This is a genomic window from Mycolicibacterium houstonense (genome assembly GCF_900078665.2).
In the GTDB taxonomy this organism is placed as follows: domain Bacteria; phylum Actinomycetota; class Actinomycetes; order Mycobacteriales; family Mycobacteriaceae; genus Mycobacterium; species Mycobacterium houstonense.
Genome location: NZ_LT546207.1, coordinates 644,860 through 689,787 on the forward strand (window position 1 = coordinate 644,860; position 44,928 = coordinate 689,787).

A 44,928-nucleotide genomic window follows, 5' to 3' on the forward strand; every position below is an offset into this window, starting at 1 on the left:
GCGGCGTCCGGCGCCCGCGTCACCGCGGTGGAACCCGCGCCTCGGCGCGCCGATCTGGTCGAGGAGAACACCCGCGGGCTCGACGTGGATGTGCATCGCGTGGACGGGCGGGGATCCGATCTGGAACCCGGGTTCGACCGGGTGCTGGTCGATGCCCCGTGCACCGGGTTGGGTGCGCTGCGCCGACGCCCGGAGGCGCGGTGGCGGCGTCAGCCCGGCGACGTGCCCGGTCTGGCGAAACTGCAGCGTGAGCTGCTTGCCGCGGCCATCAAGCTGACCCGGCCCGGCGGCGTGGTGCTCTACGCGACGTGCTCGCCGCACCTGGCCGAAACGGTCGGCGTGGTGGCCGACGCGGTGCGCCGCCATCCGGTGACCCAACTGGACACCCGGGAGTTGTTTGCCCCGGCCGATGACCTCGGCGACGGGCCGCACGTCCAGCTGTGGCCGCACCGGCAGGGCACCGATGCGATGTTCGCGGCCGCCCTGAAGGTTGGATGAGCGCTTGCGCGAAGACCGTCAAGATAGGCTGACCGCCATGGCAGACCCCCGCGCACGCGAGGAGCACAAGACTCCATTGATCGCCCCGTCCATCCTGTCCGCGGACTTCGCGCGGCTGTCCGATGAGGTCGCCGCGGTGGCCGGGGCCGACTGGCTGCACGTGGACGTCATGGACAACCACTTCGTGCCCAACCTCACGCTGGGCCTGCCTGTGGTCGAGTCCCTGCTCAAGGTGACCGACATCCCGATGGACTGCCACCTGATGATCGATCAGCCGGAACGCTGGGCGCCGCCGTACGCCGAGGCGGGGGCCTACAACGTCACGTTCCACGCCGAGGCGACCGACAATCCGATCGCCGTCGCCCGCGACATCCGCGCCGCCGGGGCCAAGGCTGGGCTGTCGGTGAAGCCGGGCACCCCGCTGGAGCCGTACCTGGAGATCCTCAAGGAGTTCGACACGCTGCTGGTGATGTCGGTGGAGCCCGGATTCGGCGGGCAGAAGTTCATCCCGGAGGTGCTGGCCAAGGTGGGCACGGCCCGGCGCCTCGTGGATGCCGGTGAGCTGACCATCGTCGTCGAGATCGACGGCGGCATCAACGCCGACACCATCGAGCAGGCGGCCGAGGCCGGGGTGGACTGCTTCGTCGCGGGGTCCGCGGTGTACAGCGCCGCCGATCCGGCCGCCGCGGTGCACTCCCTGCGTCGGCAGGCCGCGAGCGCTTCCAAACATCTGACGCTATGACGTCCGAAGCCGCGATGCGGCTGGCCATCGAGCAGGCCGAGCAAGTCAAGGGCTCGACGTATCCCAATCCGCCGGTCGGAGCGGTGATCCTGGATCGCGACGGGCAGATCGCCGGTGTCGGCGGCACGCAGCCCGTCGGTGGTCCGCACGCCGAGGTAATTGCCTTGCAGGCGGCGGGGGACCGCGCCAAGGGCGGCACGGCTGTGGTCACCCTCGAACCGTGCAATCACCACGGCCGGACCCCACCGTGCGTGGATGCGCTTCTGGCAGCCGGGATTTCGGAGGTCACCTATGCGGTGTCCGACCCCAATCCGACGGCGGCCGGCGGCGCGCAACGGCTCGTCGATGCGGGCGTGACCGTCAGCCCCGGGTTGTTGGCCGAGGAGGTCGAACTGGGGCCGCTGCGCGAGTGGCTGCACAAGCAGCGCACCGGATTGCCGTATGTCACATGGAAATTCGCCACCAGCGTGGACGGCCGCAGCGCCGCGGCGGACGGCTCCAGTCAGTGGATCACCAGTGAGGCGGCCCGTGCGGATGTCCATCGCAAGCGCGCTGCCGCCGACGCGATCGTGGTCGGCACCGGCACGGTGTTCTTCGACGATCCGACGCTGACCGCGCGTCGGCCCGACGGGACCCTGACCGACCATCAGCCCTTGCGGGTCGTGGTGGGTATGCGTGAGGTGTCGCTGGATGCCAAGGTGCTCAACGACGATTCGCACACCATGCTGATCCGCACGCACGATCCGCATGAGGTGATGCGGTCGCTGGGGGACCGGACCGACGTGCTCCTGGAGGGCGGGCCGACGCTGGCCGGTGCTTTTCTGCGGGCCGGTGTGGTCAACCGGATCCTGGCCTACGTGGCGCCGATCCTGCTGGGTGGGCCGATCACCGCGGTCGACGACATCGGTGTGCCCAGCATCGGACATGCCCAGCGGTGGCGATTCGACGGGATCAGGGCAATCGGTCCGGATGTCCGGCTGAGCCTCGTACCCAATTGATTCCGAACTGCCAGCGCGTCGTCAGCAAAGTTAGGGTTACCTAAGTTAATCTTGTGTGACGACCGGGCGTCGGCGGTAATGATCGGTACACTCGTACCAGAGCGCGTTCACTGCCGAATATGCGCCGAGTGAACACGAGCAAAGGACACGAGCATGACTGCAATGCAGGACTGGCTCACCATCCCCGCGGCGACTCCGCGCACCCTTCGGGCGCTGGTGCGCGCCCCGCTGCGCATCGTGCTGCCCGGCCGGCCGGTGGAGGCCGACCGGGCGCCACGATTGTTGAGGCCCGGAGTTGAACGCTGCTGAACCGGTCAGCTGGAGCGGTGCCGCCCCGGCTGTTGTCGCGGTAGCTGGACGGTCTCGTCGGCCGGCTGGGCTTGCAGGGTCTGTGTCGGCAGGTCCAGCATCTCGGTCGGAGCGTCGCCGCCATCGTCCGGTCCACTGAGCTCCGACGGACCGGCGGGTTCGTCGACGTGGACGTGACGAGCGGCGATCAGCAGGCCGAGCACCGCACCCACGACGCAGACCAGCGCGGTGATGCCGAAGATGTCGCCGTACATCGATACATAGGCCTCGCGATAGCGGGTGGCCTGGGACGCCAGCCGCTCCTGCAACGACATCGTTCCGGTGTTCGCCGCGGCCGAGAGGGTGGCCAGGTGCTGATTGAACCGGTAAAGGCCCCAGGCGGACAACGCCGCCATCCCGATCAGCATGCCGATCATCCGGGCCACCACCACGAACGCCGAGGCGATACCGTGCTGTGCCGCGGGAACCACCCGCAGCGTTGCCGAGGTGAGCGGAGCGATCACCAGGCCGAGCCCCAGACCCACGATCGCCAGGTCGGTGTCCAGCACCGGCAACCGGAACAGCATCAGATCGTGATACTCGTCGAGCACGGTGATCGACCACTTGGTGATCAGCCAGAAGCCACCGGCCGCGATCATCAGGCCGACGAAGCTGACGATGCGATCCCCGACGCGGGTGGCGATCCAGCCGCCGATCAGCGCGCCGATCGGCAGGGCGATCAGGAACCGTAGCAGCAGGAACGCGGCGTCGTACTTGTCCTTGCCGAGCACTCCCTGACCGAACAGCTCGACGTTGACCAACGTGACCATCAATGCGGCGCCGGTGCACAGTGAGGCGGCCAGCGCGGCCAGGAACGGCACGAACCTGACCCCCGCGGGTTCGATCAGCCGGGTCCGGGCGACCTTCTCCCACACGAAGAACGCGATCGTCGCCACCAGGGCCCCGATCAGGACCGGCAGGCCCCAACTGGGCAGCACCTGCTTGCCGTCCGGTTCGGGGTTGTACAGGCCCACCACGGCCAGGCCCAGCGCGATCGCCAGCAGAGTGCCGCCGATGACGTCGACCTTCTCCGGGTTATCGCTCGGCTGCTTGCCCGGCAGGCTGAAGTGGATCATCACCATGGCGATGACGGCCAGCGGCACATTGATCCAGAACACCGCCTGCCAATGGTGGAACAGCGCGACCGCGCCGATGCCGTACAGCGGGCCCAGGACGCTGCCGAATTCCTGCGCCGCGCCGACACCACCCAGCACAGCGGCTCGGCTACGCGCGGCCCACAGATCGGCGGCCAGCGCCAGCGTCACCGGGAGCAGCGCACCGCTCGCGACGCCCTGCACCACGCGGCCGATCACCAGCATGGTCAGGTCGCCGGACAGCGCGGTGATCACCGAACCGACCGCGAAACCGGCCAGACCGACCTGGATCAACATCTTGCGCCCGAACCGGTCCGAGGCCCGGCCCAGCAGTGGCATGGCCGCGATGTAACCCAGCAGGTAGCCCGTGATGATGGGGGTGACCTGCTGGATCTTGTTGATCGCGATACCTACGTCGCTCATGATGTCGGTCATGATCGTGACCACGACGTAGGTGTCGAGCGCGCCCAGCAGCACGGCCAGGCTGCCCGCGCTGATCGCGATGTGGCGGTTGCGGCCGGCGCTCACCGGCTGCGCGGCCCGCATCAGGAAGCGGGCTTGGTGACGGTGACCTGCTTGCCCCAGTCAGACAGGGTCATGGTGACGCTGTTGCCGGGGGTGGGTTCGAGCTTGGCCTGCAGCAGGGTGTGGTTCCCGTCCTCGGTGATCCACGCGGTTCCCGGGACCGGGCCTTCTGCCTTGAGCTGCGGGGCGATCTTGTTGACCGCGTCGGCGCTGACGTTGCCGGTCACCCGGACGGCCTCGGTGCCGTTGATGGCCTCACGGCCGTCGGCCTTCGGGTCGCTGAAGTTGGCCAGGACGTTGGCCAGGCCGTTGTCCGGGTTCAGGATCGCCGAGATGTCGTAGATGTTGGCCGCGGCTCCGTAGTTGGACAGCGGATCGCCGGGGGTCAGCGCCGCGTACAGATCGCCGCCGGCCACCACGAACTTCGCGTCGGCCAGCTTCTGGCCCGCGAACAACAGATCGGCGGTGCCCTCCGCTGCCACCTCGGGGGCGTTGGTCAGGTCGCCGTCGAGCTTCTCCACCGGGAGGCCGTCGATCGTGCCCTGCACGGTCAGCAGCAGGTGAACGCTCTGCTGGGCCTTGGTGCTCGCCGACGACTCCTGCAGCAGCTGGGCGGCATCGGGCAGCGGGTCGGACGATTTCTCCGAGGACGACGACGAGCAGCCCGCGACGAGCGCGGCCGCCGCGAACAGAATTGCGAGTAAGGACTGGACTGCGAAGCGTGGGCGCGTCTGCATGACTGCATCGTAGAGGCTCGCGGCGGTCGGCCGTTTTCTCCAACCCGCGGGGGAGGCGAATACTCTGGTCGCGTGTTCACCGGAATCGTTGAAGAGCTGGGTGTCCTGGTCGACAAGGCGGAGCTGACGGATGCCGCCCGCTTCACCATCCGCGGGCCCGTGGTCACCGCCGACGCCGGTCACGGCGATTCGATCGCGGTGAACGGAGTCTGCCTGACCGTGGTGGACGTCCTGCCCGACGGCGCGTTCACCGCCGACGTCATGGGGGAGACGCTCAACCGGTCGAGTCTGGGCGGGGTCGGGGTCGGCAGCCAGGTCAACCTGGAGCGGGCGGCCGCGGTCAACAGCCGCCTCGGCGGCCACATCGTGCAGGGCCACGTGGACGGCACCGGCACTGTGATCTCCCGCACGCCCTTCGACCACTGGGAAGTGGTCCGCATCGGCCTGCCGGCCACACTGTCGCGCTATGTCGTGGAGAAGGGCTCGATCACCGTCGACGGGGTGTCGCTGACGGTCTCAGCGGTGGCTGACGAGTGGTTCGAGGTATCGCTGATTCCCACCACGCGGGAGCTCACCACACTGGGTCAGGCGGCCGTCGGAACGACCGTGAACCTGGAGGTGGACATCATCGCCAAGTACGTGGAACGGCTGATGGCCGGTCCCGGTGAGTAAGAGCTGGCAATAACCGCTGGATTTCGGTGGTTCATACTGGAGTGGCGATGGGTCCCGCACTGGGACCTGGCATTCGAACAGGCAAGGTGGCGCAGATGACCAGGCTCGATTCCGTCGAGAGGGCGATAGCCGATATCGCGGCGGGCAAAGCCGTGGTGGTGATCGACGACGAAGACCGCGAGAACGAGGGCGATCTGATCTTCGCGGCCGAGAAGGCCACCCCGGAACTCGTGGCGTTCATGGTCCGCTACACCTCGGGTTATCTGTGCGTGCCGCTCGACGGTGAGATCTGCGACCGGCTTGGCCTGTTGCCGATGTACGCGGTCAACCAGGACAAGCACGGCACCGCCTACACCGTCACGGTTGACGCGAAAAAGGATGTGGGAACCGGTATTTCGGCTTCCGACCGGGCCACCACGATGCGTGCGCTGGCCGATCCGTCGACCGTCGCCGACGACTTCACCAAGCCCGGGCACGTGGTTCCGTTGCGCGCCAAGGACGGTGGCGTGCTGCGCCGTCCCGGGCACACCGAGGCCGCGGTGGACCTGGCCCGGCTGGCCGGCCTGCAGCCCGCAGGCGCGATCTGCGAGATCGTCAGCCAGAAGGACGAAGGCGACATGGCGCGCACCGACGAGTTGCGCGTCTTCGCCGACGATCACGACCTGGCGCTCATCTCCATCGCCGACCTGATCGAGTGGCGGCGCAAGCACGAGAAGCACATCGAGCGCATCGCCGAGGCCCGGATCCCCACCCGTCACGGCGAGTTCCGGGCGGTGGGCTACAAGAGCATCTACGAGGACGTCGAGCATGTGGCGTTGGTCCGCGGGGACATCGCGGGACCGGCCAGCGACGGACACGACGTCCTGGTCCGGGTGCACTCCGAATGCCTGACCGGTGACGTGTTCGGTTCCCGCCGCTGTGACTGCGGGCCGCAGCTGGACGCCGCGATGGCCATGGTGGCCAGGGAAGGCCGCGGCGTCGTGCTCTACATGCGCGGGCACGAGGGCCGCGGCATCGGCCTGATGCACAAGCTGCAGGCCTATCAGTTGCAGGACGCCGGCGAGGACACCGTCGACGCGAATCTCAAGCTCGGCCTGCCAGCCGACGCCCGCGACTACGGCATCGGGGCGCAGATCCTGGTGGACCTGGGTATCCGCTCGATGCGGCTGCTGACCAACAACCCGGCCAAGCGGGTCGGCCTGGATGGCTACGGGTTGCACATCATCGAGCGGGTGCCGCTTCCGGTGCGCGCCAATTCCGAGAACATCCGCTACCTGATGACCAAGCGGGACCGGATGGGGCATGACCTCATCGGCCTCGAAGATTACGACGAGGCGGTGAGCATGGACGACTACGACGAGGCGGTGTACCTGCTCGGTGACCGCCGGCCGCCCAGCGCGACCGATTCGGGTTCGAGCCTGTGAGCGCCGTCGGAGTCCCGGATCTGCCCCAGGTCGACGCCTCGGATGTGAAGCTGGCGATCGTGGCCAGCACGTGGCACACCAAGATCTGCGATGCCCTGCTCGAGGGTGCCAGCAAGGTCGCCGTCGAGGCAGGCATCAGCGACCCCACGGTGGTGCGGGTGCTCGGCGCGATCGAAATCCCGGTGGTGGCACAGGCATTGGCCGCGACCCACGACGCGGTGGTGGCGCTGGGAGTGGTGATCCGCGGCCAGACCCCGCATTTCGACTACGTGTGTGACGCGGTGACGCAGGGATTGACGCGGGTGTCGCTGGATGCGTCCACCCCGGTCGCCAACGGCGTGCTCACCACCGACAACGAGGCTCAGGCCCTCGATCGGGCCGGTCTCCCGGATTCGACCGAGGACAAGGGCGCCCAGGCCGCGGCCGCGGCGCTGTCCACCGCGCTGACGCTTCGTGAAATCCGCGCCAACGCGTGACCGGACCGATGACTGACAAGAAGACCGAAGAAATGACGCGGGACAGCTGGGACGTCGACATCCGTCCGCACCGGACACCGTATTTCGCCTACGGCGCAGCGCTGATCATCCTCCTGGCCCACGTCACGGTCGGCCTGCTGTTGAAGGTGGGGTCCACCGGCGTGGTGTTCCAGACCTCCGACCAGGTGGGCATCGCGTTGCTGGGGGCGATCATCGCCGGAGTGGTGCTGTTGTTCGCCCGGCCCCGGCTGCGGATCGGCCCGTCCGGGGTCGCGGTGCGGAACCTGGTCAGTTTCAAGGTGATTCCCTGGCACGATGTGCTCGGTGTGTCATTTCCGGTGGGTGCCCGCTGGGCCCGCCTCGACCTGCCCGACGATGAGTACATCCCGGTGATGGCGATCCAGGCGATCGACAAGGGCCGTGCCGTGCAGGCGATGGACCAGGTTCGTGACGCGATCGACCGGTACCGATCAGATCTGAGCTGACACCGGCCGTCAGCCGGCGTCGCCGAGCACCACGCCCTCACGGCGCGGGTCGGCGCCGCCGATCCATCCCGAAGATGTACGCACCAGCGCCGACAGGCCGCTGGACTGTTCGGCCAGCGACACCTGATGGCCGAGTGCCCGCAGTCCTTCGACCAGCTGATCGCGGTCACCGTTGGCGGCGGTATCGACCGACGGATGTTCGCCACCGAGGTTGGTGACGGGTGTGTTGGCCGCCCCGAAGTCGATCATCGAGACCGCCTGCTGCGGGTCCAGATTCCAATCCAGGATGCCGACAAGGGTTTTCACGACGAACTGGACGATCACCGCACCGCCGGGGGAGCCCAGTACCGCGTACAGCTGCCCCCGGTCCGGACCGGCCTTGTCGAAAACGAGGGTCGGTGCCATGGTGCTCCGTGGCCGCTTTCCGGGCTGGACGCGGTTGGGGACCGGCCGGCCCTCGGTGCTGATCGGTTCGGCGGAGAAGTCGGTCAGCTGATTGTTGAGCAGGAATCCGTCGACCATGTGGAATGAGCCGAACGCGGACTCGATCGTGGTGGTCAGGGATGCGGCGTTGCCGAAGCTGTCGATCACGCTGATCTGGCTGGTGCCGTGCTCGGGCGGCGGCGGGACGGTGATCGGTGGTGCGAAATCGCCTGGCCTGGCGGTGCCCATGGTGTGGTTCCGGGAGATCAGGGCGGCGCGGCCGGTGAGATAGGCGCCGTTGAGCAGGGTTTCGGGTGAGCCGCCGGGCAGTGGGACGAAGTCGGTGTCGGCGACGTAGCGGTCACGGTCGGCGTAGGCCAGCCGTTCGGCCTCCGAGACCAGGTGGACGCCGGTGACCGACGGGTGACCGCCGTTGAGATCGACCCGTGCGGGCTTGTAGTCACTCATCGGGAAGTGCTCGAGCATGCCGAGGGTCGCGGCGACGGCGATGCCGCCCGAAGAGGGCGGCGGCATACCGCAGACCTCGCGGCCACGGTAGGTGGTACACAGCGGTTCGCGCTGTTTGACGGCGTACGTCGCGAGGTCCCGCTCGGTCAGGACACCTGGCGTCCGGCCGCCGGCGCCGTCGGCGGTGGCGGCCACGACCGCGCGGGCGATATCGCCGGTGTAGAACGCCTGCGCCCCCTCAGATGCGATGGCGCCCAAGGTTTTCGCATAGGCCGGGTTGGTCATGCGGGTACCCACCGGCTTCGGACTGCCGTCGGGGTCGAGGAAGTAACCGCTCGCCTCGGGGTCGATGCGGAGTTGGGGCGCGGCATCGGCGATCGCCGCGGCCAGACGCGGGCTGATGTCAAACCCGTCGTCGGCCATCGACACGGCCGGATCGAACAGGTCGCGCCAGGTCTTCTTGCCGAACTGGCGATGGACGTCGTCGAGCAGGCGCACCATCCCCGGCACCCCGATGGAGCGGCCCGACGCTCTCGCGTCGGGTTTGGGGACGGTGCGGTCGGTCTCGGATACCCAGCGCAGGTAGTTCTCGGTCGCCGCGGCCGGTGCGGTCTCGCGCCCGTCGTAGGCGCGCACCGCCTTGCTCGCCGCGTCGTAGTAGAGCAGGAAGCCGCCGCCCCCGATCCCGGACGACTGGGGTTCGACGAGGCCGAGGACGGCCTGTGCCGTCACCAACGCGTCGGCGGCGGTGCCTCCGTCGCGCAGCACTTTGCAGGCGGCCTCGGTGGCCAGTGGATTGGCAGTGGCGACCGCGTAGGTGGCGGTGCGGACGGCCGTCATGTCGCTGCGGTAGCCGGTGCCGATCTCGGGGTTGGTGGCCAGATCGCGCGGCGGGGCCGGTGCGGCCGGACCGGCAGGCGGCGGAGCGGGAGGAGGCTTGGGTAGCGGAGTGCCGTTCGACACAATCTCGCACGGTGCGGCGACGGTCTTCGCCGGACGCCGGTTGCCGTCGGCGCATCCGGCAAGGACCATCGCGGCGACACTGAGCAGGGCGATGACCGAACGCGTGGACGCCAGCAATCGCACACCTCGACGGTAGCGGAGTTCCGTCGGATCGCGGCAGTAACCTGGAAACCGTGCCCGATCCAGCGACGTACCGGCCGGCGCCCGGATCGATACCAGTGCAGCCCGGCGTGTACCGATTCCGCGACCCGCACGGCCGGGTCATCTACGTCGGCAAGGCCAAGAGCCTGCGCAGCCGGTTGACGTCGTATTTCGCCGACATCGCCGGTCTGGCGCCGCGCACCCGGCAGATGGTGATGACGGCAGGCAGTGTCGAGTGGACGGTGGTCACCACCGAGGTCGAGGCACTGCAGCTGGAGTACAACTGGATCAAGGAATTCGATCCCCGGTTCAACATCCGCTACCGGGACGACAAGACCTACCCGGTGCTGGCCGTCACACTCAACGAGGAGTACCCGCGGTTGATGGTGTACCGCGGCCCTCGCCGCAAGGGGGTGCGGTACTTCGGGCCGTATTCACATGCCTGGGCCATCCGGGAGACCCTCGACCTGCTCACTCGGGTGTTTCCGGCGCGGACCTGCTCGGCCGGAGTGTTCAAGCGGCACAGGCAGATCGACCGGCCGTGCCTGCTCGGCTACATCGACAAGTGTTCGGCGCCGTGCGTCGGCCGGGTCACCGCCGAGGAACACCGGCAGATCGTGCTGGATTTCTGCGATTTCCTGGCCGGTAAGACCGACCGGTTGGCCCGCGACATGGAACAGCAGATGACCGCCGCGGCCGAGGAGCTGGACTTCGAGCGGGCGGCCCGGCTGCGCGACGACATCGCCGCGCTGAAGCGGGCGCTCGAGAAGCAGGCCGTGGTGCTCGGCGACGGCACCGACGCCGATGTGGTGGCATTCGCCGACGACGATCTCGAGGCGGCGGTGCAGGTGTTCCACGTGCGCGGCGGCCGGGTGCGGGGTCAGCGTGGCTGGATCGTCGAGAAGTCTTCGGAGCCGGAGGCGACCCGTGATTCGGACGCCGAACAAACTGGGCAGGAGCAGCTGGTCGAGCAGTTCCTCACTCAGTTCTACGGCGAGCAGGCCGAACTCGGTGGAGCGGCCGACGAGGCCACCAATCCGGTGCCGCGCGAGGTCCTGGTCCCGGTGCTGCCGCCGAACTCCGACGAGCTGTCGGCTTGGCTGTCGGGGCTTCGCGGCTCACGGGTCAGCCTGCGGGTGCCGGTCCGCGGCGACAAGCGCACCCTCGCCGAGACCGTGCAGCGCAACGCCCAAGAGGCCCTGGCGCAGCACAAGCTCAAGCGAGCCGGTGACTTCAACGCGAGATCGGAAGCGTTGCAGAGCATTCAGGACTCCCTCGGGCTGGCCGATGCCCCGCTGCGGATCGAATGTGTGGACATCAGCCATGTGCAGGGCACCGACGTGGTCGCGTCGTTGGTGGTGTTCGAGGACGGGTTACCCCGTAAGTCGGACTACCGCCACTACGCGATCCGCGAGGCGGCCGGCGACGGCCGGTCAGACGACGTCGCCTCCATCGCCGAGGTGACCCGCCGCCGCTTCCTGCGGCATGTCTCCGACTCGCAGCCAGATCCCGGAACCGACCAGCGCCCGCGCCGGTTCGCCTACCCGCCAAACCTGTTCGTGGTGGACGGCGGTGCCCCTCAGGTCAACGCGGCGTCTGCCGTGCTCGAGGAACTCGGTGTCACCGACGTCGCGGTGATCGGACTGGCCAAGCGCCTCGAGGAGGTGTGGGTACCGTCCGAGCCGGATCCGGTGATCTTCCCGCGCAACAGTGAGGGGCTGTATCTGTTGCAGCGGGTCCGCGACGAGGCGCACCGGTTCGCCATCAGCTATCACCGCAGCAAACGCTCCAAGCGGATGACGGCGTCGGCGCTCGATTCGGTGCGCGGGTTGGGCGAACAGCGGCGCAAGGCACTGGTGACACACTTCGGCTCGGTGGCCCGGCTCAAGGACGCCACGGTCGAGGACATCACCGCGGTGCCGGGAATCGGGGTGGCGACGGCGAAGGCGGTGCTCGCGGCGCTGCACGGCGGCGAGCCGCCAATCGGGCAGGGCGGCGAGCCGCCGGCGGCCGAAAGTGGTGATCCGCTAAGTGAGAACAGCGCCGGACTGGGCGATTCAGGGGCGCCCGCAACGGTTATCGAGGATGATCGACACAGGGTGTCGGGATGACGGGTAACGGGGACATGAGAAGCCAGGCGGATCGCGCATGAACGAAGATGTGCGCGAGGGCGGCATCGTCGGTGGTGCAGACGCGGATTCGGGTATCGATGTGGTTCTGGTCACCGGTCTGTCCGGGGCCGGTCGCGGGACCGCGGCCAAGGTGCTGGAGGACCTCGGGTGGTATGTCGCGGACAATCTGCCGCCGGAACTGATAGCCAGGATGGTCGAGTTGGGGTTGGCCGCCGGATCGCGGATCACCCAGCTCGCGGTGGTGATGGACGTGCGGTCGCGCGGCTTCACCGGTGACCTGGACTGGGTGCGCAACGAATTGGCGGCGCGGAGCATCACCCCGCGGGTGCTGTTCCTGGAGGCCTCCGACGACATTCTGGTGCGTCGCTACGAGCAGAACCGGCGCAGTCACCCGCTACAGGGCACGCAGACCCTGGCCGAGGGGATCGCCGCCGAGCGGACGTTGCTGGCCCCGGTCCGCGCAGCAGCCGATCTGGTGATCGACACCTCCGCGCTGCCGGTGCCGGCGTTGCGCGAGAGCATCGAGCGCGCCTTCGGCGGTGAGACCGTCGCGTATACGAACGTCACCGTCGAGTCGTTCGGCTATAAATACGGACTGCCGATGGATGCGGATACGGTGATGGATGTTCGGTTCCTGCCCAATCCGCATTGGGTCGACGAGTTGCGGCCGCACAGCGGTCAGCATCCGGATGTGCGTGACTACGTGCTGGGACAACCGGGGGCCAAGGAATTTCTCGACACCTACCATCGGCTGTTGGACGTGGTGATCGCCGGATACCGCCGGGAGGGGAAGCGTTATATGACCGTCGCCATCGGCTGTACCGGCGGCAAACATCGCAGCGTGGCGATCGCCGAGGCGCTGGCGGAGCGGTTGCAGGGCGGTGACGGGCTCACCGTGCACGTGTTGCACCGGGATCTGGGCCGCGAATGACGGCCCGCATCGTCGCCCTCGGTGGAGGGCATGGGTTGTACGCCACGTTGTCGGCGGCCCGGCGGCTCAGCCCACACGTGACGGCCGTGGTGACGGTGGCCGACGACGGTGGTTCGTCGGGGCGGTTGCGCAGCGAGCTCGATGTGGTGCCGCCCGGCGATTTGCGAATGGCGTTGGCGGCCTTGGCTTCTGACAGCCCGCACGGTCGTCTGTGGGCGACCATCATTCAGCACCGGTTCGGTGGCAGTGGTGCGCTGGCCGGTCACCCGATCGGCAATCTGATGTTGGCCGGTCTCAGTGAGGTGCTGGCCGATCCGGTTGCCGCGCTCGACGAGCTGGGGCGCATCCTCGGGGTCAAGGGCCGGGTGCTGCCGATGTGCCCGATCGCCCTGCAGATCGAGGCTGATGTCGCGGGCCTGGAGTCCGATCCCCGGATGAGCCGGGTGATCCGCGGTCAGGTGGCGATCGCCACCACGGTGGGCAAGGTGCGCCGGGTCCGGCTGCTGCCGGGAGACCCACCGGCCACCCGGCAGGCCGTCGAGGCGATCATGAGCGCCGATCTGGTGGTGCTCGGGCCGGGGTCGTGGTTCACCAGTGTCATTCCCCACGTTCTGGTGCCGCAGTTGGCGGCCGCACTTCGCGCGACGACGGCGCGCCGTGCGCTCGTGCTGAACCTGGCGGCCGAGCCGGGGGAGACGGCGGGGTTCTCGGCGGAGCGTCACATCCACGTTCTGGCCCAGCATGCGCCCGAGTTCAGCGTGCATGACATCATCGTCGATGCCAGCCGGGTGCCGAGCGACCGCGAACGGGAGCAACTCAGCCGCACAGCCAACATCCTCAACGCCCGAGTTGAGTTTGCTGACGTGTCCAGACCTGGTACACCTTTACATGACCCGGCGAAGTTGGCCGCGGTCCTGGAGGGGGTCCGGTTACGCGCATCGGCGCCTGGGCGGGCAATACAGGAGCCCACCGTTCCCACGCCCGCTGCGAGGTCGGTCGACGTTGGGCACCACCAGCCGGCGCCGAATACACCGAGAGGGGACGATCCGTGGCGATGACAGCCGAAGTGAAGGACGAGCTGAGCCGCCTGGTAGTCAACTCGGTGAGCGCTCGCCGCGCGGAGGTGGCGTCATTGTTGCGTTTTGCCGGCGGCTTGCACATCGTGGCGGGCCGGGTGGTGGTCGAGGCCGAGGTGGATCTCGGGATCATCGCGCGCCGGCTGCGCAAGGACATCTACGACCTCTACGGGTACAACGCCGTGGTGCACGTGCTCTCGGCCAGTGGGATCCGCAAGAACACCCGCTATGTGGTGCGAGTGGCCGCCGACGGTGAGGCGTTGGCCCGGCAGACCGGCCTGCTCGATCTGCGCGGCCGCCCGGTCCGGGGTCTTCCCGCACAGGTGGTGGGCGGCAGCGTCGGGGACGCCGAGGCCGCGTGGCGCGGCGCGTTCCTCGCGCACGGATCGCTGACCGAGCCGGGACGTTCGTCGGCTCTTGAGGTCAGCTGCCCGGGCCCGGAGGCGGCGCTGGCCCTCGTCGGTGCCGCGCGTCGGCTCGGCGTCAGCGCCAAGGCCCGCGAGGTACGCGGCAGTGACCGGGTCGTCGTGCGCGACGGCGAGGCGATCGGAGCGCTGCTGACCCGGATGGGTGCTCAGGACACCCGGTTGACGTGGGAGGAACGGCGGATGCGCCGCGAGGTCCGCGCCACCGCCAACCGGCTGGCCAATTTCGATGACGCGAACCTCCGCCGGTCGGCCCGGGCCGCCGTCGCGGCCGCCGCCCGCGTGGAGCGCGCACTGGACATCCTTGGCGACGGCGTGCCCGATCACCTGGCCGCCGCGGGCAAGCTGCGGGTCGAGCACCGCCAGGCCTCGCTGGAGGAGTTGGGCCGGCTGGCCGATCCGCCGATGACGAAAGATGCTGTGGCCGGCCGTATTCGGCGACTTCTGTCGATGGCGGATCGCAAGGCCAAGCAGGAGGGGATTCCCGACACCGAGTCGGCGGTGACCCCGGACCTGCTCGACGACGCCTGATTCGTCTCGATGAGGTTCGTCACCTCGGTCGCGGCAGAGGACGCGTCGGCGGAACACTGACCGATCCAAGCGTCTGGTTGCCTGACGTCAATGTTCGAAAGTTATTGCGGTCAAGGCCTTTTGGCGTTGTGGCGCAGTGGGTGCCTGCGGTAGTCGGGGTCCGGTGGGCCGAATTCGATGGCGTTCTCGTCGAGGCCGTTGCCGATCGTGATCCGGTCATGGGCGAAGCCGAAGCTGATCGCGACCATGTCGAGGGCCAGGTCCGTTTCGCTGCCACTCCACACCAGAAGTTCGACGGTGTGCAGCTGTGCACCGTGAAGTGCGGCGAGCCGCAGACATGCGTCGTCGCGCCACGTCAGAGAGACCTCTTCGGGATCCTCACCGAAGGTGATGGGCTCACTGGCGTCGATGCTGTTCCAGGTGATGGACAATTCGTCGAACGTCTGGTGGGTGATCTCCACCTGCTCGCCCTCGAAGTCCAACAGGACCGGCCAGTCGGCGTACCACTGATCGTGGACGGGGTCCCATGCCAGCCAGCTGTTGGTGAGGCGGCGAGCGACTTGTGCGCCCAATCGACGCCCGTGGGCGCGGGCAATCGTGTCGTGGCCGGTGAGCCACTGCGGCTGATACCCGTGGATCCCTAGGTAGGACACCTGCCGATTATCCCGATCGACCGTCGACAACCCCGATGAATATTTCGGATAGCGACCACTATCCGAAATTTGAGATAACGGCTACTATCTGAAATATGGTCGACGATGGACATGGTGACGAAGCCGCGCCGGTGCGCCGGACGCGGGCCGAGAATCAGGCCCGAACCCGGGCGGCACTCTTGGATGCAGCCGCCCAGACCTGCGCCCGCAAGGGCTACGCCGCGGCGTCGGTCGACGAGATCGCCGCGGCGGCGGGGTACTCGGTCGGCGCCGTGTACTCGAACTTCTCCAGCAAGGAGCAGCTGTTCTCCGAGCTGATGAATGAGCGTGCCTCCGGTCGGCTCGACCAGGTGGCGCAGACCATCGCCGACAACGCCGATGAGGGGCCGCTGACGGCGTTGGGCCGGATGCTCGTCGAGATCGCCGACAACGAAATCGAATTCGAGGCGATTCAGGCCGAGTTCTGGCTGCATGCCGTGCGCAATCCCGACGGCATGACGATCCTGCGGGAGCGGTCAGCCCGCACCCTGGCCTCACTGCGCGAACTCCTTGCCGAGGCGCTCGAGCGCAACAACATCGACGACAGCGTCTCGGTCGACGGATTCGCCGTCGTGGTCCTGGCCCTGTTCCAGGGACTGATTCGGCAACGGCGCATCGACCCGGCCCGGGTCCCGGAGGAACTGTTCGGCCAGGCGCTGACCTGGCAGTTGGCCGGCATGCCCAAGAAAGACAAGCCCAAGAAAGACAAGCCCAAGAAAGACAAGAGGTAACCCGGTGGATCCCATTCGGATCGGGCTCTACGCCATGCCCGCCTTCTTCGTCCTCATGGCGGTCGAATTCCTGAGCTACCGCTTCGACAAGGATCGCGCGGCCCGTCCTCGCCCGGCGATCTCCTGGCGGGACAGCGCCACGAACCTGTCGATCTACGCGTTGGGCCTGGTGCTACGACCGCTCGACAAGTTCATCGCAGTCCCCATGGTGGCGATCGCTGCGGCCGTCACGCCGCTGCACCTGTCGGCATCGCAGTGGTGGGTCTGGGTGCTGGCCATCGTGCTGGCCGACCTGGCGTATTACCTGCAGCACCGGATGTCGCACCGCATCCGCCTGTTCTGGGCCGCGCACAACGTGCACCACTCCAGTCAGTACTTCAATCTGTCGACGGCCGTGCGACTGTCGTGGTTGATCCCCGGATCGTTCCTGGCGACCATCGGTTTCGTCGGCCTGGCCCTGATCGGCATCCCAGCCTGGATGGTCTTCCTGTCCCAGGCGATCGTGCTGCTCTACCAGTTCCCGATCCACACCGAGCGGATCGACCGGCTGCCCCGGGTGATCGAGTACGTGTTCAACACACCGTCGCACCATCGCGTGCACCACGGCGCCAACAACCCGTACCTGGACAAGAACTACGCCGGCATCTTCATCCTGTGGGACCGGATGTTCGGCACGTTCGTCGAAGAGGGCGAACCCGTCCGTTACGGGCTGACCAAGAACATCGACACCCACAACCCGATCAAGGTCAACTACCACGAGTTCGTGGCCATGGTCGGTGACGTCTGGCGGGCCAGGACCTGGCGCGGCCGGCTGGGCTACCTGTTCGGTCCGCCGGGCTGGCGCGAAAGTGACGCCGCCGCAACGGACATCGAGAGTGCGACGCAAAAGCCGCCGGTGATGTCCCCGTCGGAGTGACCGGGCAGCCGCCTTTGCCGTGAGACCTCCGGCCGTCGGCCACTTGTTCACTCCGGCGCCGTCATGGCGTTGTAATGTGTGGCGACAAACTGGACGTCAAAACCGACAACCGAGCGACGGGCGCGATGCGACTAATTCTTGAGCTGATCCGCCCGTACCGGTTGCTGGTGGCCGGAATCTTCGCGGTACTGCTGATCCAGATCGCCACCGGCCTGGCGGCGCCCTGGCCCCTCAAGGTCGTGCTGGACAGCGTGGTCGGCCACCACCCACTACCCGGTTGGCTGCACGGCCTGCTGCAGCCGTTGCTCGGGGGCGAGGGCAAGATGCATATCGCCGGGCTGGCCGCGATCATGGTGGTCCTCATCGCCGTGGTCGCCGCCGTCGCCTCCTATGTGGCGAATTACCTGACCGAGACCGTCGGCCAGCGCATCGGCAACGACCTGCGCACCCGCGCCTACCACCATCTGCAGCAGCTGTCGCTGAACTACTTCGACACCCACCGGGTCGGGCCGATCCTGAGCACGCTGACCGATGACGTCGACACCATCCAGGGCTTCGCCTCGGCCTCGACCCTCGGCATCGCGACCGATCTGCTGACCATCGTGGGCATGCTGCTGATGATGCTGTGGCTGCAGTGGGATTTCACCCTGGTCGCGCTCGCGGTCGCGCCCCTGCTGCTGTTGTTCGTGTCGCGTATCCGCAAGGCCGTCAAGGAAGCCACCCACGAGGTGCGCCGGCGGGAATCCGACATCGTCGCGGTCGCGGAGGAAGGCCTGCAGTCCATCCGGGTGGTCAAGGCGTTCGATCGGGAGGAGATGCAGGAACGTCAGCTGGCGATCGCCGGCCAGCAGGCCGTGGACGCGGCGCTCAACGCCCGGCGGGTGAAGTCGGTGGTATCGCCCATCGTCGGCGTGGTGGTGGCGGCGTGCACGGCACTGGTGTTGTGGCGCGGTTCGGCGCTCATCCTCGCGGGCGCGATGACGGCAGGCACGTTGACGGTGTTCATCTCCTACCTGGCCTCGTTCTTCAAACCGGTGCAGGATCTGGCCAAACTCACCAACACCATCGCCATGGCCTCGGTCGGGGTCGACCGGGTCAACGCCCTGCTGACGGCCGAGACCTCGGTGCAGGAGAAGGCTGACGCCATCGATGCGCCCCGCATCAAGGGCGCGATCAGCTTCGAGCGGGTGGCCTTCAGCTACGACAGCGAGACTCCCGTGTTGCGTGATGTCACGTTCGAGGTGCAACCCGGTCAGCTGGTCGGCGTCGTCGGGCACACCGGAAGCGGCAAATCCAGTCTGGTGAGCCTCATTCCGCGGTTCTACGACCCGAGCGTGGGCACCGTCCGTGTCGACGGAGTCGATCTGCGCGACTACAAGCTGCACGAACTGCGCCGCCAGATCGCCTATGTCCTGCAGGACACCGTGCTGTTTCGCGGCACCATCCGCGACAACATCGCCTTCGGCCGACCCGACGCCGACCACGACGAGATCGTCGAGATGGCCAAGCTGGCCAACGCCCATGAGTTCATCTCCGAGATGCCACAGGGCTACGACAGCCCGGTGGGGGAGCGTGGGCTCACCCTCTCCGGCGGGCAGCGCCAGCGCATCGGCATCGCCCGGGCCCTCATCCGCGACAGCCCGATCCTCATCCTCGACGAACCGACGGCCGCGCTGGACGCCGAGTCCGAGCGCCTGGTCATGTCGGCTTTGCAGCGGTTGATGAAGGACCGCACGGTGATCACGATCGCCCACCGGCTCAGCACGATTCGCGATGCCGACAAGATCGTCGTGCTCGAGGAGGGCCGCGTGGTCGAAGAGGGAACGCACACAGAGCTTCTGTCGGCGGGCGGCAGGTATGCCGACCTGCACCGGATCCAGTACGAGGACGAGACACCGTGACGACGCGTTCGCTGATCATCCTGCCCGACGACTCGGCCAAGCCGGTGCTCGACGCCATCGGGGCGTCCACCCGGTCGGTGCGCATCAAGATGTTCGCCTTCAACCACCTGCCGCTGCTCGATGCGGTGGTCGCCGCCCACCGGCGCGGTGTGGACGTCAAGGTGATGCTCAACCCTGGGCGCCGCGACGGTGAGACGGACAACGACGCCGCACGGGATATGTTGCAGCAGTTCGGTATCGAGGTACGGGCCAGCAACCCCGCCTTCGATCTGACACACGAGAAGTCCATGGTCGTCGACGACGAGCACGCCTTCATCGAGTCGCTCAACTGGACCGAAGAGAACTTCACCGTGACCCGGGACTACGCCGTCGTCACACCCAGCGCCTACGAGGTCGCTGAGATCATCGACTGCTTCGAGGCCGACTGGGCCCGGCAGGAATTCGACCCAGGCGCCGGCGCCCACCTGATCTGGTGCCCGTCCAACGGCAGGCACCGGATCGCCGATTTCATCGACAGCGCAAAGCACACGCTGTTCGTCCAGAACGAGCGTTACCAGGATCCGGTGATCATCGAGCGTCTGGTCCGTGCGGCGCATCGCGGCGTCAAGGTTCACATCATGGCCCGGGCTCCGCACCACCTGAAGGCGGGCAAGCTGCTCGAGGGCGTCAGCGGGATGCGCATCCTGGACGACGTCGGCATCAAGATCCACCGGCTCAAACACATGAAACTGCACGCCAAAATGATTCTGGCCGACCATGAGAGGGCGATCGTCGGCTCGATCAACTTCGCGCCGGGCAGCTTCGACCATCGACGCGAACTGGCCATCGAGGTGACCGACCACCACATCATCAAGCGACTGAACGAGGTGGCGCACCACGACTGGAAACACTCCGAGCCGATGGACCTGTCCGACGACGGGCTGATCGCCGATCTGGTCGGCCGAGATCCGGACGAAGTCGATCAACTGGCCCTACACGACCGCGAAATCTGATGCACTGACCGGACCGCGCAGTAAGGGTTGTTCACCACTAGGCTGGCGGCGAGAGAGTGTGCGGCAGTTTTCCGTCGACGAGTAGGAGAATGACGTGACTATCCGGGTAGGCGTTAACGGCTTCGGCCGCATCGGGCGCAACTTCTACCGGGCGCTTGCGACCCAGAAGGCCGAAGGCAAGAACTCCGACATCGAGATCGTGGCGGTCAACGATCTCACCGACAACGCCACCCTGGCCCACCTGCTGAAGTTCGACTCGATCCTGGGCCGCCTGCCCCAGGACGTCAGCCTCGAGGGCGACGACACCATCGTCGTCGGCGACACCAAGATCAAGGCACTTGCGATCAAGGAGGGGCCCGCCGCCCTGCCCTGGGGCGATCTCGGTGTCGACGTGGTCGTCGAGTCGACCGGCATCTTCACCAAGCGCGACAAGGCCCAGGGTCACCTGGAGGCCGGTGCCAAGAAGGTGATCATCTCCGCGCCGGCCACCGACGAGGACATCACCATCGTGCTGGGCGTCAACGACGACAAGTACGACGGCAGCCAGAACATCATTTCCAACGCTTCTTGCACCACCAACTGCCTCGGCCCGCTGGCCAAGGTGCTGAACGACGAGTTCGGCATCGTCAAGGGCCTGATGACCACCATCCACGCCTACACCCAGGACCAGAATCTGCAGGACGGTCCCCACAAGGATCTGCGCCGCGCCCGCGCCGCCGCGATCAACATCGTTCCCACCTCCACCGGTGCGGCCAAGGCGATCGGCCTGGTGCTCCCGGAGCTGAAGGGCAAGTTGGACGGCTACGCGCTGCGGGTGCCGGTCCCCACCGGTTCGGTCACCGACCTGACCGCCGAGTTGTCCAAGTCGGCCTCGGTCGAGGACATCAACGCCGCGTACAAGGCCGCCGCCGAGGGCCCGCTCAAGGGCATCATGAAGTACTACGACGCGCCGATCGTGTCGAGCGACATCGTCACCGATCCGCACAGCTCGCTGTACGATGCCGGCCTGACCAAGGTCATCGACAACCAGGCCAAGGTGGTTTCCTGGTACGACAACGAGTGGGGCTACTCCAACCGCCTCGCTGATCTGGTCGCCCTCGTCGGAAGGTCTCTGTAGTCCCCATGCCAGTCAAAACACTCACCGACCTGTTGGCTGACGGCGTCGAAGGTCGGGGCGTACTCGTGCGCTCAGATCTGAACGTTCCTATCGACGACGGCAACATCGGCGACCCGGGCCGGATCATCGCCTCGGTCCCGACGCTGAAGGCGCTGGCCGAGGCCGGCGCGAAGGTCGTGGTCACCGCACACCTGGGCCGCCCCAAGGGCGCCCCGGACCCGAAGCTGTCGCTGGCGCCGGTCGCCGCGGCGCTGGGGGAGAGGCTGGGTCGGCACGTGCAGCTGGCCGGCGATGTGGTCGGTACCGACGCGTTGGCCCGTGCCGAGGGCCTGACCGACGGCGACGTGTTGCTGCTGGAGAACATTCGCTTCGACCCGCGGGAGACCAGCAAGGACGACGCCGAGAGGCTGGCGCTGGCCAAGGCCCTCGCCGCGCTGGTCGAAGGGGCCGACGGCTCGCCGGGTGCCTTCGTCTCCGACGGCTTCGGCGTCGTGCACCGCAAGCAGGCTTCGGTCTACGACGTCGCCACCCTGCTGCCGCACTACGCAGGCACCCTGGTGGATGCCGAGGTCAAGGTGCTCGAACAGCTGACCAGCTCGACCGAGCGCCCCTACGCGGTGGTGCTCGGCGGATCCAAGGTGTCCGACAAGCTCGCAGTCATCGAGAACCTGGCCACCAAGGCGGACAGCCTCATCATCGGTGGCGGTATGTGTTTCACCTTCCTTGCCGCACAGGGTGTTTCGGTCGGAACCTCGCTGTTGCAGGAGGAGATGCTGGACACCTGCAAGCGGTTGCTGGACACCTACGCCGATGTCATCCACCTGCCGGTCGACATCGTGGTGGCCGACAAGTTCGCCGCCGACGCCGAGCCGGAGACCGTGGCCTCCGACCGGATTCCCGACGGCAAGATGGGCCTGGACATCGGCCCGGAGTCGGTCAAACGGTTCACCGCACTGCTGTCCAACGCCAGAACCGTGTTCTGGAACGGCCCGATGGGCGTATTCGAGTTCCCGGCGTTCTCCGCGGGCACCAAGGGGGTGGCCGAGGCGATCATCGGTGCCACCGAGAAGGGCGCGTTCAGTGTCGTCGGTGGCGGCGACTCGGCGGCGGCGGTCCGCCAGCTCGGCCTGGCCGAGGACGGCTTCTCGCACATCTCGACCGGCGGCGGAGCGTCGCTGGAATACCTCGAGGGCAAGGCCCTCCCCGGGATCGAAGTACTGGAGTCCTGACACATGCCGAAAGCCGCACGCAAGCCGTTGATTGCCGGCAACTGGAAGATGAACCTCAACCACTTCGAGGCCATCGCGCTGGTGCAGAAGATCGCATTTGCCTTGCCGGACAAGTACTTCGACAAGGTGGATGTGACGGTAATCCCGCCGTTCACCGACCTGCGCAGCGTGCAGACCCTGGTCGACGGAGACAAGTTGCGGCTCACCTACGGAGCCCAGGACGTGTCCAAGCACGATTCGGGCGCCTACACCGGTGAGATCAGCGGGGCGTTCCTGGCCAAGCTGGGGTGCAGTTTCGTCGTGGTCGGCCACTCCGAACGGCGCACCTATCACGGCGAGACCGACGAAGTGGTGGCCGCCAAGGCCGCCGCGGCGTTCAAGCACGGCATCACCCCGATCATCTGCATCGGCGAGCAGCTCGAGGTGCGTGAGTCGGGCGACCACGTCGAGTACAACGTGAACTCGCTGCGCGGTTCGCTGGCCGGGTTGTCCAAGGAACAGATCGGCAAGGCGGTGATCGCCTATGAGCCGGTGTGGGCGATCGGCACCGGCCGGGTGGCCAGCGCGGCCGACGCCCAGGAGGTCTGCAAGGCGATCCGGGCCGAATTGGGCAACCTGTCCTCGCCGGAGCTGGCCGCCGGTGTGCGCGTGCTCTACGGAGGGTCGGTCAACGCCAAGAACGTCGGCGAGATCGTCGCGCAGGGCGACGTGGACGGGGCACTGGTCGGCGGGGCGTCGCTCGACGGTGAGCAGTTCGCCACCCTGTCGGCCATCGCCGCCGGCGGGCCGCTGCCCTGACCCAGGCCCGGGGCGAGCCGAGCTGACCAGGTAGTCTTACAGCCATGGAATTGGCTCTGCAGATCACTCTGGTCGTGACCAGCGTGCTGGTCGTGCTCTTGGTGCTGCTGCATCGTGCCAAAGGTGGCGGTCTGTCCACCCTGTTCGGTGGCGGTGTGCAGTCCAGCCTGTCCGGCTCGACCGTGGTCGAGAAGAACCTCGACCGGCTCACACTGTTCGTGACCGGCATCTGGCTCGTCTCGATCGTCGGCGTCGCGCTGCTGATCAAGTACGGCTAACCCTCGCCCTGGTTTCTAGCCCGGCGCGATGAGCGTCGGCATCGGTCGCTGCCCGTCCGGGGCCGGGGCCACCTCCGATGGGGCGATCACCGGAGCATCGATGATTCCTCGCGGTGGCAGCGGTGCGGTGCCCTGTTCGGCGCTCGCGCCCTCCGCCGGAGGTGCATAGCAGTTCGGCGAACCGTCCGCCTGGGTGTCGTTGGGATCTGAGGTGGGCGTGCCCCCGGACTCGATGCAACACAGGTCGGCATTTCGGACCGTCTTCTTCATGCATTCGTCGTAGGCCTCGATATCCCAACTGCCGTCATCCGGAGCCGCGGTCGCCGGCGCCGGTGTACCCAGCACGCCGAGACCCAACGCCGCACTCAGGGCGGCGCCCTGTGCCAGTCGGCGCCATCCGGGGCGTCGGGAGAAGCAGATTGCGGCCATGATGACCTCCCGAGTTTGCTGGGAACAGCTGACCTACTGATGGTCCGCCGCCGTCGCGCCGAGATGTGGCATTTGCGCGAATCGCTCGCGCGGTTGTTGCCCGGTCAAACTCGGGAACAGCTGATGCCGCCGTGCGCGGCATCCGGCCGGAGCCGATACTGAGACACATGGCTGACGGTCCCGACGCCGCCCTCGACCCGATCGGTGCGGTTCAGCGCACCCCGGTAGGCCGTGAGGCCACCGAGCCGATGCGCGAAGACATCAGGCTGCTCGGTGCCATCCTCGGCGATACCGTGCGCGAGCAGAACGGCGCAGAGGTGTTCGATCTGGTCGAGCGGGCCAGGGTGGAATCCTTCCGGGTGCGCCGATCGGAGATCGACCGGGCCGAACTGGCCGAGTTGTTCTCCGGTATCGACATCAGCCAGGCCATACCCGTGATCCGGGCCTTCACCCATTTCGCCCTGCTGGCCAACGTGGCCGAGGACATCCACCGTGAGCGGCGCCGCGCGGTGCACGTGGCGGCCGGTGAACCGCCGCAGGACAGCAGCCTCGCCGCGACGTACCTCAAGTTGGACCAGGCGATCGCGGCCGCCGAGCTGAACTCGGCGTCGGTGGCCGATGCGCTGAGCGGAGCCCTCGTCGCGCCGGTGATCACCGCCCACCCCACCGAAACCAGGCGCCGAACCGTCTTCGACACCCAGCACCGGATCACCGAACTGATGCGGTTGCGGCTGCACGGGCAGACCCGTACCGCCGACGGCCGCGACATCGAGGTCGAGTTGCGCCGCCACATCCTCACGCTGTGGCAGACCGCGCTGGTCCGGTTGTCGCGATTGAAGATCTCCGACGAGATCGAAACGGGCCTCCGGTATTACCCCGCCGCCTTCTTCGAAGTGATTCCGCAGGTCAACGCCGAGCTCCGGACAGCGCTGGAGGCTCGCTGGCCCGGGGCACACCTGTTGGAGCAGCCGATCCTGCGCCCGGGCAGCTGGATCGGCGGGGACCGGGACGGCAACCCCAATGTCGATGCGACGGTGGTGCGGCTGGCCACCGGGCGGGCCGCGTACGTGGCTTTCGCACACTATTTCGCCGAGATCACCGCGCTGGAAGAAGAACTCTCGATGTCGGTACGGCTGGTCCGGATCAGTGACGGACTGACCGCGCTGGCCGACGCCTGTCACGAGCCGGCGCGGGCCGACGAACCCTACCGCCGGGCCCTGCGCGTGATCCATGCCCGGCTGACGGCCACCGGGCGCGAGATTCTCGACGAGCAACCCGAACACGACCTGGACCTGGGTCTAGACGGCTATCGGACGCCGGGGGAGTTCCTGGCCGACCTCGACACCGTGGACGCCTCGCTGCGCGCCAACGGTAGCGCGGTGCTGGCCGACGACCGGTTGGCCCGGCTCCGAGAAGCGGTGCGGGTCTTCGGATTTCATCTTTGCGGCCTGGACATGCGGCAGAACTCGGAGGTCCACGAAGAGGTGGTCGCCGAGCTGTTGGCCTGGGCCGGAGTGTATCCCGACTACCGTTCCCTGCCGGAGCCGCAGCGGGTCGAGGTGCTCGCGGCCGAGATCTCCACGCGGCGACCGTTGATCGGTGCGGGTGCCGAGCTTTCCGAGCTGGCCCGCAAGGAACTCGACATCGTCGGAGCCGCGGCGCGCGCGGTACGCGTCTTCGGTCCGGACGCCGTGCCCAACTACATCATCTCGATGTGCCAGTCGGTATCCGATCTTCTCGAGGCGGCGATCCTGCTCAAAGAGGCCGGGTTGCTCGACGTTTCGGGGGCGGCTCACGGCGGTGAGGTGTACGCGCCGGTCGGTGTCGTGCCGCTGTTCGAAACCATCGACGATCTGCAGCGAGGCTCGTCGATCTTGCAGGAGGCGCTCGCGCTGCCGGTGTACCGCAGCATCGTCAGCGCGCGCGGCCGGCATCAGGAAGTGATGTTGGGATACTCCGATTCCAACAAGGACGGCGGCTATCTGGCCGCGAACTGGGCGCTGTACCGGGCCGAACTCGACCTGGTCGAGGCAGCACGCAAGACCGGCATTCGGTTGCGCCTGTTCCACGGCCGCGGCGGCACCGTGGGCCGCGGCGGCGGGCCCAGCTACGACGCGATCCTGGCGCAGCCGCCCGGCGCGGTGAAGGGTTCCCTGCGGATCACCGAGCAGGGTGAGGTGATCGCGGCGAAGTACGCCGAGCCGCGGATCGCACACCGCAATCTGGAGACACTCGTGGCCGCCACACTGGAGTCCACCCTCCTGGACGTCGAAGGACTCGGTGACGATGCCGAGCCGGCCTATCGGGTGCTCGACGAGCTTGCCGTCCTGGCCCAGCGCGCATACGCCGAATTGGTCCACGAGACACCGGGATTCGTCGAGTACTTCAAGGCTTCGACACCGGTCGGTGAGATCGGCGCACTGAACATCGGCAGTCGCCCGACCTCACGGAAACCGACGACCTCGATCGCGGATCTTAGGGCGATCCCCTGGGTGCTGGCCTGGAGCCAGTCCCGGGTGATGCTGCCGGGCTGGTACGGCACGGGCACGGCATTTCAGCAGTGGATCGGCGAGGACGAGAGCCGGCTCGTGGTGTTGCAAGACCTCTACGAGCGCTGGCCCTTCTTCCGTACGGTGCTGTCGAACATGGCGCAGGTGCTGGCGAAATCGGACATGGGCCTGGCTTCGCGATACTCAGAGCTGGTCGACGATGCCGCACTGCGGGCCAGGGTATTCGACAAGATCGTCGCCGAGCACGATCGCACGATCGTCATGTACAAACGCATCACCGGTCAGGACGATCTGCTGGCCGACAACCCGGCCCTGGCCCGATCGGTGTTCAATCGCTTCCCGTATTTGGAACCGCTCAACCACCTGCAGGTAGAACTGCTGCGCAGATACCGTGCCGGCGACACCGACGAACGGGTGCAGCGCGGAATCCTGCTCACCATGAGCGGCCTGGCCACCGCGCTGCGCAACAGTGGCTGACCGGTAGGTGCCTAGTCCACCAGGATGTCGGCGAGGCGCAGCGACACCGTGGCCCGCCGGTCGGCATAACTGCGTGCGGCTCTTTGGATCTCGGCGGTCTGCTCGGTCCGGATCCGCTGATATCGCTGCAACGCCGCGGTGTGGTCGCCATCGTTAACCCCGGCGATCTGCGTGGCCAGTTCGGCCGCGTCCTGCAGTGCCTGATTGGCGCCCTGGCCGCCGAACGGGGTCATCGGGTGCGCCGCGTCGCCGAGCAGCGCGACCCGCGCGGTGGTCCACCGGTCGATCGGATCCCGGTCGTACACCGGGTGCATGTACACCGGGCTGGTCGCGGCGCGCAGCATGCGCGGCACCACCGGATCGAACGCGTCGAATTGGGCGGCCAGGGCCTCCAGATCGGCCCGCGCCGACCAGAGGTGCAGCGGCGGCTCGTCCACTCCGAGGGTGGCGTCGACGGCGACCTGCCGTCCGGCCCGGACCGGCATGGAGATGACGTGCTTGGCGTAGTCGGCCGAATGCCATGACTGCAGACGGTCATTGGTGCCGTCGAGGCATTCGGCCGGGCTGACGGCCCGGAAGATCACCGACCCGCAGTAGTGGATGGCGTCGCTGCTGAACATCTTTCGTACGGTGGAGCGCAGCCCGTCGGCCGCGATGACCAGACCGGCCCGGACCGCCTCGCCGTTGGTGAAGGTGAGTTCGACATGATCATCACGCTCGGTGATCGTGTCCAGCCGATGTCGCAACCGCACATTCTCGGCGCCGACGGTCGTCACGAGCAGTCGGTGCAGATCGGCGCGGTGTACCGTTCGGGGTGAGACCTCGGCATCGGCGTAGCCGAACCTGCCGTGCTCGCCGCCGGGCTCGGGTGCCGCGGCGTAATCGGTGACCTTCTCCAGCCGACCCAGCTGATCCCGGTTTTCGAAGTACCGGGTGGCCGAGGAGATCTCGTCGAACGTGTCGATGATCTTCCACTCGTCGAACAGGCGCAGCGTCGGTGGGGAGATGCCGAGCGGGCCACCGACCTCGCCGAGTTCGCGGGGCTTGTCGAACAGGACGGGACGGTGGCCGTGCTGCCGCAGCGCGACGGCCGTGGCCAGGCCGCCGAGGCCCGCGCCGACGATGGCGATATCCATGGGGTTCCTCTCGGGTTCAGGGGATTCGAGCCAAGGCCTCGGCATCGAGGTAAACCTCGGGGAGCACGTCGGGCCGATAGCTGGTGGTGGTGCGGACATTGCAGAGCGGAAGCCACAGGCCGCGGTCGACGATCTGGCGTTGGATGTCGTGCACCACGTCGCGGCGGGCGGCGGGGTCGGCGCAGTGGAGCTGGGACTCGAGCAGCGCATCGAGGTCGTCGGGTTCGCTGCGGCGGTTCATGTTTCGTTGCGACACGGAAAACTGATACCGCAGGGCGTCTGGGTCGCTTCCGGTGAAGTAGAAGAACCGGAAGTCGTAGTCACCGGATTCCTGCCGGGTGCGCAGCTCGGGAAAGCCGACATCGGCCAGGGTCAGCTCCACCCCGTGCTCGGCCCACTGCGCGGCGACCGCGGTGAGAACTGCGGCGTCGACAGGGGAGAAGGTGCTGTTGAACACCACCTCGAACGACAGCCGCCTGCCGTCGAGCAATCGGTGGGCGGTCGCCGGATCGTGGGCGAGATCGGTTGTGCAGTCTCGGTAGTCGAGCGTCGACGGGGTCAGCACCGAGGAGGCAACGGTGTAGCCGGCCCGATCCAGCAGTGGTTGCAGACGTTGCCGGTCGACCAGCAGCGACAACGCCCGCCGGATCCGTGGGTCGGTCAGCCGACCGCGGGAGGCATTGGGGCACAGGCCATAACTGATTCCGGGATTGTTCAGCTCGGCGACGGAATGGCCATGGACCGCTCCGGGGCAGAGGTCGCCGGAGTCGGACTTCCGGAAGGCCAGGCGCCGTGTCCCGTCGGTCAGGCCGTCATCGACCCGCCACCACCGGCCGCTGCCGAGGCCCGACCGGCTCCTGACAGCCAGGTTCACGCTGGTAAGCGACCGCAGGAACGCCGCGTTGTGCGTGGCGAACCGGAATCTGAGCGTATCGCGGTCGGTATCGATCCGGTCCAGCCCCGTCAGCCTGCTCACGGCGGCCGGCAGCGGTGAAACATCCTTCAGCGTAAGGATTTCGGTGAAGCACTCCGCGACCGCCTCGGGTGTTACCGGGTTGCCGTCGGAGAACGACCGGGCTCGGTCGACCGTCAGTTCGAGGGTGAGCGGATCGCGGTAGTGCCACGAACTCGCAAGCCACGGCAGCAGTTCACCGCTGACCGGATCGATGTCGAGCAGGCTCTCAAAAATCTGGCGGCAGAACGTCTTCGACATGCTGTTGTAGGCCAGACGCGGATCGTCGATGAGCTGGTCGGTAGGCCAGCCATAGGTGAGCCTCATCGCGCAGGCACCAACCGTGTTGCCTGCCATGCCGAGCGGGCCGCGACCGTCGCGGCCAGGCCGACCACCATCATCAGCAGACCCACCCCACCGAACAGGTCGACACCGAGCCCGTCGATCATGGTGGCGCCGATGGCCACCCCGATCGCGGCGCCCAACGCTCGCAGATAGTGGTACAGACTGGAGTCGAACGGGATCTGATCGGAGTTGGTCAGCACATTGCCGGCCAGCGAACTCCACAGGAATCCCATCGCGCATCCCATGATCGCGGCGCTGACCAGCAGTAGACGTCCCGGCAGGGCGACGCTGAGCCCCGCCGCGACGAGAAACATCGAACCGATCCACACCAGGCGCGTGCTCTTGCGGTTGTCGCCTGGCCTGCCGAACTTCAGCACCGGGATCAGCCCTGCGAGGAATGCCATGGGGACGAGGTACAGCGCCGAACCGTAGGAATCGACACCACGCACCTGCTGCAGAAAGTAGATCACCGACAGGGTGAACACGTTGGTGGCGATGCCGGCGACGAACACCACGAAAAGGCTCTGGTGCAGAACAGGATTGGGTGCCCGGCCGGATCTGNCGCGCGGCCGGCCGGCGCGTGCTCGTCGCTACCGGTCGGCCGGGACGGTGCCGCAGCGAGGAGAACCATCGCGACCACGGTCGTCACGACCGTCTCGTAGGGGAACGAGCGCCACCCCCACACGTCGTTGAGCAGAGCCGTGATCAGCGGGGAACACAATGCCGATGCCGACACGACCAGACCCCACGTGCCGAGGACGGCCGAATGATGGTCCGGGTAGAACTGCGCCCGGATGATCCGGAAGATCTGCGGTGCGGCCACGGCCGAGGCGATGCCCTGCAGAAAACGGACGGCGATCAGCACCCAGAACTCTGGACTGAGGCTGGCGGCGATGCCGAGCAACGCGAGTGCCGCCGAACTGGCGAAGAACGCCACCGTCGGCGGGTACCGGTGCGACAGCAGGCCCACCGGCAGCAATGCCAGACAGAAGCCGGCAAGGAAGGCGACGCCGATATAGGAGGCCTCAGAGAAGGGGATGCCGAAGTACTCGGCGACCGCCGAGTTCAGCAGCACCGCCGACGACGAGTTGGAGTAGAGGGTGTATTCGGTCAGGTAGAGCGACGCCGCAACGGCGTAGAGGGACGGCTTCATGACGCCTCGAAGCTGATGGAAGGGTCAGATGGGCAGCGAGAGCTAGCCCGAGATCCTCTTCAGCGGCGCCAGGCGGGCCCGGTTCCAGATCGATGACAGCAAACTGGGTGCGAACGAGACGTCAGCGCGCAAGGCACGCGCGGCTGCCCGGTCGAATCCGATACCCATGACCATCACTGTAGCCGAGCCGCCCGTGGCGGCCCGCCGCGCTACAGATGGGTGCGGTCGCGTATCGCCTTGACCATGCCGCGCATGGCGTTCTCCGTCGCGGCCAGCGGTGACATCACCGCCTCGCCGATTCCGACGATGGCCTCGACGCGGTCCACGATGGCTTCGAGACGTTCGACCACGCCGATCAGCCGGGGCGCGAGCTCGTCGATTCGGGTGATGGTGTCGTTGAAGCGGTCCAGGGTGGAATCCAAGCCGCCGGTCGACCGGTTGAGGTCGACAAGGGTTCTGCTGAGGTCGGTGAGCAGGGTGTCGACCTGCTCCACCGTCATATCGGCATTGAGCGCGGCCTGCGTCAACGTCCGGATGCGCTGCCGCCCCGAGGCCGGGCGGGCGCGGCCGTCCCCTTTGTCTGCCATGCCGAACAGTATGCGGGTAGGGAACCGAACGCGGACGCAGTGCGTCTCAATCGTTGTGCGGCAATTCTGCGAACATCCGGGCCGGTCCACCGTCGGGCCCCTTCGGGCCACCTCCGACCATCAGGTGGCCGAGTACCTGGCCGGCTATGCCGAGGCGTTGGCCGATCGGGCGCCGGAGCGACACGGCGGCGTCGCCGACGACTAGTCGACGGGCTCAGAGCTTGCTTGCGGCAGCCTCGTCGAGCAACCACACCGTGCGCTCGCGCCCGATGGCCCCGGCGGCCGGGATGTCGACCGGATCGGCGCCCCCGATCGCGGCGGCGACCGCATCGGCCTTGGCCTCACCGGAGACCACCAGCCAGACCTCGCGGGAATTGCGAACGGCGGGCAGTGTCAACGTGATTCGCCGTGGCGGTGGTTTGGGGGAGTCGGGCACGCCCATCACCAGCCGGCTGGTCTCGCGCACCGCCGGAGTGTCCGGGAACAGCGAGTTGATGTGTCCCTCGCCGCCCATGCCCAGCAGATGCACGTCGAATTCCGGTCCGGGAGCATCGAAATTGGCGGCCAGCACCTGTGCGTACCCGGCGGCCGCCGCATCGAGGTCGTCGCCGAACTCGCCGTCGCTGGCGGCCATCGCGTGCACGTTGACGTCCGAGATGCCGACGTGGTCGAGCAGGGCCTCGCGGGCCTGCTTGTCATTGCGTTCGTCGTCGCCCTGCGGCACGAAACGCTCGTCACCCCAGTAGACATGTACCTTCGCCCAGTCGATTTCGCCGCTGCGCTCACCGACCCGCTTGAGCAGACCGATGCCCGTGCCGCCGCCGGTCAGCACGATGGTCGCCTGGCCCCGGGTGGCGATCGCCGAGTTGATGGCGGCCACCAGACGATCACCCGCCGCGGTAACCAGGGCGTCGGTGTCGGCATACCGTTCGATCACTGTGCTCATACGTATTGAACCTTGTCGATTCCCTTGAGTGCGTCGTAATAGATTTCGTCGGGATCGAGGCGCCGCAGATCCTCGGCCAGGCATTCCTTGGCCTCCCGGCGGGCCAACGGCACCAACGCATCCGGTTTTCCGGTGCGGCTGAGGACCGCGGTGACGCCCGTCTGGGGACGTGCCAGGGTCACGGTCTCGCTGGGTCGGGTGAGTTCCACCTTCAACTCGCCGACCGCGCGGGTCACGGGGCCGTCGATCCGGCTGGCCAGCCAGCCGGCCAGGACGTCGAGCGCGGGTTCTTCCTTCAACCCCGACACCAGCGCCGAGGTGATGGGCTCGTGCGGAGGTTGATCGATCGCCGCGGCCAGCAACGCGCGCCAGTAGGTGACCCGGCTCCACGCCAGATCGGTGTCACCGTCGGTATAGCCGTTGAGCCTGCTCTTGATGCAGGCCAGCGGATCGGCGCCGTTGGTGGCATCGGTGATCCGGCGAATCGCCAACTTGCCCAACGGATCCTGTGCGGGAACCGCGGGTGCCAGATCGGGCCACCAGGTCACCACCGGCGTATCGGGGAGCAGGAACGGCGTCACCACGCTGCTGGCGTGGTTGGCCAGCGGGCCGGACAATCGCAGCACCACGACCTCATTGGCGCCGGCGTCGCGGCCCACCCGCAGCTGGGCATCCAGCCGGGCCTCGGTGGTCAGCCGGTCCCCGGGAATCACCACGATCACGCGGCAGGGGTGCTCACGGCTGGCCGCGTTGGCCGCGTCGATCGACTCCTCGAGCATCGCCTCGGAATCGGTGGAGATGACCAGCGTCAGCACCCGGCCGAGGGTGATCGCGCCGCCCTCCTCGCGCATCGCGACGATCTTCTTGTTGATCGCACCGGTATTGGTGTCGGGCAGATCGACGATCATGACTCGGCTCCTTCGACGATCACGGCCGCCGCCATTCCCGGCCCGACCGGCGCAGCATCTCGAACGACGATTCGGGTCCCCACGTCCCGGACTCATACGGATCGGGCTTGCCGTGGGTGGCCCAGTATTCCAGCGCGGGATCGAGGATCTTCCACGACAATTCGACCTCGGCGTTGACCGGGAACAGCGAAGGCTCACCCAACAGCACGTCGAGGATCAGGCGCTCGTAGGCCTCCGGCGACTCCTCGGCGAACGCCGAGCCGTAGGAGAAGTCCATGCTGACATCGCGGACCTCCATGATGTGCCCGGGAACCTTCGACCCGAACCGCAGCGTGATGCCCTCGTCCGGCTGCACCCGGATCACCAGGGCGTTCTGGCCGAGCTCGTCGGTCATCGTGGCGTCGAACGGCAGATGCGGCGCACGCTTGAACAGCAGGGCGATCTCGGTCACCCTGCGGCCCAAGCGCTTTCCGGTGCGCAGGTAGAACGGCACACCGGCCCAGCGCCGGGTGTCCACGTCCAGCGTGATGGCCGCGAACGTCTCGGTGGTGGAGGTCTTCGAGAAGCCCTCCTCGTCCAACAGTCCGACGACCTTCTCCCCGCCCTGCCAGCCGGCGACGTACTGCCCCCGGGAGGTGGTCTCGTCCAGCGGTTCGGCAAGCCGGGTCGCGGAGAGCACCTTGATCTTCTCGGCCTGCAGTTCGGCGGGGGAGAAGCTCACCGGTTCCTCCATCGCCGTCAGCGCCAGCAGCTGCAGCAGATGGTTCTGGATGACATCGCGGGCCGCGCCGACGCCGTCGTAGTAACCGCCGCGCCCGCCGAGCCCGATGTCCTCGGCCATGGTGATCTGCACACTGTCGACGTAGTGCGAGTTCAACACCGGCTCGAACATCTCGTTGGCGAAGCGCAGCGCCAGGATGTTCTGGACGGTCTCCTTACCCAGGTAGTGATCGATGCGGAACACCGACGACTCCGGGAACACGCTGTTGACCACGCCGTTGAGCTCCTCGGCGCTCTTGAGGTCGTGACCGAACGGCTTCTCGATGACCACCCGGCTCCAGCTGCCCTCCGGCTTGTCCGCGAGCCCGGACTTCGACAGCTGCTCGCAGACCTGGGGGAAGGCCTTCGGCGGAATCGAAAGGTAGAACGCGTGATTGCCGCTGGTGCCGCGTTCCACGTCGAGCTTGTGCAGGGTGTCCTTCAGCCGCTCGAAGCACGACTCGTCGTCGAAGGTGCCCTGTACGAACCGGAAGCCCTCGGCCAGCCGGTCCCACACTTCCTGTCGGAACGGCGTGCGCGCGTGCTGTTTGACCGCGTCGTAGACGATCTTGCCGAAATCCTCGTCCGCCCAGTCGCGGCGGGCGAAGCCGACCAACGCGAAGCTCGGCGGCAGCAGGCCCCGGTTGGCCAGGTCGTAGATGGCCGGCATCAGCTTCTTGCGGGCCAGGTCACCGGTGACGCCGAAGATCACCACCGCGCACGGCCCCGCGATGCGGGGCATTCGCTTGTCGCGCTTGTCCCGCAGAGGGTTTCGCCATACCGCGGATGTGTCGACGGCCGTCATCAGTGTCCCCGACTCCTCGCGTTGGCGGTCATTTCTTGGCGGCGTCGAGTTGGCCCTGTGTCGCGTCGAGCAGTTCCTGCCACGACTTTTCGAATTTCTCCACGCCCTCGTCCTCGAGCACCTTGAACACATCGACCAGGTCGATGCCCACAGCGCTGAGCTTGTCGAAGGTCTCCTGCGACGCCGCTGCCGTCCCGGAGATGGTGTTGCCGGTGATCTCGCCGTGGTCGGCGACGGCTTCCAGCGTCTTCTCCGGCAGCGTGTTCACCGTGTTCGGTGCGACCAACTCGGTGACGTACATGGTGTCGGAGTAGTCCGGGTTCTTGACGCCGGTGGACGCCCACAGCACGCGTTGCACCCGAGCACCGTCGCCCTTGAGCGCTGCGAAGCGCTCGCCGCCGAAGACCTCCTCGTAGGCCGCGTAGGCCAGTCGCGAGTTGGCCACGCCGGCCTTGCCGCGCAGTGCCAGCGCGTCCGCGGAGCCGATCTTCTCCAGCCGGTTGTCGATCTCGGTGTCCACGCGGGACACGAAGAACGATGCGACCGAATGGATCTTGGACAGATCGTGGCCGGCCTCCTTGGCCTTCTCCAGACCGGCCAGGTAGGCGTCCATCACCGCACGGTGCCGCTCCACCGAGAAGATCAGGGTGACGTTGACCGAGATGCCCTCGGCGATCACCGCGGTGATCGCGGGCAGCCCGGCCAAGGTGGCGGGGATCTTGATCAGCAGATTGGGCCGGTCGACGATCTTCCAGAGCTCGATGGCCTGCAGGATCGTCTTGTCGGTGTCGTGGGCCAGTCGCGGGTCGACCTCGATCGACACCCGGCCGTCGACGCCGTCGGAGGCCTCGTACTGCTTGGCCAGCACATCGCAGGCGTTGCGGACGTCGTCGGTGGTGACGGTGCGGATGGTGGCATCGACGTCGTCACCGCGATCGGCGAGTTCCTTCACCTGGGCGTCGTACGCGGTGCCCTTCGACAACGCGGCCTGGAAGATCGACGGGTTGGTCGTGACGCCGACGACGCTGCGGGTGTCGATCAGCTGCTGCAGATTGCCGGTCTGCAGCCGATCACGCGACAGGTCGTCGAGCCAGACAGATACGCCCGCGGCGCTCAGCGCCGCGAGATTCGGGTTCTGAGTCATGATTCGCCTTCTCCTGCTAGTCGACGGTTAGTTGTCCAGGGACCGTTCCGCTGCGGCCGCGACGGCCTCGGCTGTGAAGCCGAACTCACGGAACAGCGTCTTGTCGTCGGCGGAGGCACCGTAATGCTCGATCGAGACGATCTCGCCGGTGTCGCCGACCAGCTTGTACCAACTCTGCGCCACCGCGGCCTCGACCGCCACCCGGGCCGACACCGCGGGCGGCAGCACCGAATCGCGGTACTCCTGCGGCTGCGATTCGAACCACTCGACGCACGGCATCGACACCACGCTGGCGTTGATGTCCTTGTCCGCCAACAGCTTCTGTGCCGCGACGGCCAGCTGGACCTCGGAGCCGGTGGCGATGATCACCACGTCGGGGTTCTCTTCAGGGGTGCCGCCCAGCACATAACCGCCGCGGGCCACACCCTCGGCGCTGGTGCCTTCGAGTACCGGAACGCCCTGGCGGGTCAGGATCAACCCGACGGGGCCGGTGCTGGCGGTGCGCTCGAGCACGGTCTTCCACGCGTAGGCGGTCTCGTTCGGGTCGCCCGGCCGCACCACCGACAGGTTCGGGATGGCGCGCAGCGCGGCCAGATGCTCGATCGGCTGGTGGGTGGGGCCGTCCTCGCCCAGGCCGATCGAATCGTGAGTCCACACGTAGATCGGGTCGATGTTCATCAACGAGGCCAAACGCACGGCCGGCCGCATGTAATCCGAGAACTGCAGGAAGGTGCCGCCATACGGCCGGGTCGGGCCGTGCAGCACGATGCCCGACAGGATCGCGCCCATCGCGTGCTCGCGGATGCCGAAGTGCAGGGTGCGCCCGTACCAGGTGGCGTTCCAGTCCTCGGTCGAGATCGACGGCGGCCCGAACGAATTCGCGCCCTTGATCGTGGTGTTGTTGCTGCCGGCGAGGTCGGCGGAGCCACCCCACAGCTCGGGCAGGGTCTGGCCGACGGCGGCCAGCACGGCACCGGAGGCGGCCCGGGTGGCCACCGGCTTGGAACCGACCTCCCAGTGCGGCAGCTCGGCGTCCCAGCCCTCGGGGAGCTCGCCTGCCTGCAGCCGGTCCAGCAGTGCCTTGCGCTCGGGCTCACGCTCGGCCCAGGCGTCGAAGCTCACCTGCCACTCGTCGTGCATCTTCTTGCCGCGGCCGACCAGCTCGCGGGTGTGGGTGATGACGTCGTCGCGGACCTCGAAGCTCTTGTCGGGATCGAACCCGAGGATCTTCTTGGTGGCGGCCACCTCGTCGGCGCCGAGCGCCGAACCGTGCACCCCGCCGGTGTTCATCTTGTTCGGGGCCGGGTAGCCGATGATGGTGCGCAGCGCGATGAACGACGGCTTGTCGGTGACGGCCTTGGCCGCGGCGATGGCTTCTTCGATGCCGGCGACGTTCTCGCCACCCTCGACTTCCTGCACGTGCCAGCCGTAGGCGCGGTAGCGCGCGGGCACGTCCTCGCTCAGCGCGATGTCGGTGTTGTGCTCGATCGAGATCTTGTTGTCGTCCCAGAACACGATGAGGTTGCCGAGCTGCTGGGTGCCCGCGAGCGACGACGCTTCGCTGGTGACGCCCTCCTCGATGTCGCCGTCAGAGGCCACCACGTAGATGTAGTGGTCGAACGGGCTCTCGCCCGGGGCGGTGTCGGGATCGAACAGGCCGCGCTCGTAGCGCGCCGCCATCGCCATGCCGACGGCCGAGGCCAGGCCCTGGCCCAGCGGGCCGGTGGTGATCTCGACACCCTTGGTGTGGTGGTACTCGGGGTGGCCCGGGGTCAGCGAACCCCACGTCCGCAGCGCCTCGATGTCGGCCAGCTCCAGGCCGAAACCGCCCAGGTAGAGCTGCAGGTACAGGGTCAGGCTGGAATGCCCGCAGGACAGCACGAACCGGTCGCGGCCGATCCACTGGGTGTCGCTGGGATCGTGGCGCAGCTGCCGCTGGAACAGGGTGTAGGCGAGGGGAGCCAGGCTCATCGCTGTTCCCGGGTGGCCGTTGCCGACCTTCTGCACCGCATCAGCCGCGAGCACCCGGACGGTGTCGACCGCGACGCTGTCGAGTTCGGTCCAATCGTCGGGGTGGTTGGGCTGGGTGAGAGCGGTGATCTCTTCGGCGGTGGTCACTAAGCTCACTTCCTCGTCTTCTATCAGCTGGTACGTGCGGCGCAGTTGCCATGCTGCTACCTCAAACACCCTAGTGGGGCGGACTCATCCGATGCAGACTGGTTCTCACACCGATACCCGCTCGTTTACCCGTAGTTGCCCGGAACGGACCCTGCGGTGCCGAGGCATTCTGGCGGCGGTCTACCATCGTGTGTAGTAGAAGCCGCGTGACGCCACCCGAGGAGTTATTTGCGTGAGCATTCGCGAGCGCCGGCTCATCCATGGGGCGCCGAGCCGAATACGATCCACCTTCCTGTCATATTTGGCGTTGACCAAGCCTCGTGTGATCGAGTTGCTGCTGGTCACCACCATTCCGGCCATGTTGTTGGCGAACCGCGGCACGATTGACCCGCTGCTGATCCTCAACACCCTGATCGGTGGCGGGCTGGCGGCCGCAGGTGCCAACACACTCAACTGTGTGGCCGATGCCGACATCGACAAGGTGATGAAGCGGACCGCCCGTCGCCCGCTGGCCCAGGCCTCGGTGCCGACCCGGCACGCGCTGATCTTCGGCCTGGTGCTGTCGGTGACGGCGTTCTGCTGGCTGTGGTGGACGTCGAACCTGCTGTCCGGATTGCTGGCCGTGGCCACGATCGCGTTCTACGTCTTCGTCTACACGTTGCTGCTCAAACGCCGTACCTCGCAGAACGTGGTGTGGGGCGGGGCGGCCGGTTGCATGCCGGTGATGATCGGCTGGTCCGCGGTGACCGGCACCATCCAGTGGCCTGCCCTGGTGATGTTCCTGATCATCTTCTTCTGGACGCCGCCGCACACCTGGGCGCTGGCCATGCGGTACAAGGACGATTACAAGGCGGCCGGCGTGCCGATGCTGCCCGCCGTGGCGACCGAGCGTGAGGTCACCCGCCAGATCCTGATCTACACCTGGCTGACGGTGCTGACCACACTGGTGCTGGCGCTGGCCACCGGATGGCTGTACGGCGCCGTGGCACTGCTGGCCGGTGCCTGGTTCCTGGTGATGGCCCACCAGCTGTACTCCGGGGTGAAGCGCGGGGAACCGGTGAAGCCGCTACGGTTGTTCCTGCAGTCGAACAACTACCTGGCCGTGGTGTTCTGCGCGCTGGCCATCGACTCGGCGCTGGCGCTGCCGACGATCTTCGGCCACTAGACCGGCGAACCGCCGCCCCAACACCGTTGGTGTGGCAGCGTTGTCACCATGACTGCCCACGTGAGTCCGGACAACTTCGCGCGCGCTGAATCCGACCTGTATTTCGCCCACGCCGTCCAAGACGGCGGGTTCGGGAAGTTCTTCCACAACCGGGAGCTGACCCCGATCGATCATCAGCTCGTCATCCGGCAGAACCGCGACACGCTGTACTCCGCGGCGGTGTTCGATCTGGACGCCGGACCGGTCACCATCACCTTGCCCGAGACTGCGGGCCGGTTCATGTCGCTTCAGGTCATCAGTGAAGACCACTACACCACCAACGTCGCCTATGCGCCGGCCGAGGTGACCTTCAGCCGGGACTCGGTAGACACCCGCTATGCGATCGCGGCGGTTCGTACCCTGGTCGATCCGAACGACCCGGCCGATCTGGCCGAGGTGCATGCGCTGCAGGACGCGATCGGTGTGTCACAGGCCGATCCGGGTTTCTTCGAGGTGCCGCAGTGGGATCCGGTCAGTCAGAAGACGGTCCGCGATGCTCTCATCGCGCTGTCCACCACCCTGGCCGACACCACGTCGATGTTCGGGGCCAAGTACGAGGTGGAGCCGGTTCGTCACCTGATCGGCTCGGCGTTCGCCTGGGGCGGCAACCCGGCGCGCGACGCGCTGTATCTCACCGTGGTGCCGGCCCGCAACGACGGGGCCACCGTGCATCAGCTGACGGTGAAAGACGTTCCGGTGGATGGGTTCTGGTCCATCACGGTGTACAACAAAGATGGCTATTTCACGCCGAACGCGCAGAACGCCTACTCGGTGAACAACGTCACCGCCGTCAAGGATGCCGACGGGTCGACCACGGTGCAGTTCGGCGGCAGTGACGACGCGAACGCCGCCAATCTGCTGCCGATCACGCCGGGCTGGAACTACTTGGTGCGGCTCTACCGGCCGCGTCCCGAGATCCTCGACGGGTCCTGGAAGTTCCCGGTCGCGCAGCCGGTGTAGTTACGGCTTACCCGAGATCATCAATATCGTCGTGATTCTCGTCGTCCAACGACCGCATTGATGATCTCGCGAACGCTGAGCCGGTCTAGGGGACCAGCACGACCGAGCCGACGGTCTTGCGCCCCTGCAGGTCGGTGTGGGCTTGGGCGGCCTCGGCCAGCGGGTAGCGGCCACCGACGGTGATGGTGATCGACCCGTCGGCGATCGCGTTGATCAATTCACCCGCGCGCCACGAGAACTCGTCGGGTGTGCGGGTGTGGTGGACCAGCGACGGACGCGTCAGGAACACCGAGCCCGCGCTGTTGAGCCGCTGCGGATCCACCGGCGGAACCGGTCCGCTGGCCGCCCCGAACAGGGCCAGCGTGCCTCGTACCGCGAGGCTGGCCAGGCTGGCGTCGAACGTCGACGCGCCGACCCCGTCGTAGACCGCGGCCACGCCCGCCCCGCCGGTGAGTTCCCGGATCCGGTCCCCGAATTCGGCCGGATCCTCGGGATAGTCGAGCACCTCGACGGCGCCGGCCTGCCGGGACAATTCGGCCTTCTCCGGAGTCGACGCGGTGGTGATCACCCGGGTGCCGATGCTGGTGGCCCACTGGGTCAGGATCAGCCCGACACCGCCGGCGCCGGCATGCACCAGCACCGTGTCATTGGGCTGCACCGCATAGGTGGACTTGATCAGGTAGTGCGCGGTCATACCCTTCAGCAGGGCCGACGCGATCGCATCGGGAGCCACACCGTCTGGCACGTACGCGGCGAAATCCGCTGGGGCGACGCAGTAGTCGGCGTAGGCGCCGGTCGCGTTGGCGGTCACCACGCGGTCGCCGACGGCCAGCGCGGCCACGTCGTCACCGACGGCGGCGACGGTGCCGCACACCTCGGACCCGACGACGAACGGCAGGTCACGCGGATACAGCCCGGACCGGAAGTACGTGTCGATGAAGTTGACGCCGATCGCCTCGGCCTTGATCAGCACCTCGCCGGGCCCGGGGGCAGGCTCTGGCCGCTCGACGTAGCTCAGGACTTCGGGTCCGCCGGTCTCGGCAACTTCGATGGCATACACGCCATCCATCATCCACACCTATCATCGCGGAGGTGAAACTCGCCCGTCCGGATGTGTTCCATCCCCGCATCGTGTTGGCCGGTTGCCCGGCGTTGCCGGAAGGCGACGGTGACGACGCCGGCCTGCAGGCGGCCTTGCGACACCGTGGTCTGCACGCCAGCTGGTTGCCGTGGGACGACCCGGCCACGCTGAGCGCCGATCTGGTGATCCTGCGAGCCACCTGGGATTACACCGAGCGGCTCGACGAGTTCCTGTCGTGGACGCGGGCGGTCCGGCACCTGGTCAATCCGGCGCGGATCGTGGAGTGGAACACCGACAAGCGCTACCTCGGCGATCTGCGGCGCGCGGGGGTCCCGGTGGTGCCGACGCAATACTTCGCGGTCCGCGAGCGGGTCCAGGTGCCCGACGGCGAGGTGGTGGTGAAGCCCGCGGTGGGCGCCGGCTCGGCCGGGGCGCAGCGCTTCGTCGACGCATCGCAGGCGCTGGCCCATGCCGCGGCACTGCAGGAGGCGGGCCGCGCGGTGCTGGTACAGCCCTACGATCCGCGGATCGCCGACGGGGAGACGGCGCTGGTGTTCTTCGGCGGCCAGGAATCGCACGCCTTCACCAAGGGCCCGATGCTGCCGCCGGCCGGGCAGTCACCCGTGTTCGAGGAGACCGGCACCTACGCCGAGGAATCGCTCTCGCCGGCCGATCCCGACGACGAGGTGTGGGACGTCGGCCGCCGGGCAATCGAGGCGGTGATCGAGCGGTTCGACATCGAACCCGAGGATCTGCTGTATGCCCGGGTCGACGTGATCGGCGGCCCGCGGGATCCGCGACTGCTGGAGCTGGAGCTGGTCGAGCCGGGGCTGGGATTCCGGCAGCTCGATCAGTCCGTCCGCGAGGATGCCGAGCGGCGGTTCGCGGTGGGTGTGGAGAAGGCGCTGCAGCGTTTCGGGCTGGGCCCGCTGTCGCATCGCGGACTCTAATTCGCNGCGGTCGCCGACGGCCAGCGCGGCCACGTCGTCACCGACGGCGGCGACGGTGCCGCACACCTCGGACCCGACGACGAACGGCAGGTCACGCGGATACAGCCCGGACCGGAAGTACGTGTCGATGAAGTTGACGCCGATCGCCTCGGCCTTGATCAGCACCTCGCCGGGCCCGGGGGCAGGCTCTGGCCGCTCGACGTAGCTCAGGACTTCGGGTCCGCCGGTCTCGGCAACTTCGATGGCATACACGCCATCCATCATCCACACCTATCATCGCGGAGGTGAAACTCGCCCGTCCGGATGTGTTCCATCCCCGCATCGTGTTGGCCGGTTGCCCGGCGTTGCCGGAAGGCGACGGTGACGACGCCGGCCTGCAGGCGGCCTTGCGACACCGTGGTCTGCACGCCAGCTGGTTGCCGTGGGACGACCCGGCCACGCTGAGCGCCGATCTGGTGATCCTGCGAGCCACCTGGGATTACACCGAGCGGCTCGACGAGTTCCTGTCGTGGACGCGGGCGGTCCGGCACCTGGTCAATCCGGCGCGGATCGTGGAGTGGAACACCGACAAGCGCTACCTCGGCGATCTGCGGCGCGCGGGGGTCCCGGTGGTGCCGACGCAATACTTCGCGGTCCGCGAGCGGGTCCAGGTGCCCGACGGCGAGGTGGTGGTGAAGCCCGCGGTGGGCGCCGGCTCGGCCGGGGCGCAGCGCTTCGTCGACGCATCGCAGGCGCTGGCCCATGCCGCGGCACTGCAGGAGGCGGGCCGCGCGGTGCTGGTACAGCCCTACGATCCGCGGATCGCCGACGGGGAGACGGCGCTGGTGTTCTTCGGCGGCCAGGAATCGCACGCCTTCACCAAGGGCCCGATGCTGCCGCCGGCCGGGCAGTCACCCGTGTTCGAGGAGACCGGCACCTACGCCGAGGAATCGCTCTCGCCGGCCGATCCCGACGACGAGGTGTGGGACGTCGGCCGCCGGGCAATCGAGGCGGTGATCGAGCGGTTCGACATCGAACCCGAGGATCTGCTGTATGCCCGGGTCGACGTGATCGGCGGCCCGCGGGATCCGCGACTGCTGGAGCTGGAGCTGGTCGAGCCGGGGCTGGGATTCCGGCAGCTCGATCAGTCCGTCCGCGAGGATGCCGAGCGGCGGTTCGCGGTGGGTGTGGAGAAGGCGCTGCAGCGTTTCGGGCTGGGCCCGCTGTCGCATCGCGGACTCTAATTCGCGGGCTGTACCCGCTCACGCATCGACGCCCACAGGGCGGCGGTCGCCGCGGTGCAGGCAGCCGCGCCGGCGACGTGCACGGCAACCAGGGCTGCGGGCACGTTGGTGTAGAACTGCACCACCCCGACCAGGCCCTGTGCGCAGACCAGCGCCACCAGCACGCCGAGCCGGAGCATGACGGGGCGGGTCGCTCGTACCGCGGCAAGCCCGAAGCCCAGCGCGACGACCAGTGACAGATAGGCCACCAGCAGCGACGAATGCATGTGCACCAGTGTGGTGATCTCGACCTGGAGTCGCGGCACCACGCGGTCGAGGCTCTTGTCGCCCGCGTGGGGGCCGGCGCCGGTCACCAGGGTGCCGGTCACCAGGACCGCGGCCAGGACGATCGCGCTCAGTACGGTCAACTGCCGCAATGGTTTCGGCACCACTGTCGTCGGCGCGCCGGTGTCGGGCTGGCCGATCTTGACGAACAGCAGCACCGCGAGCCAGACCATCGCCATGGAGGCGAGCAGGTGGATCGCCACCGTCCACCACAACAGCCCGGTGAGCACCGTGATGCCGCCGATCACGGCCTGGACCACGGTGGAGGCCGGCATCAGCCAGGCGTAGATCAGCACTTCGCGGCGGCGTCGCGCTCGGGTGACGGCCAGGACGGCGGCGGCAGCGGTCAGGACCACCAGGAACGTGATCATCCGGTTGCCGAATTCGACCACCTGGTGCACGACCGCGACTTCCGCGTGCGGCACGGGGGTGAAGCTGCCGGGGAAGCACTGCGGCCAGGTGGGGCAGCCCAGGCCGGATGCGGTGACGCGGACGATCGCCCCGGTGACCGAGATGCCGCCCTGGGTCAGGATGACCAGGAATGCGATCAGGCGCTGAACCCGAAGGCTCGGCATGGGCAGCAGATCGACCAGTCGCTGGAAAGCTCTTCCGACGGGCACCGCCTGATCGTAATGGATCAGTAACTACAGCCCGTAGTAGGGCTGGTATGCGGCTGCCGGATCAGGTGAACCGGAACCAGCGCAGGGCCGCCACCGCGGCCACCGCACCCCACACCGCCAGGACGGCCAGTCCGAACCAGTCCACCGAAAGCGTCATCGCCTGGGTCAGCGATTCGGTGAGCGCGCCCGACGGGGTCAGGCGAGCCGCCCAGCGCAGGGCGGAGGGCACCAGACCGCCTTCGAGGGTCAGTGCGCCGAGACCGGCGAACACGAACCACAGCAGGTTCGCCAGCGCCAGCACGATCTCGGCCTTGAGGGTGCCGCCGAGCAGCAGCCCCAGCGCGGCGAATGCGGCCGTGCCCAGCGCGATGACCGCCGCGCCGAGCGCCAGTCCGATCGGCGACGGGCGCCAGCCCAGCGCAAAGCCTATGGCGCCCAACAGGATTGCCTGCAAGAACACGACCGTCACCACCGCCAGCGACTTGCCGGCGATGATTCCCCACACCGGCAGCGCGGTGGCGCCGAGCCGTTTCAGCGCCCCGTACCGGCGGTCG

The 44,928-nt window shown here is 67.5% G+C and carries 44 protein-coding genes and 1 pseudogene; 26 read left to right on the top strand and 19 right to left on the bottom strand.

The features are described from left to right. The 4 genes from BN4332_RS03395 to BN4332_RS33115 all read left to right on the top strand — a co-directional run. Positions 1 to 498: class I SAM-dependent methyltransferase (locus tag BN4332_RS03395; RefSeq protein ID WP_494337813.1), on the top strand; the 498-nt coding region annotated here is incomplete at its 5' end. Between the two features lie 37 nt (positions 499 to 535). Further along, a complete protein-coding gene (gene rpe, locus BN4332_RS03400; protein WP_066897181.1) occupies positions 536 to 1,240 on the top strand; it encodes a ribulose-phosphate 3-epimerase in 705 nt (234 codons plus the stop codon). Further along, complete coding sequence (gene ribD, locus BN4332_RS03405; protein ID WP_066897182.1) at positions 1,237 to 2,238, top strand: bifunctional diaminohydroxyphosphoribosylaminopyrimidine deaminase/5-amino-6-(5-phosphoribosylamino)uracil reductase RibD; 1,002 nt, start codon at positions 1,237 to 1,239, stop codon at positions 2,236 to 2,238. The genes rpe and ribD overlap by 4 nt, the downstream gene beginning before the upstream one ends. 153 nt (positions 2,239 to 2,391) lie before the next feature. Further along, positions 2,392 to 2,547, top strand: coding sequence for a hypothetical protein (locus BN4332_RS33115; RefSeq protein ID WP_160110798.1), 156 nt, complete (start codon positions 2,392 to 2,394; stop codon positions 2,545 to 2,547). A 5-nt stretch (positions 2,548 to 2,552) separates the two neighbouring features. Here the strand turns inward: BN4332_RS33115 and BN4332_RS03410 are convergent, their stop codons facing one another. Together BN4332_RS03410 and BN4332_RS03415 are read right to left on the bottom strand one after the other, a co-directional pair. Continuing rightward, the gene (locus BN4332_RS03410; RefSeq protein ID WP_066897183.1) at positions 2,553 to 4,226 is read right to left on the bottom strand and encodes an MFS transporter; all 1,674 of its coding nucleotides are present in this window, start codon (positions 4,224 to 4,226) and stop codon (positions 2,553 to 2,555) included. Continuing rightward, positions 4,226 to 4,942, bottom strand: a complete 717-nt coding sequence (locus tag BN4332_RS03415; protein WP_066897184.1) for an LppX_LprAFG lipoprotein — start codon at positions 4,940 to 4,942, stop codon at positions 4,226 to 4,228. Before BN4332_RS03415 ends, BN4332_RS03410 begins: the two co-directional genes overlap by 1 nt. 72 nt (positions 4,943 to 5,014) lie before the next feature. On the opposite strand from BN4332_RS03415, the gene BN4332_RS03420 reads away from it, so the two are divergent. The 4 genes from BN4332_RS03420 to BN4332_RS03435 all read left to right on the top strand — a co-directional run bounded on the left by BN4332_RS03420 (position 5,015) and on the right by BN4332_RS03435 (position 7,999). After that, a complete protein-coding gene (locus BN4332_RS03420; RefSeq protein ID WP_066897185.1) occupies positions 5,015 to 5,614 on the top strand; it encodes a riboflavin synthase in 600 nt (199 codons plus the stop codon). Between the two features lie 95 nt (positions 5,615 to 5,709). After that, positions 5,710 to 7,038 (top strand): bifunctional 3,4-dihydroxy-2-butanone-4-phosphate synthase/GTP cyclohydrolase II, encoded by a 1,329-nt coding sequence (locus tag BN4332_RS03425; protein ID WP_066897186.1) that lies wholly within the window; start codon positions 5,710 to 5,712, stop codon positions 7,036 to 7,038. Beyond that, a complete protein-coding gene (ribH, locus tag BN4332_RS03430; RefSeq protein ID WP_066897187.1) occupies positions 7,035 to 7,514 on the top strand; it encodes a 6,7-dimethyl-8-ribityllumazine synthase in 480 nt (159 codons plus the stop codon). The genes BN4332_RS03425 and ribH overlap by 4 nt, the downstream gene beginning before the upstream one ends. Before the next feature lie 8 nt (positions 7,515 to 7,522). Next, positions 7,523 to 7,999 (top strand): PH domain-containing protein, encoded by a 477-nt coding sequence (locus tag BN4332_RS03435; protein WP_066897213.1) that lies wholly within the window; start codon positions 7,523 to 7,525, stop codon positions 7,997 to 7,999. 9 nt (positions 8,000 to 8,008) lie between these two features. Here BN4332_RS03435 and ggt read toward each other — a convergent pair whose 3' ends face one another. Beyond that, positions 8,009 to 9,922: a gamma-glutamyltransferase gene (ggt, locus tag BN4332_RS03440; protein WP_066897214.1), complete on the bottom strand. Its 1,914-nt coding sequence runs from the start codon at positions 9,920 to 9,922 to the stop codon at positions 8,009 to 8,011. 104 nt (positions 9,923 to 10,026) lie between these two features. Here ggt and uvrC point away from each other — a divergent pair, with 104 nt between their 5' ends. Genes uvrC through whiA form a run of 4 tightly spaced genes read left to right on the top strand, consistent with a single transcriptional unit; the run spans position 10,027 to position 15,089 of the window. Continuing rightward, complete coding sequence (gene uvrC, locus BN4332_RS03450; RefSeq protein WP_066897188.1) at positions 10,027 to 12,105, top strand: excinuclease ABC subunit UvrC; 2,079 nt, start codon at positions 10,027 to 10,029, stop codon at positions 12,103 to 12,105. A 37-nt stretch (positions 12,106 to 12,142) separates the two neighbouring features. After that, the gene (gene rapZ, locus BN4332_RS03455; RefSeq protein ID WP_066897189.1) at positions 12,143 to 13,057 is read left to right on the top strand and encodes an RNase adapter RapZ; all 915 of its coding nucleotides are present in this window, start codon (positions 12,143 to 12,145) and stop codon (positions 13,055 to 13,057) included. Next, a complete protein-coding gene (yvcK, locus tag BN4332_RS03460) occupies positions 13,054 to 14,115 on the top strand; it encodes a uridine diphosphate-N-acetylglucosamine-binding protein YvcK (protein ID WP_066897190.1) in 1,062 nt (353 codons plus the stop codon). The genes rapZ and yvcK overlap by 4 nt, the downstream gene beginning before the upstream one ends. After that, positions 14,112 to 15,089, top strand: coding sequence for a DNA-binding protein WhiA (whiA, locus tag BN4332_RS03465; RefSeq protein ID WP_083210726.1), 978 nt, complete (start codon positions 14,112 to 14,114; stop codon positions 15,087 to 15,089). Before yvcK ends, whiA begins: the two co-directional genes overlap by 4 nt. A gap of 110 nt (positions 15,090 to 15,199) precedes the next feature. On the opposite strand, the gene BN4332_RS03470 is transcribed toward whiA, so the two are convergent. Continuing rightward, complete coding sequence (locus BN4332_RS03470) at positions 15,200 to 15,742, bottom strand: hypothetical protein (RefSeq protein ID WP_066897191.1); 543 nt, start codon at positions 15,740 to 15,742, stop codon at positions 15,200 to 15,202. Positions 15,743 to 15,837: 95 nt separating this feature from the next. Between BN4332_RS03470 and BN4332_RS03475 the strand changes: the two genes are divergently transcribed. From BN4332_RS03475 to secG, 8 genes are all read left to right on the top strand, one after another. After that, positions 15,838 to 16,512 (top strand): TetR/AcrR family transcriptional regulator, encoded by a 675-nt coding sequence (locus tag BN4332_RS03475; RefSeq protein ID WP_066897192.1) that lies wholly within the window; start codon positions 15,838 to 15,840, stop codon positions 16,510 to 16,512. Between the two features lie 34 nt (positions 16,513 to 16,546). After that, positions 16,547 to 17,428: a sterol desaturase family protein gene (locus BN4332_RS03480; RefSeq protein ID WP_066897215.1), complete on the top strand. Its 882-nt coding sequence runs from the start codon at positions 16,547 to 16,549 to the stop codon at positions 17,426 to 17,428. A gap of 74 nt (positions 17,429 to 17,502) precedes the next feature. Continuing rightward, the gene (locus tag BN4332_RS03485; protein ID WP_235654005.1) at positions 17,503 to 19,329 is read left to right on the top strand and encodes an ABC transporter ATP-binding protein; all 1,827 of its coding nucleotides are present in this window, start codon (positions 17,503 to 17,505) and stop codon (positions 19,327 to 19,329) included. Beyond that, positions 19,326 to 20,321: a phospholipase D-like domain-containing protein gene (locus BN4332_RS03490; protein WP_066897193.1), complete on the top strand. Its 996-nt coding sequence runs from the start codon at positions 19,326 to 19,328 to the stop codon at positions 20,319 to 20,321. The genes BN4332_RS03485 and BN4332_RS03490 overlap by 4 nt, the downstream gene beginning before the upstream one ends. Positions 20,322 to 20,415: 94 nt before the next feature. Next, positions 20,416 to 21,438, top strand: coding sequence for a type I glyceraldehyde-3-phosphate dehydrogenase (gap, locus tag BN4332_RS03495; protein ID WP_066897194.1), 1,023 nt, complete (start codon positions 20,416 to 20,418; stop codon positions 21,436 to 21,438). A gap of 5 nt (positions 21,439 to 21,443) precedes the next feature. Next, entirely contained in the window at positions 21,444 to 22,667 is a 1,224-nt protein-coding gene (locus BN4332_RS03500; RefSeq protein WP_066897195.1) for a phosphoglycerate kinase, read from the top strand. Between the two features lie 3 nt (positions 22,668 to 22,670). Beyond that, positions 22,671 to 23,465, top strand: coding sequence for a triose-phosphate isomerase (gene tpiA / locus BN4332_RS03505; RefSeq protein WP_066897196.1), 795 nt, complete (start codon positions 22,671 to 22,673; stop codon positions 23,463 to 23,465). A 44-nt stretch (positions 23,466 to 23,509) separates the two neighbouring features. Then, on the top strand, positions 23,510 to 23,743 hold the full coding sequence (gene secG, locus BN4332_RS03510; protein ID WP_003880837.1) for a preprotein translocase subunit SecG: 234 nt from the start codon (positions 23,510 to 23,512) through the stop codon (positions 23,741 to 23,743). Between the two features lie 15 nt (positions 23,744 to 23,758). Here secG and BN4332_RS03515 read toward each other — a convergent pair whose 3' ends face one another. Next, positions 23,759 to 24,172, bottom strand: coding sequence for a hypothetical protein (locus BN4332_RS03515; RefSeq protein ID WP_096866819.1), 414 nt, complete (start codon positions 24,170 to 24,172; stop codon positions 23,759 to 23,761). 167 nt (positions 24,173 to 24,339) lie between these two features. Here BN4332_RS03515 and ppc point away from each other — a divergent pair, with 167 nt between their 5' ends. Then, complete coding sequence (gene ppc, locus BN4332_RS03520; protein WP_066897198.1) at positions 24,340 to 27,159, top strand: phosphoenolpyruvate carboxylase; 2,820 nt, start codon at positions 24,340 to 24,342, stop codon at positions 27,157 to 27,159. An 11-nt stretch (positions 27,160 to 27,170) separates the two neighbouring features. On the opposite strand, the gene BN4332_RS03525 is transcribed toward ppc, so the two are convergent. The 5 genes from BN4332_RS03525 to BN4332_RS03540 all read right to left on the bottom strand — a co-directional run bounded on the left by BN4332_RS03525 (position 27,171) and on the right by BN4332_RS03540 (position 31,332). Beyond that, entirely contained in the window at positions 27,171 to 28,295 is a 1,125-nt protein-coding gene (locus BN4332_RS03525; RefSeq protein WP_066897199.1) for an FAD-dependent oxidoreductase, read from the bottom strand. 16 nt (positions 28,296 to 28,311) lie between these two features. Next, positions 28,312 to 29,574 (bottom strand): ABC transporter substrate-binding protein, encoded by a 1,263-nt coding sequence (locus BN4332_RS03530; RefSeq protein ID WP_066897200.1) that lies wholly within the window; start codon positions 29,572 to 29,574, stop codon positions 28,312 to 28,314. Beyond that, positions 29,571 to 30,104 (bottom strand): MFS transporter, encoded by a 534-nt coding sequence (locus tag BN4332_RS33120; RefSeq protein WP_066897201.1) that lies wholly within the window; start codon positions 30,102 to 30,104, stop codon positions 29,571 to 29,573. The genes BN4332_RS03530 and BN4332_RS33120 overlap by 4 nt, the downstream gene beginning before the upstream one ends. After that, positions 30,059 to 30,745 carry an MFS transporter gene (locus BN4332_RS03535; protein WP_066897202.1) on the bottom strand — a complete coding sequence of 229 codons (687 nt, stop codon included), beginning with the start codon at positions 30,743 to 30,745 and terminating at the stop codon, positions 30,059 to 30,061. Before BN4332_RS03535 ends, BN4332_RS33120 begins: the two co-directional genes overlap by 46 nt. Before the next feature lie 209 nt (positions 30,746 to 30,954). Continuing rightward, positions 30,955 to 31,332, bottom strand: coding sequence for an ATPase (locus BN4332_RS03540; protein ID WP_066897203.1), 378 nt, complete (start codon positions 31,330 to 31,332; stop codon positions 30,955 to 30,957). A gap of 55 nt (positions 31,333 to 31,387) precedes the next feature. On the opposite strand from BN4332_RS03540, the gene BN4332_RS33125 reads away from it, so the two are divergent. Further along, entirely contained in the window at positions 31,388 to 31,537 is a 150-nt protein-coding gene (locus BN4332_RS33125) for a hypothetical protein (RefSeq protein WP_160110799.1), read from the top strand. Between the two features lie 9 nt (positions 31,538 to 31,546). Here BN4332_RS33125 and pgl read toward each other — a convergent pair whose 3' ends face one another. From pgl to tkt, 5 genes are read right to left on the bottom strand one after another with little or no spacing between them, the layout of a single operon-like run. Beyond that, positions 31,547 to 32,278, bottom strand: coding sequence for a 6-phosphogluconolactonase (gene pgl, locus BN4332_RS03545; RefSeq protein ID WP_066897204.1), 732 nt, complete (start codon positions 32,276 to 32,278; stop codon positions 31,547 to 31,549). Beyond that, positions 32,275 to 33,186, bottom strand: coding sequence for a glucose-6-phosphate dehydrogenase assembly protein OpcA (opcA, locus tag BN4332_RS03550; protein WP_066897205.1), 912 nt, complete (start codon positions 33,184 to 33,186; stop codon positions 32,275 to 32,277). The genes pgl and opcA overlap by 4 nt, the downstream gene beginning before the upstream one ends. A 19-nt stretch (positions 33,187 to 33,205) precedes the next feature. Continuing rightward, positions 33,206 to 34,750, bottom strand: coding sequence for a glucose-6-phosphate dehydrogenase (gene zwf, locus BN4332_RS03555; RefSeq protein ID WP_066897206.1), 1,545 nt, complete (start codon positions 34,748 to 34,750; stop codon positions 33,206 to 33,208). A 28-nt stretch (positions 34,751 to 34,778) separates the two neighbouring features. Next, the gene (tal, locus tag BN4332_RS03560; RefSeq protein ID WP_066897207.1) at positions 34,779 to 35,894 is read right to left on the bottom strand and encodes a transaldolase; all 1,116 of its coding nucleotides are present in this window, start codon (positions 35,892 to 35,894) and stop codon (positions 34,779 to 34,781) included. A gap of 27 nt (positions 35,895 to 35,921) precedes the next feature. Next, positions 35,922 to 38,012, bottom strand: a complete 2,091-nt coding sequence (gene tkt, locus BN4332_RS03565) for a transketolase (protein ID WP_066897208.1) — start codon at positions 38,010 to 38,012, stop codon at positions 35,922 to 35,924. Between the two features lie 232 nt (positions 38,013 to 38,244). On the opposite strand from tkt, the gene BN4332_RS03570 reads away from it, so the two are divergent. Both BN4332_RS03570 and BN4332_RS03575 read left to right on the top strand, forming a co-directional pair. Next, positions 38,245 to 39,177, top strand: coding sequence for a heme o synthase (locus tag BN4332_RS03570; RefSeq protein ID WP_066897209.1), 933 nt, complete (start codon positions 38,245 to 38,247; stop codon positions 39,175 to 39,177). Between the two features lie 60 nt (positions 39,178 to 39,237). Further along, positions 39,238 to 40,176, top strand: a complete 939-nt coding sequence (locus BN4332_RS03575) for a DUF1254 domain-containing protein (RefSeq protein WP_200820367.1) — start codon at positions 39,238 to 39,240, stop codon at positions 40,174 to 40,176. A gap of 85 nt (positions 40,177 to 40,261) precedes the next feature. Here BN4332_RS03575 and BN4332_RS03580 read toward each other — a convergent pair whose 3' ends face one another. Further along, positions 40,262 to 41,236, bottom strand: a complete 975-nt coding sequence (locus BN4332_RS03580; RefSeq protein WP_066897217.1) for a quinone oxidoreductase family protein — start codon at positions 41,234 to 41,236, stop codon at positions 40,262 to 40,264. 32 nt (positions 41,237 to 41,268) lie between these two features. Between BN4332_RS03580 and BN4332_RS03585 the strand changes: the two genes are divergently transcribed. Then, on the top strand, positions 41,269 to 42,207 hold the full coding sequence (locus tag BN4332_RS03585) for an ATP-grasp domain-containing protein (protein ID WP_066897211.1): 939 nt from the start codon (positions 41,269 to 41,271) through the stop codon (positions 42,205 to 42,207). Here BN4332_RS03585 and BN4332_RS35335 read toward each other — a convergent pair. Next, positions 42,115 to 42,459 (bottom strand): annotated as a pseudogene (locus BN4332_RS35335) (alcohol dehydrogenase catalytic domain-containing protein); the annotation flags it as partial. The gene BN4332_RS03585 and the pseudogene BN4332_RS35335 sit on opposite strands and share 93 nt — an antisense overlap. Positions 42,460 to 42,491: 32 nt before the next feature. On the opposite strand from BN4332_RS35335, the gene BN4332_RS03595 reads away from it, so the two are divergent. Beyond that, positions 42,492 to 43,430 carry an ATP-grasp domain-containing protein gene (locus BN4332_RS03595; protein ID WP_066897211.1) on the top strand — a complete coding sequence of 313 codons (939 nt, stop codon included), beginning with the start codon at positions 42,492 to 42,494 and terminating at the stop codon, positions 43,428 to 43,430. On the opposite strand, the gene BN4332_RS03600 is transcribed toward BN4332_RS03595, so the two are convergent. Continuing rightward, entirely contained in the window at positions 43,427 to 44,374 is a 948-nt protein-coding gene (locus BN4332_RS03600) for a COX15/CtaA family protein (RefSeq protein WP_066897212.1), read from the bottom strand. The two genes, BN4332_RS03595 and BN4332_RS03600, sit on opposite strands and share 4 nt — an antisense overlap. A gap of 61 nt (positions 44,375 to 44,435) precedes the next feature. Next, a partial coding sequence (locus BN4332_RS03605; RefSeq protein WP_160110800.1) for an ABC transporter permease occupies positions 44,436 to 44,928 on the bottom strand: 493 nt, incomplete at its 5' end.

Coding starts and splice junctions, on each gene's coding strand:
- rpe (WP_066897181.1), top strand. CDS start 536: ATGGCAGACCCCCGCGCACGCGAGGAGCACAAGACTCCATTGATCGCC.
- ribD (WP_066897182.1), top strand. CDS start 1,237: ATGACGTCCGAAGCCGCGATGCGGCTGGCCATCGAGCAGGCCGAGCAA.
- BN4332_RS33115 (WP_160110798.1), top strand. CDS start 2,392: ATGACTGCAATGCAGGACTGGCTCACCATCCCCGCGGCGACTCCGCGC.
- BN4332_RS03410 (WP_066897183.1), bottom strand. CDS start 4,226: ATGCGGGCCGCGCAGCCGGTGAGCGCCGGCCGCAACCGCCACATCGCG.
- BN4332_RS03415 (WP_066897184.1), bottom strand. CDS start 4,942: ATGCAGACGCGCCCACGCTTCGCAGTCCAGTCCTTACTCGCAATTCTG.
- BN4332_RS03425 (WP_066897186.1), top strand. CDS start 5,710: ATGACCAGGCTCGATTCCGTCGAGAGGGCGATAGCCGATATCGCGGCG.
- BN4332_RS03435 (WP_066897213.1), top strand. CDS start 7,523: ATGACTGACAAGAAGACCGAAGAAATGACGCGGGACAGCTGGGACGTC.
- ggt (WP_066897214.1), bottom strand. CDS start 9,922: ATGGTCCTTGCCGGATGCGCCGACGGCAACCGGCGTCCGGCGAAGACC.
- rapZ (WP_066897189.1), top strand. CDS start 12,143: ATGAACGAAGATGTGCGCGAGGGCGGCATCGTCGGTGGTGCAGACGCG.
- yvcK (WP_066897190.1), top strand. CDS start 13,054: ATGACGGCCCGCATCGTCGCCCTCGGTGGAGGGCATGGGTTGTACGCC.
- whiA (WP_083210726.1), top strand. CDS start 14,112: ATGACAGCCGAAGTGAAGGACGAGCTGAGCCGCCTGGTAGTCAACTCG.
- BN4332_RS03475 (WP_066897192.1), top strand. CDS start 15,838: ATGGTCGACGATGGACATGGTGACGAAGCCGCGCCGGTGCGCCGGACG.
- BN4332_RS03480 (WP_066897215.1), top strand. CDS start 16,547: ATGCCCGCCTTCTTCGTCCTCATGGCGGTCGAATTCCTGAGCTACCGC.
- BN4332_RS03485 (WP_235654005.1), top strand. CDS start 17,503: ATGTGTGGCGACAAACTGGACGTCAAAACCGACAACCGAGCGACGGGC.
- BN4332_RS03500 (WP_066897195.1), top strand. CDS start 21,444: ATGCCAGTCAAAACACTCACCGACCTGTTGGCTGACGGCGTCGAAGGT.
- tpiA (WP_066897196.1), top strand. CDS start 22,671: ATGCCGAAAGCCGCACGCAAGCCGTTGATTGCCGGCAACTGGAAGATG.
- secG (WP_003880837.1), top strand. CDS start 23,510: ATGGAATTGGCTCTGCAGATCACTCTGGTCGTGACCAGCGTGCTGGTC.
- BN4332_RS03515 (WP_096866819.1), bottom strand. CDS start 24,172: ATGGCCGCAATCTGCTTCTCCCGACGCCCCGGATGGCGCCGACTGGCA.
- ppc (WP_066897198.1), top strand. CDS start 24,340: ATGGCTGACGGTCCCGACGCCGCCCTCGACCCGATCGGTGCGGTTCAG.
- BN4332_RS03525 (WP_066897199.1), bottom strand. CDS start 28,295: ATGGATATCGCCATCGTCGGCGCGGGCCTCGGCGGCCTGGCCACGGCC.
- BN4332_RS03530 (WP_066897200.1), bottom strand. CDS start 29,574: ATGAGGCTCACCTATGGCTGGCCTACCGACCAGCTCATCGACGATCCG.
- BN4332_RS03540 (WP_066897203.1), bottom strand. CDS start 31,332: ATGGCAGACAAAGGGGACGGCCGCGCCCGCCCGGCCTCGGGGCGGCAG.
- pgl (WP_066897204.1), bottom strand. CDS start 32,278: ATGAGCACAGTGATCGAACGGTATGCCGACACCGACGCCCTGGTTACC.
- opcA (WP_066897205.1), bottom strand. CDS start 33,186: ATGATCGTCGATCTGCCCGACACCAATACCGGTGCGATCAACAAGAAG.
- zwf (WP_066897206.1), bottom strand. CDS start 34,750: ATGACGGCCGTCGACACATCCGCGGTATGGCGAAACCCTCTGCGGGAC.
- tal (WP_066897207.1), bottom strand. CDS start 35,894: ATGACTCAGAACCCGAATCTCGCGGCGCTGAGCGCCGCGGGCGTATCT.